General features: G+C 54.3%; 62 protein-coding genes (1 of these 62 running past the window's edge). 32 read left to right on the forward strand and 30 right to left on the reverse strand.

Annotated features, from left to right (window positions below; all coding sequences use genetic code 11):
- Positions 1–205 precede the first annotated feature (205 nt).
- Positions 206–493 carry a nitrogen fixation protein NifZ gene (locus tag V2P20_RS05090; RefSeq protein WP_331816764.1) on the reverse strand — a complete coding sequence of 96 codons (288 nt, stop codon included), beginning with the start codon at positions 491–493 and terminating at the stop codon, positions 206–208.
- A gap of 214 nt (positions 494–707) precedes the next feature.
- On the opposite strand from V2P20_RS05090, the gene V2P20_RS05095 reads away from it, so the two are divergent.
- From V2P20_RS05095 to V2P20_RS05195, 21 genes are all read left to right on the forward strand, one after another.
- Positions 708–1,037, forward strand: a complete 330-nt coding sequence (locus V2P20_RS05095; protein ID WP_194968560.1) for an iron-sulfur cluster assembly accessory protein — start codon at positions 708–710, stop codon at positions 1,035–1,037.
- Positions 1,038–1,072: 35 nt separating this feature from the next.
- The gene (gene nifU / locus V2P20_RS05100) at positions 1,073–1,972 is read left to right on the forward strand and encodes a Fe-S cluster assembly protein NifU (protein ID WP_331816767.1); all 900 of its coding nucleotides are present in this window, start codon (positions 1,073–1,075) and stop codon (positions 1,970–1,972) included.
- A gap of 3 nt (positions 1,973–1,975) precedes the next feature.
- Entirely contained in the window at positions 1,976–3,184 is a 1,209-nt protein-coding gene (gene nifS, locus V2P20_RS05105; RefSeq protein ID WP_194968562.1) for a cysteine desulfurase NifS, read from the forward strand.
- Between the two features lie 73 nt (positions 3,185–3,257).
- Positions 3,258–4,403, forward strand: coding sequence for a homocitrate synthase (gene nifV, locus V2P20_RS05110; RefSeq protein WP_331816770.1), 1,146 nt, complete (start codon positions 3,258–3,260; stop codon positions 4,401–4,403).
- The gene (locus V2P20_RS05115) at positions 4,396–4,566 is read left to right on the forward strand and encodes a hypothetical protein (RefSeq protein ID WP_331816772.1); all 171 of its coding nucleotides are present in this window, start codon (positions 4,396–4,398) and stop codon (positions 4,564–4,566) included. Before nifV ends, V2P20_RS05115 begins: the two co-directional genes overlap by 8 nt.
- The gene (gene cysE / locus V2P20_RS05120) at positions 4,566–5,348 is read left to right on the forward strand and encodes a serine O-acetyltransferase (protein WP_331816774.1); all 783 of its coding nucleotides are present in this window, start codon (positions 4,566–4,568) and stop codon (positions 5,346–5,348) included. The genes V2P20_RS05115 and cysE overlap by 1 nt, the downstream gene beginning before the upstream one ends.
- Positions 5,349–5,858 (forward strand): hypothetical protein, encoded by a 510-nt coding sequence (locus V2P20_RS05125; RefSeq protein ID WP_331816776.1) that lies wholly within the window; start codon positions 5,349–5,351, stop codon positions 5,856–5,858.
- A 477-nt stretch (positions 5,859–6,335) separates the two neighbouring features.
- Positions 6,336–6,650, forward strand: a complete 315-nt coding sequence (locus V2P20_RS05130) for a nitrogenase-stabilizing/protective protein NifW (RefSeq protein ID WP_331816778.1) — start codon at positions 6,336–6,338, stop codon at positions 6,648–6,650.
- Positions 6,647–7,126 (forward strand): nitrogen fixation protein NifZ, encoded by a 480-nt coding sequence (locus V2P20_RS05135; protein ID WP_194968568.1) that lies wholly within the window; start codon positions 6,647–6,649, stop codon positions 7,124–7,126. Before V2P20_RS05130 ends, V2P20_RS05135 begins: the two co-directional genes overlap by 4 nt.
- A gap of 2 nt (positions 7,127–7,128) precedes the next feature.
- Positions 7,129–8,007 (forward strand): nitrogen fixation protein NifM, encoded by an 879-nt coding sequence (nifM, locus tag V2P20_RS05140; RefSeq protein ID WP_331816780.1) that lies wholly within the window; start codon positions 7,129–7,131, stop codon positions 8,005–8,007.
- Complete coding sequence (gene clpX, locus V2P20_RS05145; protein WP_331816782.1) at positions 7,997–9,271, forward strand: ATP-dependent Clp protease ATP-binding subunit ClpX; 1,275 nt, start codon at positions 7,997–7,999, stop codon at positions 9,269–9,271. Before nifM ends, clpX begins: the two co-directional genes overlap by 11 nt.
- 61 nt (positions 9,272–9,332) lie before the next feature.
- Positions 9,333–9,947: a Grx4 family monothiol glutaredoxin gene (gene grxD, locus V2P20_RS05150; protein ID WP_331816784.1), complete on the forward strand. Its 615-nt coding sequence runs from the start codon at positions 9,333–9,335 to the stop codon at positions 9,945–9,947.
- Between the two features lie 103 nt (positions 9,948–10,050).
- Positions 10,051–10,488: a SoxR reducing system RseC family protein gene (locus V2P20_RS05155; RefSeq protein WP_331816786.1), complete on the forward strand. Its 438-nt coding sequence runs from the start codon at positions 10,051–10,053 to the stop codon at positions 10,486–10,488.
- 2 nt (positions 10,489–10,490) lie between these two features.
- Entirely contained in the window at positions 10,491–10,793 is a 303-nt protein-coding gene (locus V2P20_RS05160) for a hypothetical protein (protein ID WP_331816788.1), read from the forward strand.
- A 10-nt stretch (positions 10,794–10,803) separates the two neighbouring features.
- The gene (locus V2P20_RS05165) at positions 10,804–11,091 is read left to right on the forward strand and encodes a DUF6156 family protein (protein ID WP_331816790.1); all 288 of its coding nucleotides are present in this window, start codon (positions 10,804–10,806) and stop codon (positions 11,089–11,091) included.
- Positions 11,092–11,389: 298 nt separating this feature from the next.
- The gene (locus V2P20_RS05170; RefSeq protein ID WP_331816792.1) at positions 11,390–11,944 is read left to right on the forward strand and encodes a lectin-like protein; all 555 of its coding nucleotides are present in this window, start codon (positions 11,390–11,392) and stop codon (positions 11,942–11,944) included.
- A 284-nt stretch (positions 11,945–12,228) separates the two neighbouring features.
- A complete protein-coding gene (locus V2P20_RS05175) occupies positions 12,229–12,480 on the forward strand; it encodes a hypothetical protein (RefSeq protein ID WP_331816794.1) in 252 nt (83 codons plus the stop codon).
- Positions 12,481–13,027: 547 nt separating this feature from the next.
- A complete protein-coding gene (locus V2P20_RS05180) occupies positions 13,028–13,537 on the forward strand; it encodes a GspH/FimT family pseudopilin (RefSeq protein ID WP_331816796.1) in 510 nt (169 codons plus the stop codon).
- Positions 13,531–14,349: a prepilin-type N-terminal cleavage/methylation domain-containing protein gene (locus V2P20_RS05185; protein ID WP_331816798.1), complete on the forward strand. Its 819-nt coding sequence runs from the start codon at positions 13,531–13,533 to the stop codon at positions 14,347–14,349. The genes V2P20_RS05180 and V2P20_RS05185 overlap by 7 nt, the downstream gene beginning before the upstream one ends.
- A 24-nt stretch (positions 14,350–14,373) precedes the next feature.
- The gene (locus V2P20_RS05190; RefSeq protein ID WP_331816799.1) at positions 14,374–15,498 is read left to right on the forward strand and encodes a PilX N-terminal domain-containing pilus assembly protein; all 1,125 of its coding nucleotides are present in this window, start codon (positions 14,374–14,376) and stop codon (positions 15,496–15,498) included.
- A 12-nt stretch (positions 15,499–15,510) separates the two neighbouring features.
- Positions 15,511–16,221 carry a prepilin-type N-terminal cleavage/methylation domain-containing protein gene (locus tag V2P20_RS05195; protein WP_331816800.1) on the forward strand — a complete coding sequence of 237 codons (711 nt, stop codon included), beginning with the start codon at positions 15,511–15,513 and terminating at the stop codon, positions 16,219–16,221.
- Positions 16,222–16,487: 266 nt separating this feature from the next.
- Here V2P20_RS05195 and V2P20_RS05200 read toward each other — a convergent pair whose 3' ends face one another.
- A complete protein-coding gene (locus V2P20_RS05200) occupies positions 16,488–16,829 on the reverse strand; it encodes a zinc ribbon domain-containing protein YjdM (protein ID WP_268117840.1) in 342 nt (113 codons plus the stop codon).
- Positions 16,830–16,954: 125 nt separating this feature from the next.
- Positions 16,955–17,419, reverse strand: a complete 465-nt coding sequence (locus tag V2P20_RS05205) for a putative molybdenum carrier protein (RefSeq protein ID WP_331816805.1) — start codon at positions 17,417–17,419, stop codon at positions 16,955–16,957.
- Positions 17,420–17,612: 193 nt separating this feature from the next.
- Here V2P20_RS05205 and V2P20_RS05210 point away from each other — a divergent pair, with 193 nt between their 5' ends.
- On the forward strand, positions 17,613–19,214 hold the full coding sequence (locus V2P20_RS05210; protein ID WP_331816807.1) for a tetratricopeptide repeat protein: 1,602 nt from the start codon (positions 17,613–17,615) through the stop codon (positions 19,212–19,214).
- Positions 19,215–19,429: 215 nt separating this feature from the next.
- On the opposite strand, the gene V2P20_RS05215 is transcribed toward V2P20_RS05210, so the two are convergent.
- Both V2P20_RS05215 and V2P20_RS05220 read right to left on the reverse strand, forming a co-directional pair.
- Positions 19,430–19,657 carry a hypothetical protein gene (locus tag V2P20_RS05215; RefSeq protein WP_036254306.1) on the reverse strand — a complete coding sequence of 76 codons (228 nt, stop codon included), beginning with the start codon at positions 19,655–19,657 and terminating at the stop codon, positions 19,430–19,432.
- 22 nt (positions 19,658–19,679) lie between these two features.
- Positions 19,680–20,132 (reverse strand): hypothetical protein, encoded by a 453-nt coding sequence (locus V2P20_RS05220; RefSeq protein WP_331816814.1) that lies wholly within the window; start codon positions 20,130–20,132, stop codon positions 19,680–19,682.
- 601 nt (positions 20,133–20,733) lie between these two features.
- Here V2P20_RS05220 and V2P20_RS05225 point away from each other — a divergent pair.
- The 3 genes from V2P20_RS05225 to V2P20_RS05235 all read left to right on the forward strand — a co-directional run bounded on the left by V2P20_RS05225 (position 20,734) and on the right by V2P20_RS05235 (position 23,886).
- On the forward strand, positions 20,734–21,102 hold the full coding sequence (locus V2P20_RS05225; RefSeq protein ID WP_331816816.1) for an exosortase system-associated protein, TIGR04073 family: 369 nt from the start codon (positions 20,734–20,736) through the stop codon (positions 21,100–21,102).
- Between the two features lie 396 nt (positions 21,103–21,498).
- Positions 21,499–22,512, forward strand: a complete 1,014-nt coding sequence (locus tag V2P20_RS05230; RefSeq protein ID WP_331816818.1) for a Gfo/Idh/MocA family oxidoreductase — start codon at positions 21,499–21,501, stop codon at positions 22,510–22,512.
- A gap of 93 nt (positions 22,513–22,605) precedes the next feature.
- The gene (locus tag V2P20_RS05235; RefSeq protein WP_331816820.1) at positions 22,606–23,886 is read left to right on the forward strand and encodes a hypothetical protein; all 1,281 of its coding nucleotides are present in this window, start codon (positions 22,606–22,608) and stop codon (positions 23,884–23,886) included.
- 51 nt (positions 23,887–23,937) lie between these two features.
- On the opposite strand, the gene V2P20_RS05240 is transcribed toward V2P20_RS05235, so the two are convergent.
- Positions 23,938–24,372 carry a heme-binding protein gene (locus V2P20_RS05240; RefSeq protein ID WP_331816822.1) on the reverse strand — a complete coding sequence of 145 codons (435 nt, stop codon included), beginning with the start codon at positions 24,370–24,372 and terminating at the stop codon, positions 23,938–23,940.
- Positions 24,373–24,679: 307 nt separating this feature from the next.
- Between V2P20_RS05240 and V2P20_RS05245 the strand changes: the two genes are divergently transcribed.
- From V2P20_RS05245 to V2P20_RS05255, 3 genes are all read left to right on the forward strand, one after another.
- Positions 24,680–25,630 carry an LOG family protein gene (locus V2P20_RS05245; RefSeq protein ID WP_331816824.1) on the forward strand — a complete coding sequence of 317 codons (951 nt, stop codon included), beginning with the start codon at positions 24,680–24,682 and terminating at the stop codon, positions 25,628–25,630.
- Positions 25,631–25,651: 21 nt separating this feature from the next.
- Positions 25,652–26,356, forward strand: a complete 705-nt coding sequence (locus tag V2P20_RS05250) for a VTT domain-containing protein (RefSeq protein WP_331816826.1) — start codon at positions 25,652–25,654, stop codon at positions 26,354–26,356.
- A 75-nt stretch (positions 26,357–26,431) separates the two neighbouring features.
- Entirely contained in the window at positions 26,432–26,983 is a 552-nt protein-coding gene (locus tag V2P20_RS05255) for a hypothetical protein (RefSeq protein ID WP_331816828.1), read from the forward strand.
- A gap of 89 nt (positions 26,984–27,072) precedes the next feature.
- On the opposite strand, the gene V2P20_RS05260 is transcribed toward V2P20_RS05255, so the two are convergent.
- The 8 genes from V2P20_RS05260 to V2P20_RS05295 form a co-directional block, all read right to left on the reverse strand.
- Entirely contained in the window at positions 27,073–27,399 is a 327-nt protein-coding gene (locus V2P20_RS05260) for a P-II family nitrogen regulator (protein ID WP_331816830.1), read from the reverse strand.
- A gap of 9 nt (positions 27,400–27,408) precedes the next feature.
- Positions 27,409–30,477 (reverse strand): CusA/CzcA family heavy metal efflux RND transporter, encoded by a 3,069-nt coding sequence (locus V2P20_RS05265; RefSeq protein WP_331816832.1) that lies wholly within the window; start codon positions 30,475–30,477, stop codon positions 27,409–27,411.
- Between the two features lie 15 nt (positions 30,478–30,492).
- Positions 30,493–31,644, reverse strand: coding sequence for an efflux RND transporter periplasmic adaptor subunit (locus V2P20_RS05270; RefSeq protein ID WP_331816834.1), 1,152 nt, complete (start codon positions 31,642–31,644; stop codon positions 30,493–30,495).
- A complete protein-coding gene (locus V2P20_RS05275; protein WP_331816836.1) occupies positions 31,631–33,061 on the reverse strand; it encodes a TolC family protein in 1,431 nt (476 codons plus the stop codon). The genes V2P20_RS05270 and V2P20_RS05275 overlap by 14 nt, the downstream gene beginning before the upstream one ends.
- A 165-nt stretch (positions 33,062–33,226) precedes the next feature.
- A complete protein-coding gene (mgtA, locus tag V2P20_RS05280) occupies positions 33,227–35,770 on the reverse strand; it encodes a magnesium-translocating P-type ATPase (protein ID WP_331816838.1) in 2,544 nt (847 codons plus the stop codon).
- Positions 35,771–35,865: 95 nt separating this feature from the next.
- Entirely contained in the window at positions 35,866–36,792 is a 927-nt protein-coding gene (locus V2P20_RS05285; RefSeq protein ID WP_331816840.1) for a YfdX family protein, read from the reverse strand.
- 279 nt (positions 36,793–37,071) lie between these two features.
- Entirely contained in the window at positions 37,072–39,018 is a 1,947-nt protein-coding gene (locus tag V2P20_RS05290; RefSeq protein WP_331816841.1) for a proton-conducting transporter membrane subunit, read from the reverse strand.
- Complete coding sequence (locus V2P20_RS05295; RefSeq protein ID WP_331816842.1) at positions 39,015–41,609, reverse strand: DUF2309 domain-containing protein; 2,595 nt, start codon at positions 41,607–41,609, stop codon at positions 39,015–39,017. The genes V2P20_RS05290 and V2P20_RS05295 overlap by 4 nt, the downstream gene beginning before the upstream one ends.
- A 295-nt stretch (positions 41,610–41,904) precedes the next feature.
- Between V2P20_RS05295 and V2P20_RS05300 the strand changes: the two genes are divergently transcribed.
- Positions 41,905–42,066, forward strand: a complete 162-nt coding sequence (locus tag V2P20_RS05300; protein ID WP_331816843.1) for a hypothetical protein — start codon at positions 41,905–41,907, stop codon at positions 42,064–42,066.
- A 122-nt stretch (positions 42,067–42,188) separates the two neighbouring features.
- On the opposite strand, the gene V2P20_RS05305 is transcribed toward V2P20_RS05300, so the two are convergent.
- The 4 genes from V2P20_RS05305 to V2P20_RS05320 all read right to left on the reverse strand — a co-directional run bounded on the left by V2P20_RS05305 (position 42,189) and on the right by V2P20_RS05320 (position 44,669).
- Positions 42,189–42,896 (reverse strand): dinitrogenase iron-molybdenum cofactor biosynthesis protein, encoded by a 708-nt coding sequence (locus tag V2P20_RS05305; protein ID WP_331816844.1) that lies wholly within the window; start codon positions 42,894–42,896, stop codon positions 42,189–42,191.
- A gap of 13 nt (positions 42,897–42,909) precedes the next feature.
- Positions 42,910–43,356, reverse strand: a complete 447-nt coding sequence (locus V2P20_RS05310; RefSeq protein ID WP_331816845.1) for an ankyrin repeat domain-containing protein — start codon at positions 43,354–43,356, stop codon at positions 42,910–42,912.
- Positions 43,346–43,666, reverse strand: a complete 321-nt coding sequence (locus tag V2P20_RS05315; protein WP_331816847.1) for a rhodanese-like domain-containing protein — start codon at positions 43,664–43,666, stop codon at positions 43,346–43,348. Before V2P20_RS05315 ends, V2P20_RS05310 begins: the two co-directional genes overlap by 11 nt.
- Positions 43,667–44,093: 427 nt before the next feature.
- Positions 44,094–44,669, reverse strand: a complete 576-nt coding sequence (locus V2P20_RS05320; RefSeq protein WP_331816849.1) for a hypothetical protein — start codon at positions 44,667–44,669, stop codon at positions 44,094–44,096.
- Positions 44,670–45,022: 353 nt separating this feature from the next.
- Here V2P20_RS05320 and V2P20_RS05325 point away from each other — a divergent pair, with 353 nt between their 5' ends.
- The 3 genes from V2P20_RS05325 to V2P20_RS05335 all read left to right on the forward strand — a co-directional run bounded on the left by V2P20_RS05325 (position 45,023) and on the right by V2P20_RS05335 (position 47,016).
- Positions 45,023–45,838, forward strand: coding sequence for a sterol desaturase family protein (locus V2P20_RS05325; RefSeq protein WP_331816851.1), 816 nt, complete (start codon positions 45,023–45,025; stop codon positions 45,836–45,838).
- A gap of 122 nt (positions 45,839–45,960) precedes the next feature.
- A complete protein-coding gene (locus V2P20_RS05330) occupies positions 45,961–46,530 on the forward strand; it encodes a protein-methionine-sulfoxide reductase heme-binding subunit MsrQ (RefSeq protein ID WP_331816853.1) in 570 nt (189 codons plus the stop codon).
- A 45-nt stretch (positions 46,531–46,575) separates the two neighbouring features.
- The gene (locus tag V2P20_RS05335) at positions 46,576–47,016 is read left to right on the forward strand and encodes a GNAT family N-acetyltransferase (protein ID WP_331816855.1); all 441 of its coding nucleotides are present in this window, start codon (positions 46,576–46,578) and stop codon (positions 47,014–47,016) included.
- 258 nt (positions 47,017–47,274) lie between these two features.
- On the opposite strand, the gene V2P20_RS05340 is transcribed toward V2P20_RS05335, so the two are convergent.
- The 12 genes from V2P20_RS05340 to nifE all read right to left on the reverse strand — a co-directional run.
- Positions 47,275–48,564 carry a (Fe-S)-binding protein gene (locus V2P20_RS05340; protein ID WP_331816857.1) on the reverse strand — a complete coding sequence of 430 codons (1,290 nt, stop codon included), beginning with the start codon at positions 48,562–48,564 and terminating at the stop codon, positions 47,275–47,277.
- 2 nt (positions 48,565–48,566) lie between these two features.
- Positions 48,567–48,992, reverse strand: coding sequence for a hypothetical protein (locus V2P20_RS05345; protein ID WP_331816859.1), 426 nt, complete (start codon positions 48,990–48,992; stop codon positions 48,567–48,569).
- 7 nt (positions 48,993–48,999) lie between these two features.
- On the reverse strand, positions 49,000–49,965 hold the full coding sequence (locus V2P20_RS05350) for a DUF364 domain-containing protein (RefSeq protein ID WP_331816861.1): 966 nt from the start codon (positions 49,963–49,965) through the stop codon (positions 49,000–49,002).
- The gene (locus V2P20_RS05355; protein ID WP_331816863.1) at positions 49,962–50,330 is read right to left on the reverse strand and encodes a hypothetical protein; all 369 of its coding nucleotides are present in this window, start codon (positions 50,328–50,330) and stop codon (positions 49,962–49,964) included. Before V2P20_RS05355 ends, V2P20_RS05350 begins: the two co-directional genes overlap by 4 nt.
- Positions 50,321–50,818: a hypothetical protein gene (locus V2P20_RS05360; protein WP_331816865.1), complete on the reverse strand. Its 498-nt coding sequence runs from the start codon at positions 50,816–50,818 to the stop codon at positions 50,321–50,323. The genes V2P20_RS05355 and V2P20_RS05360 overlap by 10 nt, the downstream gene beginning before the upstream one ends.
- 2 nt (positions 50,819–50,820) lie before the next feature.
- Positions 50,821–51,144 carry a (2Fe-2S) ferredoxin domain-containing protein gene (locus tag V2P20_RS05365; RefSeq protein WP_331816867.1) on the reverse strand — a complete coding sequence of 108 codons (324 nt, stop codon included), beginning with the start codon at positions 51,142–51,144 and terminating at the stop codon, positions 50,821–50,823.
- A 672-nt stretch (positions 51,145–51,816) separates the two neighbouring features.
- Entirely contained in the window at positions 51,817–52,122 is a 306-nt protein-coding gene (gene fdxB, locus V2P20_RS05370; RefSeq protein WP_331816869.1) for a ferredoxin III, nif-specific, read from the reverse strand.
- Positions 52,123–52,136: 14 nt separating this feature from the next.
- Positions 52,137–52,352, reverse strand: coding sequence for a CCE_0567 family metalloprotein (locus V2P20_RS05375; protein ID WP_331816871.1), 216 nt, complete (start codon positions 52,350–52,352; stop codon positions 52,137–52,139).
- 9 nt (positions 52,353–52,361) lie between these two features.
- Complete coding sequence (locus V2P20_RS05380) at positions 52,362–52,835, reverse strand: NifX-associated nitrogen fixation protein (protein ID WP_331816873.1); 474 nt, start codon at positions 52,833–52,835, stop codon at positions 52,362–52,364.
- Positions 52,836–52,873: 38 nt separating this feature from the next.
- Positions 52,874–53,305, reverse strand: coding sequence for a nitrogen fixation protein NifX (gene nifX, locus V2P20_RS05385; protein WP_331816897.1), 432 nt, complete (start codon positions 53,303–53,305; stop codon positions 52,874–52,876).
- 44 nt (positions 53,306–53,349) lie between these two features.
- Positions 53,350–54,741 carry a nitrogenase iron-molybdenum cofactor biosynthesis protein NifN gene (gene nifN / locus V2P20_RS05390; protein WP_331816875.1) on the reverse strand — a complete coding sequence of 464 codons (1,392 nt, stop codon included), beginning with the start codon at positions 54,739–54,741 and terminating at the stop codon, positions 53,350–53,352.
- Positions 54,738–54,860: the 3' end of a nitrogenase iron-molybdenum cofactor biosynthesis protein NifE gene (gene nifE, locus V2P20_RS05395; protein WP_331816877.1), read on the reverse strand. 1,272 nt of this gene lie beyond the right edge of the window; the window shows 123 of its 1,395 coding nt (coding positions 1,273–1,395); its start codon lies beyond the right edge, outside the window — the gene reads right to left on this strand; it ends in the stop codon at positions 54,738–54,740. The genes nifN and nifE overlap by 4 nt, the downstream gene beginning before the upstream one ends.

The raw sequence follows: 54,860 nt of genomic DNA on the forward strand, positions 1-54,860 counted from the left end.
GTGAAAGTATTCAAAATTTTTCTCTTTGACGTCTATATGCTGTTATATGCAAATATAAAATGCACAATATATTGTGGTTAAAATTTTAAAAAACGAATACTTTCACAGTCTCGTACGCATCGCGTACCTTATTAAAGCTTGCGGTTTCATTACGACGCCGAAAAGGTACGCCATGCGTACCCTACGACTTCGTGGCGGTATAAGGTTATGAAAATTCAAACCTTCCCCAAGCATTCTCATGCCGGCTCTCCAGCCTCAAATCTTCAGGCCAGCACCCGATGGGGGTGCCCAGATTCATCTCCCTGTCTTCAAAGCGCACTATATAAACGCTGCGCTCCGGCTGCTCTTCCACATGGCCGATCATGGTGATGACTCCCCGAGCCCCGGCTTCGGCCAGCACTTGGCCGTGCATGCCATTCGGCATGGAGCCGTCATCGGTGATCGCGTGAGCTGCATAAACAACATCGCCTATATCAAGGTCTTCAATTCTCATGTGTTATCTCCTCAAAGCTTCCGATTGTTTTGTAGCAAAGCCTACAAAGTTTCAAGTGATTGTCTGTTTAGAACCTGCCCTGGCCAGTCCGTCATATTATTCCTGCTTTATTTCTTCTTTATTAAACAAGGCATTAAAAAAATAAAAGGGTGATGGCATACAGGTTGCTTTAAGTATTAACAAGAACGATGCCAACCCTATTCAGGAGAATTACATGATTACATTGACTGAAAACGCTATTAACGCTGTCGGGCGATTTATCGCCGGTTCCGACAAGCCTACAGCCGGCTTGCGGATTGAAGTAACCGATGGCGGCTGTTCGGGTCTGCAATACGGCCTGAAGCTGGAGGAAAATCAGAGCGCAGAAGACACCGTTATCGATTGCGGCAGCGTCAAGGTGTTCGTCGATCCTAACAGTATGCCCATGCTGGACGGCATGTCCGTCGACTTTATCGACAGCATAGAAGGGTCGGGGTTCAAGTTCAGCAATCCAAATGCCGTTAAAAGTTGCGCCTGCGGCACATCGTTCAATACGTGTTCGTAAACAGCCCTAATCAATAGCTTCTGGAGGATTAAACGATGTGGGATTACTCAGAAAAAGTCCAAGAACATTTTTTCAACCCTAAAAATGCCGGAGCTGTCGCCGATGCCAATGCGGTCGGCGAAGTGGGCTCGATCAGTTGCGGCGACGCGCTCAGGCTGACATTGAAAGTCAACGAAGAAACCGAGATCATCGAGGACGCCGGTTTCCAGACCTTCGGCTGCGGTTCCGCGATCGCGTCCTCCTCGGTACTGACCGAAATCATCAAAGGCATGACGCTGGATGAGGCGCTGAAAGTCACCAACCAGGACATCGCCAATGAACTGGACGGCCTGCCGCCCGAAAAAATGCACTGCTCGGTCATGGGGCGTGAAGCCCTGCAGGCCGCTGTCGCGAACTACCGAGGCGAAGAATGGAAGGACGATCATGAAGAAGGCGCGCTGATCTGCAAATGCTTTGCGATCGATGCCGTCATGATCGAGGAAATGGTCGTAGCCAATAACCTGCGCACGGTCGAGGATGTCACCAACTTCACCAAAGCGGGCGGCGGCTGTGCGGCCTGCCATGAAGACATCGAAGGCATCCTGGCGAAAGTGCTGGCCGAGCGGGGCGAAAAATTCGACCCGAACGCCGCGCCGATCGAGGTGGCCGCATTGGCCAAGACCAAGGCGCCGATGACCAACCTGCAGCGCATCAAGAAAATCGAAGAGGTGCTGGATAAGTTAAGGCCGCAGCTGATGGCTGACGGCGGCAACGTGGAGCTAGTCGAGGTCATCGGCAACACCGCTTACGTCAACATGACCGGCGCCTGCAATGGCTGCCAGATGGCCGCCATGACGGTGGCCGGCATTCAGCAACGACTCATGGAAACGCTGGGTGAATACATCAAGGTCGTCCCGGCCTCACAAATGCCCAAAGCCGCCGCGGCAGGAGCGTAAATCATGAACGCCATCTATCTCGATAACAATGCCACCACGCGCGTCGATCCGCTCGTGGTCGATGCAATGCTGCCGTATTTCACCGAACAGTTCGGCAACCCGTCATCGATCCATCGGTTCGCCGACGGTGTCGCCAAGGGCATCAAGCAAGCGCGCCATCAGGTTCAGGAACTGCTGGGCTGCGAGCACGATTCGGAGATCATCTTCACGTCCTGCGGCACCGAATCCGACTCGACGGCCATCCTGTCGGCCATTAAGGCGCAGCCGGACCGAAAGGAAATCATCACGACAACCGTCGAGCATCCGGCCATCCTGAACCTGTGCGAGCATTTGGAAAAGGAAGGCTACACGATTCATCGCATGCCCGTGGACAAAGTCGGGCGCCTGGATCTGGACGCTTACAAAAAACTGCTGTCCGATAAAGTCGCCATCGTTTCGGTCATGTGGGCCAACAATGAAACCGGCACGCTGTTCCCGGTCGTGGAAATGGCCGAAATGGCCCATGCCGCCGGCGTCATGTTTCATACCGACGCGGTCCAGGCGGTCGGCAAGATTCCGATGATGCTGAAGGACACCAAGATCGACATGCTGTCGCTCTCAGGCCACAAGCTGCATGCGCCCAAAGGCATCGGCGTGCTGTACCTGCGGCGCGGCACGCGTTTCCGTCCGCTGCTGCGCGGCGGTCATCAGGAACGCGGACGGCGCGCCGGCACCGAGAATTCGGCGGCTATCGTCGGCCTCGGCAAAGCCTGTGAACTGGCGCTGGCGCATATCGAGTACGAGAACACTTACGTCAAGGCCATGCGCGACCGCCTGGAGCAGGGCATCGTCGGGCTGATCCCGAACTGCTTCATCACCGGCGACATCGACAACCGCTTGCCCAATACCACCGATATCGCCTTTGAATACATCGAGGGCGAGGCCATCCTGATGCTGCTCAACAAAGCCGGCATCGCCGCTTCCAGCGGCTCGGCCTGCACCTCGGGATCGCTGGAGCCTTCGCATGTGATGCGTGCCATGAACATCCCGTATACGGCCGCGCACGGCACGATCCGCTTCTCGTTCTCGCGTTACAACACGATGGCGGAAGTCGACGAGGTCTTGAAAGTGATGCCCGACATCGCCGCGACCCTGCGCAAGCTGTCGCCTTACTGGGACGGCAACGGACCGGTGGTCAATCCCGAACAGGCATTCCAGCCGACCTATGCATAAATATGTAGGGTACGCATTGCGTACCTTAACTGAAACTCAACAAATGGTACGCGGTGCGTACCCTACGTGAATTATGAAAGCTCAATCTCGCACCATCATCATTGACGACACCACGCTCAGGGACGGCGAGCAATCGGCCGGCGTCGCCTTTTCGCTGGATGAGAAGCTGGCGATTGCCGCTAAGCTGGCAGCTTTGGGCGTGCCGGAACTGGAGATCGGCATTCCGGCCATGGGCGAGCTTGAGCGTGACGAGATCAAGGCTATCGCGGCCCTGGGATTGCCCGCCAAGCTGCTGGTCTGGTCCAGGATGCGGCGCGAGGATTTGCGGGCCTGCCTGAACCTTAATGTCGATAAGGTCGATCTGTCGATTTCGGCATCGGACCAGCATATTGAGAACAAACTGAAACAAAGCAGGCCGTGGGTCCTGAAGACTATCGCTTCCTGCGTGTGCGAGGCGCGCGATCTGGGCCTGGAGGTCTGCGTGGGTATGGAGGATGCCTCGCGCGCCGATACCGGCTTTCTGCTGCAAATGGCCGAAGCCGCGCAAGCGGCAGGGGCGAGCCGCATCCGCTTTGCCGACACGGTCGGCATCATGGAACCGTTCGGCGTGTTTGAAACAATCAAGCGCTTGCGTGCCGCAACCGATCTGGAAATTGAAATGCATGCCCATGACGATCTGGGATTGGCCACGGCCAATACGCTGGCCGCGGCCCTGGCCGGCGCCACGCATCTGAACACCACCGTCAACGGCTTGGGCGAGCGGGCCGGCAATGCCGCGCTGGAAGAAGTCGTGGTCGGCCTGAAGCAGTTATACGGCTTTGAAACGGGCGTCGACCTGACCCACTTCACAGCCTTGTCGGAGCAGGTCGCCAGCGCCTCGGGCGATGCCATCGGCAGCCGCAAAAGCCTGATCGGCAAGGACGTCTTCAGCCATGAAGCGGGCATTCATGTCGATGGCCTGCTGAAAGATCCGAACAATTATCAGGGCGTCGATCCGGCCATCGTCGGACGCCGCCACCAACTGGTCCTGGGCAAGCATTCGGGCACGCGCGGCGTCATGCATGCCTATCAGCAACTGGGCATACAGCTGACGCGCCTGCAGGCGCAGCAATTGCTGATGCAGGTCCGGCAGTTCGTCAGCCGTACGAAACGTTCGCCGACCGCTGCCGACCTGGACCGGTTTCATCAAAATCTCTCCGGAGGATATTGCTATGAATGATCAAGCCAAACAACCCTCAGCGGAAAAGACCGCGGACAGGCCCGGACAAACGCTGCCGGCAGAGCCTCAAAGACGAGAGCAGGGCGATGACCGCTATCCGGGTTCCTTTTTCAGGATACCGGGCCTGGCGGTACCGGGCAAAACCGGCTGGAGTCTGAGCTGATGGCTGCCGTGTCTATAGACGAGCGCCTGGAAGCGCCCCTGAGCCTGATAGCGCAATGGCGGGAAGACGTCCATTGCGTGTTCGCCCGCGATCCGGCTGCGCACAGTGTCTGGGAAATCCTGCTGACCTACCCGGGCGTACACGCGACGTTGTTTCACCGCGCTAATCACCGGTTGTGGAAGGCGGGCTGGAAATTGCCGGCCAGAATCCTCGGCTCGGTTGCCCGGATGCTGACCAATGTCGATATTCATCCCGGCGCCACCATAGGCCGGCGCCTGTTCATCGACCACGGCCTCGGCGTCGTGATCGGCGAAACCACCGTCATCGGCAACGACGTCACGCTCTATCACGGCGTGACGCTGGGTGGCACGACCTGGAACAAGGAAAAACGCCATCCCACACTGGGCGACAATGTGCTGGTCGGTTCCGGCGCCAAGGTGCTGGGCGCCATCACGCTAGGCGACAACGTGCGCGTCGGCGCCAATTCCGTGGTCGTCAAGGATGTGCCGCCCTGCTGCACGGTGGTCGGCATTCCCGGCCGCGTCATCCAGAGCAAGGGCACCAAGATACAGAACCGGCACGGCATCGATCTGGACCATCATCTGGTGCCCGATCCGGTCGGCAAGGCCATCAATTGCCTGATGGAGCGCATCGACGAACTGGAAGCCCGGCAGACCGAAGTCAGCAAAGTATTGCACGAGCAGCATTGCGAGGCATGTGAAGCCGAAAGCCTCTGCGCGGCCGAGCAGGAAATCGTCATCAAGCGCGCGGTGGGGGAATAAATGGACCTGCTCGACTTTGAAGCCAAAGATCTGTATTTCGACCGGCCGGATGCGCCCGAGGTCGAGGGACTGATCAGGCAGGCGTCCGAAGACTATAGCCGTGAGGCCGAGTTGCCCTTGTTGAGAGCTTATTTCCTGGCGCCCGAGTCGCTGAACGTGCTGGTGGCCCTGAACCGTTTTTATTATTACCAGCACCGTCTGGAAGACGCTCTCAACGCGACCGGCAAGGCGCTGGACGTGGTCAGGCTCATGACCGGTTTTCCCGAAGACTGGCGCGATCTGCGGCAGAGCTATATCGATGCGGTTCCGCCTGATTCGCTGACAAGAGTCCGCTTGTATCTGTTCACCCTGAAAGCCATCGGCTTTCTGAACATGCGCCTGCACCGGCTGGATGAAAGCCAGGCGGTTTTCGAGAAGCTGGTCGAGCTGGACCGCATGGACCGCATCGGCGCCAAGGGGCTGCTGGAATTGCTGCAGCAGTGCAGGGCCGAGGTTAGGGCCACGGCATGATCGCGGCCGGACGGGGCATGTTGCCCCGTCCGAAAGTTTGGTGTCGGTTAAGAACGACCACTTGGACAGGACTGCACGGAAACATTAGGGACGGGGTTGCAAACCCCGTCCCGCTGGATGAACCGGCATGCTTTCAAAGGTACGCGATGCGTGCCCTACCTGCGGCCGGACGGGGCATGTTGCCGCGTCCGAATGGTTTGAAGCTGGTCAAGAACAGCAATCTGAATCGGCAACCGCAGAAACGTTGGGGACGGGGTTGCAAACCCTGTCCCGCTTGAGACTTAATAAAAGGTACGCGGTGCGTACCCTACTTCGTGGTTAATTTGTTTAGGAGGCGGTCATGTCGAAGTCAAACGAAAAACCCTATTCCATGCTGATGACCGTGACAACGACAGCACTGTTCGTCCTGCTGGCGTTATACCTGCTGTTTCAGGACACCTCATTAGTCGGGCCTATTTGAATGTTTGGAGAAAAACGATGAGTTTCGAAGAAGAAATGGAAGAGCTGGAATCAGCCGAAGACTTCCTGCAGTATTTCGAGCTGGAATACGATCAGCGCGTTGTGCACGTCAACCGCCTGCACATCCTGCAACGTTTCCATGACTACCTGCAAAAAGCCGGAGACAGCATGCCGGATGACGAAGAGGCCAAACGGGCCGTGTACAGCCGGCTGCTGATGCGCGCCTACCAGGATTTCGTCGAATCCGACGCCCAGACCGAGAAGGTGTTCAAGGTCTTTTCTATGGGCCAGCCGCAGACTGCGTTTGTTTCACTGAGCGATATAAAAACATGAACCCCGAACGCTTTGACGAAGGCCGGTTTGAATACGGCGAGGCCGTGCGCGTAACGCGCAACATCCGCAACGACGGCACCTATCCGGGCCTGGAGGTGGGCCATCTGCTGATCCGGCGCGGCAGCGTCGGCAACGTGGTCGAGGTCGGCACTTTCCTGCAGGACCAGGTCATCTTCACAGTGCATTTTCTCAATCACGGCCGCATGGTCGGCTGCCGCCTGGAGGAACTGATCAGCGCCGACGATCCCTGGAATCCCAGCCGTTTCGAGTTCAGGGACCAGGTGGTCTGCGCGGTCGATCTCGGCATGCAGGGCCAAATCCTGTATCCCAAAGGCACGCAGGGAGAGATTTTCAAAGTGATCAGGGACAACGAGATGATTCAGTACCACGTCAATTTTACCGGACGGATGCTGCAAGTGCCGGAATCGGCGCTGGAACCCGCCCATCCCGAAACCTTTAACGAGCCGGAGGGTTGACTATGGAAACCGTTGAAAAAGCTGCCCGGACAGAACCCTATGCGTTGCTCCGTGCCTCGCTGGCGCTGTTCAGGAAAGCGCCGGACAAGCTGGACCCGGCCCAGTTGCAGCAGGCCGAAGCGCAGGCCAGGAACGAATACCGGCTGGAAAGCCGGGTGCTGAATGCGCCGGAAGCGGCTGGCGTGATCATCCCCGAGCGCGAATGGCAGGCGGCCTATCAGGAAATCCGCGACCGTTACGAAGACGAGAGCGCTTTCCTGAGCGAGCTGGCGAAAAACCGGCTGACCGAGGAGACTCTGCGCGCGGCATTGTACCGGCAATGCAAGGTCAATGCCGTATTGGAGAAGATCGCCGCGCGTTCGCCCGAAGTCAGCGAAGTAGAAATCGGCATTTACTACCATCTGCACGCCGAGCAATTCAACCGGCCGGAGCTGCGCGAAGTCAGCCACATCTTCATCAGCATCAATCCGGATTTTCCCGAAAACACGCGCGAGAATGCCTGGGACCGCATTCAGGATGTCCGCGCAAGACTGCTAAAAAAGCCGCATAAATTCGCCGAGCTGGCCCTGAAGTATTCGGAATGCCCGACCTCCCTGAACGGGGGGACGCTGGGCAAGGTGCCGCGCGGTAAGCTGTATCCCGAACTGGACGCCGTGCTGTTCAGCATGAAGGCCGGCGAAGTCAGCCAGGTTCTGGAATCGGAAATCGGTTTCCATGTCCTGCTCTGTAAACAGATACATCGGGCGGAAACCATCTCATTAAAAAACGCGACGCCGAAAATACGCCAGCTGATGAAGGAGCGCTACAGACGCAACTGCCAGCGCGCCTGGCTGGCCAGTTTGCCGGTCGCCGAAACGGAGGGAAAAAGTTATGGCGGATAAAGAAACCAGACACTGTTCTTTTTGCGGTATCGAACAATCGGCATCCGTGCCGCTGATCGCCGGCGCCGAAGGCACCATCTGCGAGGCCTGCGTGCTGTTGTCCAGCCAGGTCATATCGAGCTGGAGCCGGCGCAAGGAGCTGGCGGAAATGCAGGGACCGCTGCCGATTCCGGCCAAGATCAAGGAATATCTGGACCAGTACATCATTGGCCAGCATCTGGCCAAGGAAATCCTGTCGGTCGCGGTCTACAACCACTACAAGCGGCTCAAGCACGTCAGTGGTGATGCGGGCCTGGGCGAGTTCGACAAGGACGTGGAGATCGGCAAGTCCAACATCCTGCTGATCGGACCGTCCGGCACCGGCAAGACCCTGCTGGCCAGTACGCTGGCGAAGATTGTCGGCGTGCCGTTCGTGGTGGCCGACGCCACGACGCTGACGCAGGCCGGCTATGTCGGCGACGACGTGGAAAATATCCTGGTGCGGCTGCTGGACGTGGCCAACGGCAATATCGGCAATGCCGAATGGGGCATCGTCTATCTCGATGAGATCGACAAGATTGCGCGCAGCCCGGAACAGCAGACCGGCACGCGCGACGTCTCCGGCGAGGGCGTGCAGCAGGCATTGCTGAGGCTGGTCGAAGGCTCGCAGGTCAAGGTGCCGTCCAAGGGGCGCGGCAAGGACGGTGCCGATACGATCATCGATACGCGCAATATCCTGTTCATCGCCGGCGGCTCGTTTCCGGGTTTGGAAAGGCACGTCGAGCGCCGCCTCGTGCCCACCGATACGGCCATCGGCTTCCATGCCGCCGTCAATAACCCGAACAAGAAGCCGGCTCTGGAAGAGATGCTCAACGCCACGCAGCCCAGCGATCTGCGCAAGTTCGGCCTGATCCCCGAATTCATCGGCCGCTTTCCGGTGCTGGCGCCGCTGGAGCCGCTGGATGTGGACGCCTTGATACAGGTTCTGACCGAACCCAAGAATGCGCTGGTCCGTCAGTATCAGCAACTGTTCGCGTACGAGGGCGTGGAGCTGAAATTCGAGCAGGAGGCACTGGTTGAAATCGCCAACAAAGCCATCGAGCGGGAAACCGGCGCGCGCGGGCTGCGCAGCATCATGGAGCAGATTCTCAGAAAGACCATGTTTGAGATCCCCTCTCGCGACGATGTTGAGCAGTGCGTCATCGATGCGGCCACCGTCAGGGGCGAAGGCGAAATCAAAGTGATCAGGAAAGAAGCGGTCAAGATCAGGCAGCAAGCGTCATAACGGCGGCTTTACGAAGCTCGGGCGACTAAAGTCGCCCCCACAAAGGAAACACGGGAATACCATGAAAACCGAAGACAAAATCCGCCAGCAACTGGCATCCAACCCGATCATCATCTACATGAAAGGCATACCGGCCAATCCGCAGTGCGGGTTTTCGGCCAAGGCCATCAGCTTTCTCAACCAGACCGGCGTCGCCTACGCCTATGTCAACGTGCTGGAGGCGCCTTTCATCCGCGAAAAGCTGCCGGGCATCTCGCACTGGCCGACTTATCCGCAATTGTTCGTGAACGGCGAACTGGTGGGCGGCTGCGATATCATTGAAGCCATGGCCAACGAGGGCAGTCTGTCGCCGCTGCTAAGTCAGGCGGTCGCCAAAGACGCGCAGCCGGAAGGCGATACGTTGAGCGCCGCCGAGGTTGAAGCGCTGGTGCGTCAAGGGCTACCGGATGCGCAGGTTGTTATCGAAGGCGCCGGCTGTGACTTGTCCTTAGTGGTCGTCAGCGGGCAATTCACGGATCTGTCGCCGGTAAAAGAGCGGCAGCTGGTGCTGGCAACGCTGAAGGAACCTTTGGCCTCAGGCAAGCTGCACGCGGTCAGCGTCAAAGCCTATACGCCCGATGAGTGGCAGGCCAAGCAGGCTCGCCCTGATTCGGGGCTATTACAGATACAGGCTTAGGGGCTTCAGGTGGTTATGTAGGGGCGAATTCATTCGCCCAGGGCGATTGAAATCGCCCCTACAGTGAACCTGCCTTTCCAATACCCGTTAATTGGAGCAAACCATGATTGAAGAATTAGCCGTCGTCGTAAAAACAGAAAACCATCAGGTCTGGGTCGAAAGCCGGCAGGGCGGCGCCTGCGCGGGCTGTAGGCAAAAAGCTTCGTGCTCGACATCGGCAATCGGCAGCGTGGTCGGCAAAAAAGCCGTTGCCGTCGACAGCCGAATCAATCTGCATGTGGGCGATGAAGTCATCGTCGCCATTGATGAAGTCCTGGTACTGAAAGCCTCATTGTTATTGTATTTGTTGCCATTGATGGCCATGTTCGCCAGCGCCGGCATGACCAACTGGCTATTGCCCGATGCCAACGCTCGCGTCGAGCTGTGGACAGCCGGCAGCGCCTTGCTCGGCCTTTTGCTTTCGATGTGGCTGATCAGCAGGTTGCAGAAGCTATTCTTGTTGACCCACTGCGCCAGGCCGATCGTGCTGAAAAAGCTTTAGTCATGGTCAACGTTTGGGCTATCGATAAGGATATCGCGCTGAAGCTGTTGCTTCTGGAACTGGTGCGTCTTTACGGCGAAAACACGCTGGCACTGAAAACCTCAGATCCAAATCGTCAGGCGGTTGAGCTTTGCCTGACCGATGACCCCTCCATGTCTGTCTATGTCTACACGTTTGCCCAGAACCGCGGATGCTACGGCATCGATTTGAAATACCCGATTCCGGAACACAATATCATCGGCGAAAATGAAAATCTGCCGCTGGACCGGACCCTGGAAATTATCGCCATCCATTTATTTTCTTAACAGTAACTGCATGAATCAGGAATCCTCGCTTATCTGCCGCCATTTCGTCAGCTACAGCGGCGTCAAACTGCCGTTAAAACTGGTCAATGAACTGACCGAAGCCGGCCTGAACAATCGCAACACCTTTTATCGCGGCTATTTCGATACTCTGGGCCGCCTGCGGGTCTGCCAAAAGATCGTGTACGGCGAAGTCGAATCCGAACACCGCTATCAATATGATGACAAAGGCAGGTTGAAACACGCGCTGATTATTGAAGACGGCGAGGAACGCGGACTTGATTTTAATGAACAGGTGTAGTGCGCACATTTATGCCTTGAAAAAGTTTTGCACGCCATTTTCGAAATTCCAGATGGATTGAATCCCAGCAATATACTCAATGCGTATCGTAACAGATGATTGTCAGCAAATTTTTCATAATATATGTAACTTAAATTGTCAAGGGGGTAACCCCGGGTTTTTCTGTGAACTTTTTCATATTTTTGAAAATATCCTGCTACTATACTCAAGCCCTGCATTAAGTAATGTGCAGTTGTGCAGCAGTCTTTTACAGACTGCTAATGTTTTGAATTACAAACGGAATTCAAGGTAATAAGTTATGAAGAAATTAGTTTTATTAAGCAGTGTTGCACTGTTGGCTTCAGTAGGCTCGGCGAATGCCGCGCCGGTACAATATGCTGGCAATGGCCACTGGTATGATTTTATCAGTACTGGAAATATCAGTTGGGATAACGCAGTGAACGGCGCTGCAGGCTCCCTTCACAATGGAGTGAATGGACATTTGGCTACTGTTTCAGATGCCGGCGAAGATCAGTTCATATCATCTATAGCGGGTAACGCTTTTGGTTATTTGGGCGCCTTTGATGCAGGACATGAAGGGATATGGGAATGGATAACCGGGGAAACGTGGTCTTATACAAATTGGGCAGGAGGGGAACCCAACAATTGCTGTGGCGGCGAAAATTATCTGATGAAATGGTCTAACAACCAATGGAATGATATTGCGTCAGCTGACAGTTGGATAACCGGATATTATGTAGAGTATGAGAATGCTCCTAGTGCCGTACCCGTTCCTGCCGCAGTCTGGCTTTTCGGTTCAGGATTATTAGGTTTGCTTGGCGCTAGACGTAAAAGTCAGCAGGGAATCTTGTAGTCTGACAGGATGCGCTGACCACTGCATCGGCAGGAAATGATCCCGTCATTTTCTCCGCATAAGCCACATTCATAGGGCTTATGCGGGGATAATCCAATAGGGCGCAAGGAGCAACGCAGCCAGAGGGGATGCGTTGAATACAGTGAATCGCATCAAGGGTGTCGATGGGTTCTTTGGGCATCCGCGCACCTTATCAGCTAGACCATCCAGTCCTCCAACCAATGACACATCACTAGGAAGCGTCTCAATTTGTATCGTCATTTTCGGTAAAGATGGTTATGTGATTGCACATCAAGTCAGCCATAGACTCGGTGCCGCTTATCACCCGGCCCTGCGTTAAAGAACAGAGCATTCTCCGTCCGAGTCAGAAAGCCGTTGCCAAAGGCGAATCCGTACAAGCTTTCAATCCGAACGGGAACATTATCGGTAGATTCCAGTTGGCCGATAAACTCCCCGGTCGCCAGGTCAAAGGCATTAATCTTGCCATCGCCGAAATCACCCATCGACAGGCGGTTGCCGAATTTGCCAAAGCCTGACAGCGAAGGCCATTCCCCTGAGCGCGTTCAGTTTTTGCCGTGATGCCGCTCGACAGTTACGAGAAGGCTGAACAATACACCGTTGGGATGAACACATTGGTCAAGTTAGACTCCTTGTTTTTTACGTATCTTAAAAAAATCTTAAATATCTCTTAAACGTGAAGATGATCACGGCTTTTAGCTAGCGTTTGAATTAAGGTGATTGCGCTCTTAATTGTTTGTCGTACTCCGGCTTATTTACCGGGCAGCTTCTCCAGTAGATATCAATGACACCGGAGAACAAATAACTCAGAGCCCAGCGCAACCAGGGAGCAAACCTTGAAAGATTTTGACTGTTACAAAGGATTAGATGATGCGTAAAGCAACCTTTAACACGCCTTATTTCTTGCATCGCCCAAAGGTACGGTCTTTCGCTGAGCGCAAATTCCGCTCGGCAGCTTTTTTACTACTGCTGGCGCAGAGGCAATCTTATTAAACGAGATGCTTTAAGTAATGCTTAGTGAATCTGTCAAAAAACCGATATTTATCTATACTTAATTTTATTATTATGAAACAAAAAAATAAGCATATGGAAAAATTAGGGCGCTCAGGCTTCACGTCGCTTGAGCTAATGATAGTTATTGCCATTATCGCCATCCTGGCGGCGCTTGCCATTCCTTCATTCGGCACCACTCTCGACAAACAGCGCATCACCGGCGCGGCTGAAGCCATGTTAGCGGATCTGCGCTGGGCGCGGGCCGAAGCCATTAAGCGCAATAAAAAAGTCAGAGTCACTTTCACTCCCGGCAGTTCATGGAGTTATACCGTCCATGTCGATCCCGCCGGCAGCAACGCACTGCTCAAAACCGTCAATGGCAGCGATTTCCCCGCAACAACCTTATCATCGGCCAGTTTTGCCAGCGGCGTTGCCTATACCACTTTTGATCCGATACGAGGCACAAACCCGAATAACGGCACAGTCACAATCACTTCCAGCAACTTTAGCGCCGAAGTCAAAGTCAGCACGCTGGGTCGCGCACGGATTTGCGGTTCAATAGGAGGCTACGAAACATGTTGATAATCCATAAACAGCAAACCGGTGTAACACTGATTGAACTGCTGATCGGCATGCTGATTGGCTTGATTATTGTCGCCGCCGGCATCAGCGTTTTTGTCACCTCGGTCAAAGGCCAAGCCGACAACATTAAGCTCAGCCGCCTGAATCAGGATATGCGCGCCATGATGGACATTATGGAACGCGATATCCGCAGGGCAGGGTTTGTGACATCTGATCCAACGACTAATTTGGCTTCTCTGCAAGACAATCCTTTTTTTGACGCTAACGCTGAACTGGCGGTTTATGATAGCAATACGTGTATTGTTTACGCCTATAACAGGGATGAAAGCGACGATAAAGATGATGATGGAAATGGTCGCATAGATGTAGTGTCAAGCGATAGACTCGGTTTTAGATTGGTTAGTGGCAATCTGGAAATGCGTACCAGTGGCACAACCAATGCAAACTGCACCGATGTCGCTTGGGAGTCCATCACCGAATCGGAAGTGGAAATCACCGGGTTGACGTTCAATCTGATCTCAACAACTCTCAATGTCAGCAGCATGGCCAATGATGATGACGGCGATGGCGTCTCGGAAGCTGCCGATACCGATGGCATTCCTTATGGGGATGATAATGATAACGGCTTTTGCGATAGCGGCGAGGTCTGCAACACCTGCACCCGTGATGGCAGTCCGGATCCTGCCTGCCTATACGTACGCAATGTCACTATTACATTGACCGGCCGTTTACGCGACGACAATGCCGTCACGCAAACCATCACCGAACAGGTGCGGGTGCGTAACGACAAGTATCTGGCCCCGATTCCTTAACCGCTACGCTTTGTGGAGTTAGTCATGACGTTTCCGAACCTCAACTTGAAAGCTCGCCAGCAGGGCGCCGCCACCTTGCTAGTGGTGATGGTGCTGGCAATCATAATGGCCGTTGTCGCACTGACCACGGCGCACACCGGTCTTATGGAGCAGAAAATTACCGGCAATGATCTGCGGGCGAGAGAAGCTTTTGAAGGAGCCAATGCTGGAATCGAATATGGCGTGGCTTATCTGACAACCGATAGCTACAGTAATTATACGGCATTAACATGGATTACTTCTGGCAGTAATCAATCTTCATCGCCTGCTACAGCAAGTGGCAATATCGCATCGGGAAATTTTTCTTACACTCCCAATGTCACTTATCAACGGAAACTAAATTCTGATTACATTCGGGTTCTTTCAATCGCGAGTGAAACAAGTGACGGCACCATTACCGCAGCCAACGAGCAATATATTAAATCGCTGTCATTATTAAACAACGGCTCGGGGTTTAATGCCCCACCCTTAGCCATTGACGGTTGCTTAAGTGACGTATTGGGCAATCCTGATATTTATATTGGCACTCGCCCTGACGGCATTGCATTGGGAACATCCCAGAGTCCGACGAATCAAGGCGTATGGGGTGATAGTGACGATGGTGACAATCCGTGTTTAAAACAAGGACATTTAAATGCTCATGGCGGCCAACCAGTAGGTGAATTGTTTATACATGGAAAGGCTTGGGAATATGTCTTTGGTGCAATCACACGTGAACAAATCAAGGCGAAAGCTGATGCCGAAGTCGCCGCTGGCGTTGCTGATAGTGATCGCAATTTTGTTTGGGTGTCGGATTCGAGCAATTATCACACCTCATGGGGATCTGCGACTCACCCCGTCATTTTAGTATTTGATGCGGCGGCTGATTGCCCAAAAATCAATGGTAATCCCACCATTTATGGCATTGTTTTTATTGATGCACCTTGTGTCGCTAATGGCTGGGGCGGGACAGAAGTTTATGGCACGGTTGTGATAAATGGGGATGTTTCCAAGCTGAATGCAAATACTGAATTTCATGATTGGACAGGCGCAAGTGGCACTGTTAACAGTTTAGGTAACAGCTTTATTGATGGGATTTATAAAGTTCCCGGCACCTGGAAAGATTTTTAAAGGAAAATTACCATGAAAAAACCGCTGCATGCCTCTCAGCGAGGCTTTACTCTTTTGGAAGCATTGATCTCTGCACTGATCCTCGCAGTGGCGATGCTGGGAATGGCCAAACTGCAAGGCATTACCCTGATCAACAGCTCCGATAGCCGCATGAAAACTCATGCCTTGAATCTGGCGCAGGAAAAAATTGAAGAGCTGCGCAGCTTCGCCAATCAAGATGCTTACACCGATTTAGCTTCGGATCTCGTGGGTGATGACGTCACAGGCGCCAATAGCACCTTTACCAGGACCTGGACTGTCACGCCCTGCGACAATTCTGTCGATTGCAAGCAACTTAATGCCCAAGTGACCTGGACAGATCCGAGAGGCGCCACCCAAACCGTACAGCTTACCTCATACATTGCCGAGGCCGATCCGGTGAAATCTGGCGTGGCATTGTTGTTGACAGGTGGAGGGGCTGGTGGAGGTGGAGGCGCTGGTGGTGGCGGCGCTGGTGGTGGCGGCGCAGGTGCTGGAAATGGCAATGGCGGTGGAAACGGTGGTGGTAATGGTGGTGGTAATGGTGGTGGTAATGGTGGTGGTAATGGTGGTGGTAATGGTGGCGGCAATGGCGGTGGAAACGGTGGTGGTAATGGTGGTGGTAATGGTGGCGGTAATGGTGGCGGTAATGGCGGTGGAAATGGTGGTGGAAATGGTGGTGGCAACGGCAATGGCCATGGCTAGTGGTAACGACGCACCTACATTCACAACTGGAAGGAGACAACGCTCAGCTTATTGATTCAGCCCCATGATGTTTGAACCGTTCGGGCTGAGAGGGTCGAAGCCCTGCCGCCTCTCGATACGCTCAAGGCGAACGGAGTTAACACTTTCAAGGGCCGGATCAATAATAGGATGAGATGACCCAAAGTAGACAATAAAGTGAAGCGCATCAACCGCGATCGATGCGCACCTAAGAAGCCGCGTCGATCGCGTTCGATTTATCGGGCCTATCAGCTCTTCTTAACAAACTCCGATTTCAGCTTCATGGCGCCGATGCCGTCGATTTTGCAGTCGATGTTATGATCGCCTTCGACCAGGCGGATATTTTTGACTTTGGTGCCGACTTTGACCACTGAGGATGAACCCTTGACTTTGAGGTCCTTGATGACGGTGACGCTATCGCCGTCTTGCAGTATGTTGCCGTTGGCATCCTTGACCACCAACTCATCGGAACCGGCTTCGGCTGTCTCGCCTTTTGGCCACTCGTGCGCGCATTCAGGGCAGATGTACATATCGCCGTCTTCATAAGTGAATTCTGAGCCGCATGCCGGGCATTTTGGGAGATTACTCATTGCTTTACCTTATATAGAATTGTTTCAACCTTGCGGGAGACAAGGCACAGTGAGCCGGTATGATGCCAGATTTGGGTAATTATTTCCACTGGATCGAGGTAATAATATGATTTTATTGTAATTTTTTAGGTCTGTTGTTTGATGGCATTTTTTATGACTTCTTTGACATAGGCATAAATGCCGGGGCAACTGCTCAGCCTCGGGCCTGCTACATTCAGGACGGCAATATGATAGTCATTAATGAAATCTCGGATTGCCTTTGACGCCGGGCCGCAGCCCACCAGACTGATATCGATGAGCTTATAAGGCTTATGGAACTGCATGCAAAATCCCAGCGTCTGTTCTGTGCCGCCATGAAGCGCTGAATCATAGAAAATGACAGTGCCGTGCGAGTCTTCGACATTTTTCCTGGTTCTCTGCCGGTACCCGCCGCTGAGTTCCGTCAACGGATACCTGGCATCGATTTCACCGTCTTCCGCCAGCCTGCCGGCCGGACAATAACCGCCAACCGGAAAGCCCAGTTCGATACCGGCATCCAGGGCCGCTCTGTCGGCGCCTGTCTGTCCGCCGCTCACTATTTTATTCAGCATGATCCTGCCCGCACGCCAGTTTTAATTTCAAGTTTAAGACTGTTTCCGTAATCCTAAAAGCAGATCCTGGCTTTTTGATTCCCGATACGGAAAGACCGGGAGATAGCCGAAACGAGTGCATAAAGACGGCTGACAGCCCTCCCGCATTGCGCTAGAATCCGCTCATTTGTTACCACGATTGAGTTGATGTTCGATGAAAACGCAGCCGAAGCAAGCAAAACAACCCTCTCCTGCCGAACTGCAGGCCTTGCACCAGCTCTTTCAGGCCGGTCGTCTGCAACAAGCCGAAGCGACGGCGCGATCGATGCTAAGCAAGTATGCCAAAGCGCCCGTCCTGTACAACATACTCGGGCTTTGCCAGCAAGGCCAGGGCAAGTACCGTGAAGCGGTGGCCAGTTTCCGGAAACTGCTGGCCATCGACCCGCGTATCGCTGAAATTCATTTCAATCTCGGCGTGCTTTTCACCCAACTCGATGATGTCAAAGAAGCCATAGCCAGTTATCGTAAAGCGCTGCAGCTCAAGCCGGCTTTGACGGTAGCTCACTTTAATCTGGGAACTTTGCTGCAGGGTCAGGGCTTGTTAAACGAAGCGGCACAGCATTATCAAGAGGCGATTGCCCTTGAACCCGGCTTTTTTGCGGCGCTGGGCAATCTCGGCACAATCCTGCAGCAGCAGGGCAAGCTTGAAGAAGCGGCGCAATGCTACCGTAGGGCGCTGGCGCTCAATGCTGATGCGCGCGGGTATTTTAACCTCGGGGCGGTCCTGTACGGGCTTGGACAGCACGAGGAAGCGGTCCGGCAGTTTCGGGAATCCGTCGGTCTGGACCCCCAGTTTGCCGATGCCTGGAACTCGCTCGGCGAAACGCTGCGCGACCGCGGCGAGATGGATGAAGCGATCCGCTGCTATAAAAAGGCCATTGAGGTTCAGCCTGATCATGATCGGGCCAAATACAACCTGGGCGAATATCTGTGCCTTGCTGGCCGGCTCAATGATGCCATCCCTTATTTCGAGGCCTCCGACTTTGCCGACAGCAAGGAGAGGGCGCTGCAATGTTTGTACAAAACCGGGCAATTCGAGCTGTTCAAGCAGCGCTTCGACGCGCTGACCGCCGATGCCCGGGCAACAACCGTTCTGCTTGGAACCTTATCGACCCATTACGCCGGCAATTTTCATCAGGAAAATCCTTACCCTTTCTGCGCGGCGCCGATGGACTATGTGCGGCATATGCACATCGATGAATTGACTGATCCCGATAATCCGCTGCTTCAGGAACTGCTGCACGACATTCAGCATCTGGCCATCGCCGAAAGGAAGCAGGGGCGGCTGTATTACGGCATACAGTCCGCCGGAAATTTACTGCTGCGCTCCGAGCGATCCTTTCAGCAACTCGCGGCCTTGATCCGCGAAAAGATCGTCGAATACCGGCAGCATTACGCAGGTACCAGCGACCGGCTGATCGTGGATTTTCCTCGAGAAATCGAATTTACCAGCTCCTGGTATCTGCGCATGAAGAAAGGCGGATACCTGGGCTCGCACATCCACGAGGAAGGCTGGATCAGCGGCTGCGTCTATCTCAAGCTGCCGGAGCGGATCACCGATCACGAGGGCAGTTTCGCGTACAGCACCGATGGCGATGATTATCCGAGACTGCATGACGACTTTCCGAGCCAGATAGTGGATGTGCAGGTGGGCGATCTGGTGCTGTTTCCTTCATCCCTGTTCCACCACACCCTGCCTTTCCAGTCCGACCAGGAGCGGGTCTGCGTGGCTTTTGACGTTAAGCCTGCCCCGTAGCTTGCGGGTTGGGGCTTTGGCGGAGGCCCGGCATGGGCGGCTAATTCAGGTAGCAGGGTACGCACTGCGTACCATTTTTGAAAATATCCAGATGAATTAAATCCAGAAGATACGCTGTGCGTACCCTACCGGACTGACGATTGAACGAAGGAGGTGCAACAAGGCTGGAGCGGGGCCATAAAATGGCGCTGAGGCGAAGTGCATCCTATGGCTTTTCAGCGAACCAATTTCTCATATGGCATCAAGCTATAGCGTTGCTTGATTGCCTCTTCATAGCTGGTCCGTAGTGAATCTGCCGCTTTCATATAACCCATGATTTCATCTTCGAGGTCGCTAGGGTCTCCGCTTTCGGCTGCTTGCTCCATTTCCGCTTTTAGCCCCCATATTTTTTCGTCCACTGCCTGTATCGCTGCTTCCAAAGCATATGCGCTAATTTCTATCATGCAAAATCTCCTAAAAAATCGTTTAAATTTTCTTACCTAATTCGATCGCTTTGACAATGGCATTTCGCGCCAAATTATCTAATGCACCTTTAAAAGAATCCATTCGCATCATCTTGGCCTTGCTTTCGATTTGGTAATGATTCGCATCAAAAATTTTGTTATAGCCAGTAAACCGGACAACAAGCGATTCTGGAATAACCGTACCCTTCGGTATCTCGAATGATAGCCAAGATTTTCCTTGAAAAACCTTTGCGCGATCAAATAATGAAGTGCCTCCACCAGTTTTAACCCACATATCTCCATTCTTGTCAGCAAATGAGTCGATATCTCTCTTTCGAGTTTTTCCGTTAGACAGTTGGCGAGGTTCAAAGTCAGGATATAAGATTTCCGGGGCTGGTTGGGCGTCGATGATTGCACCTCGCGGAAATTGTTCGATTCGTATTGAACGGAACAGATCAACAGTCGTTTCTTCCATGCATTACTCCTAATTTTTTATATCATCAGAAAGTTGAAGGTCAATCGTCATAGTGATGATTCCGATTAATGTAACCTTATTGGTTGCTATTTCTTCTTTTGGCATTGTCTAGCAAGCGAATCCCATATCCGGGTCTTACTTAAGCTCAGAAATAAAAAATTTTCGAGCATTGTTTTTCTGGACGAGATAACGCGCAAATCATATAAAAACAGTTTTAAACTAACCTCAAAGTATAACTCATCAATAAAATTATATATGATCGTTTTTGGTTAAATGCGCTAATTCAAGAAGCAGGGTACGCACCGCCTACCATTTTTCAAAATATTCAGATGAATTAAATCCAAAAGGTACTCAGCGCGTGCCCTGCCGGGCTGGGCGGGTAGCTTGGCGGAAGTCCGGCCTGGCCTGCTGCTGTTCAGTTTGAAATTTCAGCAAAAAACCAGAAAATCAAAGTCCTGCGGGTTGCCGTATCAACAGAACCCGACGCCTTGTTCAGTGTTCTTTAGGTGTATCGCGTGCTGTAGTTTTGACCGGCCAGATTAATTACACTATACTTGGTATCGATTCGATATTATATTAACAATAACCAAGGAGTATATTTATGTATAAATTTAAACCGATGGGGTTGGCTTTGGTTTTGGCAGTCGGTATATACGCACCGGTCAGTCAGGCTGATAATGAACAAAGCTATTTTGACCAAGTGGGCGATAAGTTTTTAACAGGGTCTGCCAATCTTTTTACCGGAATTGGAGAAGTCCCCAAAAATATTGTCAATATGAGCAAAGATACCAATCCAATCGTCGGAGCGACCGGCGGACTGATATACGGTACTTTGCATACATTAGGCAGAACCGCATCGGGCGTATTTGACGTACTCACCAGCCCGATCCCGACCAAGAGCATGGCCGAGCCTAAATATGTCTGGTCCGACTTCGACCAAACCACGACCTACGGCGGTACTTTCGAATAATAGTCGTTTTATCTCCCCGCTAGTTCGGGGAGATTTTTTCCTTCCATCCCCGTTTCCCGCACCCAGTCTATAATCTAAGCTGAAGCTTTGCGGGAATCCGGCCAACGCGGTTTCAAAGGAAACGCACCGCTTACCACTGTTTTAGTTTCGTGTTCCGCGCGGACGTTTTATCAGGAAAGTTTTTTCGAGATTTCAGATCCGCAAATCCTCGTTTTTCCAAAAAATTCCTCGGCTATTGCTTTGTTTCCTTATGTGCCCAACGCGCATTTCTAACGTTCAGATGGCGTTATAGTACTGACAAACTCCCGTTACAGGCACCCATTCAAAACGCCGGATTTGTGAACTTAGCTCAGGTGGCTATAATGCATATCCAAACGGTAAACAAAGGTGATTCTAATGAGCAACAATCCGAAATTACGGTGGGGCATTTTAGGCGCGGCGCGCGTCAATGAGCGGCTGTTGCCCGCCATTGTGGAAGCGCATAACTCCGAACTGATCGCGATAGCCAGCCGGCGGCCCGGCGCGGCGGCGCAGACATTGGTGCAGTATGCGCCGCAACAGCAGGGCGTTCATGCGTATGATGACCTGGATGAGCTACTTCAGAATCCCGACATTCAGGCCGTTTATCTGCCCATGGCGAATCACGAGCATGCGGAATGGGCGCTGCGCGCTATCGAACAGGGCAAGCATGTGCTGTGCGAGAAGCCGATGGCGTTGACGGTGGCTGATATCGAAGCCATCGAAGCCGCGGCGCATCGTCGCAATGTCACGGTCATGGAAGGCTTCATGTACCGCTTTCATCCGCAGCATGTGCGGGTGCTGGAACTGATCCGCTCGGGCCTCATCGGCGAGATCCGGTCAGTGCGCGCCAGCTATTCGTTCATGATGCGGCCCGCGCGCATGTACCGGCTGGCCGAAAGCGTCGGGCGCGGAGGCGGCGCCATGTGGGATATCGGTTGTTACGCGATTCATTCCGCGCGGCTGTTTTTCGATCATGCGCCGCTGGCGGTAACGGCCATGGCCAGGTATGTCGAAAGCGGGGCGGATATTACGACCAGCGGCATCATGGATTTCGGCGATGGCAGATTCGCTCATGTCGATTTCAGCTTTGAAAGGGCGCGCCGGTGCGAATACGAGGTGATCGGCACGAAAGGCGGCGTTAAATGCCATACGGTCTGGCAGCTGCCCGGCGATGTGCCGGTGCTTTCCTGGTGGACCGAAGATGGGCAGCAATGCGAAGAGCGCCTGCCGGCGGCCAACCATTTTCGGCTGGAAATCGAGCATTTCAGCGATTGCGTGCTGAACGGCAGACCGCCGCTGCTGTCGTTCGACGATGCCAAAATCAATTGCAGGACAATTGTCGCGGCCTTGCAGTCCGCCGCTCAGGGTCAGAAGGTGGCATTGGCTTGAACAATAAGCCCTGTCTGTTTAAAAAAGGCAACCAAGCTTCAGTGGAAGAAATATGGCGGGTTTAATCGATAAATTTAAGAGAGGGTAAACATTATGCAAACGTTACATATAGTGGTCGGATTGGCTGCGCTGGCACTCATTCTTATATTCTGGGCTGTCAAACGCTACTTGATCAAACAAAAGGCGGCCGGAAGCAGTGCGGCAAAGCCAAGCCCGAAAAGACCCGAAAGCGCGCCTGCCGCCGCGGCAAGCCGGAAGGATGCGCTCAACGTGCAGGCGGAAAGCAGTTTCCAGGTTTCAGATAGTGCCCAGCCTTCCGTTGACAGACGTGATTCCGGTATCGATGACAGACGCTATCATGCCGCCGAGGAACAGAAAGCAGAGCCTGTTCCAGTCGCCGTGCGCGAGACGGCTTCCGCGGTTGGTGCGGAAACAGCCAGAATAGCCGAAGCGCCGAAGGCAGAGCCGGCTCCAGCCCCTGTTCATGAGGAAATGCCTGCCACTGTTGCGGAAGCAGCCAAGGTTGCCGAAGCCCCGAAACCGGCACCGGCAACCGCTCGCGAAGAACTGCCGGCAGACTGGCTCCCGGAGGATTCCGTGCTCAGACGGCACTATCTGACGCATTTGCAGGCCGAGCGCGAGGCGCTGACCAATCCCTACCCGACCGATTCCACCTTGCGCCGGCATTATGACGCCATGGTGAAAATCCAGCTGGACGGCCCATCGATACAGGCGCGCGAAGAAAATGTGCCGACGCCGGAGGAAAGCAGGCTCACGGATGCCGCCAGCGGTCAGGCCGCCATTGCAAGCCTGCAGGAGGAAATCGAATCGGAGCGCGAATCCTCTTCGGTGGCAACTTACGATGAGGTGCACGCCGAGGCAGAGTCGGCGAAAGAAGACTGGCTGCCTGAGGATTCCGTGCTCAGACGGCATTATTTGGCGCATTTGCAGGCCGAGCGCGAGGCACTGACCAATCCCTACCCGACCGATTCCACCCTGCGCCGGCATTATGAAACCATGATAAGAGTGGCGCTGGGCTGGCCATCGGCTCAGGCAGGCGGCGAAGAAGCGCCTGCGCCGCAGGCAAGCGCAGTTGCAGCGCCGGCAAGTAGTCAGCCCGTTGTTCAAAGCAGCCAGCCAGAAGCCAGAGTGCAACCATCACTGGCGGTCGTTCGCGAGGAAGTTCGCGTTCATGTCCCGCATAAAATGAGCATACCGGAAGATTCCGTGCTCAGACGGCACTTCCTGACCCATCTTCAGGCCGAAATTGAGTCCGAGCTGCCGGAGCGTCCGACTGATTCAGTGCTCAGGCGCCATCATGAGGCAATGGTGTCTGCCAGAATGGCTGAGCGTCTGGAGCGGTTGCAAGCCTAGTTGAACAGGGTGGGCGCCGGTCTTTGCGCCCACCTTGCCGTTATCCTGAATTCAAGTCCGCCACGGGTGCGCCGGCAGATCGGTAAGGCCAATGACCTCAACCCCGGCCTTGGCGACCTGATGGTCGTTTTCCACCGTACTGCCGCTGACGCCGATTGCGCCGATCAGCACGCCATCCTCGTCGACGATGGGGATGCCGCCGGGAAAAGTGATCAGGCCGTTGTTCGAGTGCTCAATGCCGTAAAGCTTGCCGCCCGGCTGCGACAGCTCGCCGATCTGCCCGGTATTCATGCCGAAGAAACAGGCCGTCTTGGCCTTTTTGATGGCGATATCCACGCTGCCGACCCAGGCATTGTTCATTCTCACGAACGCCTTCAGATCGGCGCCCGAGTCCACTATTGCAATACACATCTGGGTGCTAATCCTCGTGGCTTCCTCAATGGCCGCCGCTATCGCCATTTCCGCCTGTTCATAGGTTACGTGCATGGTCTGGCCCTCCGGGGTTTTTCAAGCAAACGTAGCATGGCAAAAGCGATCAGAACAAGACGGGCAAATACTTAGTGGGTCAAGGCTCAGGTTTTCGTCTGAACAGTCGGCTAAAGCTGCCTCCGTAGGCTTGCGTATTTTCTGTGAGCCTTATCCGGAATAAAACAGTCAGAAAAGGCACTAAGTATTTGTATCCGGGGTGCGCCGTTATTCGGGGACGGCATCAACGCATTATTTGGTTATCCAGGCTATTGTTTAATCGAGAATGGCTTGAGCGTTTAACGTTAATAAAAATGGAAGAGACCATATGGCTAATCACGTAAAAACCGATGCACCTGCTTTAAAGCCAAGCACCATCCCAAGATCGGAGCCTTTGCCCTGGGAATTGCCCAAACCGGCCGAGGAAGATCCGGAAGCACCGCAACGGCTTAAAAAAATTCTCGCCAGCCCCAGTTATCGCCCGGCCGATCACGATCTCGAGTTCCTCTATCAGGATGATCTGCGCTTTTTCCGGCTGCAGGTCGATTTTTTAAAAGCGGAAAGGCTGCTTCAGGAAAATAAAATCAAACATACCATTGTTGTGTTCGGCGGCACCCGCATCAAGGAACCCGGCGGCGCAAAGCGGAAAGTCGAAGCGTTGCGGGCCGTATTGGAAAACAGGCCGGACGATGTGGATTTGCAAAAAAAACTGGCCATCGCTGAACGCATTTACGCCAAAAGCGGTTTTTACAATGTCGCTCGCGAGTTTGGTCGTCTGGTCGGCGAATCCGGAGAAGGGCCTTCCGATTGCAGCTGCGTCATTATGACCGGCGGCGGGCCGGGCATGATGGAAGCCTCCAATCGCGGCGCTTTCGACGTCGGCGCCAAAACGGTTGGGCTGAACATTCATCTGCCCTATGAGCAATATCCAAACCCTTACATCACGCCCGATCTTTGTTTTCAGTTTCATTACTTTGCCATACGCAAATTGCATTTTTTATTGCGGGCCAAGGCATTAGTCGTATTTCCGGGCGGCTATGGCACGTTTGACGAACTGTTTGAAACGCTGACACTGATGCAAACCCGCAAGATCCAGCAGGTGCCAGTGATTCTGGTCTCCGAGGCGTACTGGAGACAGGCTTTCAATATCGATTTTTTAATCGATGAAGGCGTGGTCGATCCCGAAGATCGGGAATTATTCTGGTATGCCGAGACGGCTGAAGAAATCTGGCAGGGCATCCTCGACTGGCATAAGGTCAACGGCATTCCGCTGTTTTAAATACGCTTTATGATGAGAAAAATGAGCCTTCTAGCCCGAAGATTACTGCCTCTGGCGCCGATTGCCGCGCTTTTGATCCTGATCGGGCATGAGTTGGAACTGCATCTTCCGGATATTGAGCATTGGGTGCAAAATCTGGGGCCTTGGGCGCCGCTGGGCTTCATCGGTTTATTCATAGTCTTGACGCCTTTGATCGTGTCTGTGGATGCGCTCTGCTTTGCCGCGGGGTTGCTATTTCCCATCGGCGAAGGCATGTTTTGCATCATTATTGCCACTTATCTCGCGGCATCGCTGATCTTTGTGCTGGGCCGTTATTTATTCAGGCAAAAGGCGGCCCGTTTCCTCGCAAAAAGCGAAAAGTTTGCCGCGCTTAATGCCGCCTTGGCCAATCAGGCCTTCAAGCTGATGTTTTTACTGCGGCTGACGCCGCTGCCGTTTGCAATGCTCAGTTACGCCTTTGCCATTGCGCCGGTCCGGTTCTGGCCTTATCTGACGGCAACCAGCGGCATATTTATCTACAATCTGACGCTGGTCTATATCGGCTATACGACCAAACATATAGCCGGCTGGATCAGCGGTTCTTCAACGCAGCCGGCGTTGCCGTATCCGTTACTGGCCGTCGGATTATTGTTCACCTTGGGGATAGTTTTTTACGTTTCGAAATTAGCCGGTAAAGCGCTTAAGGATCTGCATGTCGATAACTTCCAGGATAAAGTAACGCAATAAGATGATCCAACCAACTGTTACCCGACTTTATAAATCCAGGTCGAGTAAAAACTTCAATCATTCAAGGAGACGACAATGAAGTTAAAGTTACCCAGTTCATTCCGATTTATGCAATTGATACTTTTAACTTTGACCGGCGCGGTTGCGTTCTTTTTAACGTCATGTTCTACAGCGGAGCCTAAACGGGAGGTTATGTCGGAAGCAAAGGCTTGTGCTGAGGTGAACAAATTGATAGCGGCCCATCCCAGCGAGTTTGCCGGTTATAAGGAAAATAAGCGTTTCACCAGAAGAATGACCATTTGGGATGCAACGATGATATTCCCTAATGCCGATATCTGTCAGGTCTGGGAATGGAGCAATGGCTTGGATAATTACTATTGCGAGTGGAAAGCGGATGACGAGAAAGATGCGCAAGCCGACTTTCATAAAGCTGAAGGCATCCTGGAACAGTGCCTTGGGCCGCAATGGACGCGTCATAAAAATCCGACCACTTCCGGGGGCAAACACACCCGATTCAGTAAAGAAGGCTCCAAGACTGTTGTTTCACTTCGTTATTTCAAAGACGAATATTGGCAGACTGCCTTATATATCGGTGATAAGAGCAATTTGAACACGCCAATTCAATAAAATATTGTAAGTCCTGCTGGGCCTGGCATATCAGGTGGAATGCGTTTCCTGGCGCCGATGCAATAAGATGCACTGGCCTTGGGCCTCTTTTATCCCAGATCGGCCTGCCTTTCGCCGCTACTGATGCGCCCGCCTTCCAGCGTATCGATAATGTAAACCTTGCCGTCGCCGTGGTGGCCGCTGTGGGCCACCCGCATGATGGTTTGAAAGATGATCTCCACCAAGTGATCGGGGGCGAAGATCTCAAGCCGCTTCTTAGGCAGAAACGGACTGTAATCTTGAATGTGTTGCATGCGTTCGCGGCCGAACCCTTCGCAATCCATGACGGATAGGCCTGGAAAGCCGGGAATATCCATTAACGCTACCGTTACTTGACTAAGTTTGTGAGGTTGAATGTAAGCACGTATTTCTTTCATGGCTATTCCTTAGGATTCTTCGGCTTCGGCAAAATAGCGGTATAACGCGGGCAGCAATGTCAGCGTCAGCAGCGTGGCAGTGATCAGGCCGCCGATAATCACAACCGCAAACGGTTTGGCCGTTTCCGAGCCTACGCTGGTGGATAGCGCCGCCGGAAACAGGCCCAGCATCGCCATCAGCGCGGTCATGACCACCGGCCTGAGCCGGCTGACCGAGCCGTTGACGATCGCATCATGCAGCGGCTGGCCTTCCCGCCGCAGTTTATTGAGCTGCGAAACCAGAATCACGCCGTTTTGTACGGCGATGCCAAACAGGGCGATAAAGCCTACGGCGGCGGAAACGCTGAGATTGATGCCGGTAGCCAGCAGGATCAATAGGCCGCCGATCATCGCGAACGGCACATTCATCACGATCAAGGCGGCGTTTTTTACCGATAGAAAGGCCCAGAACAGCAGCACGAAAATCAGCCCCAGGCTGATAGGGACGATGACCGCCAGACGTTTCATCGCCCGTTGCTGGTTCTCGAACTGGCCGCTCCAGACGATGTGATAGCCGGGCGGCAGCTCGACCTGGGCGGCGACTTTTCGCTGGGCTTCGGCGACAAAGCTGCCCTGATCGCGGTTGATCAGATTGCACTTGATGGCGATTCTGCGCATGCTTCCCTCGCGGCTGATTCTGGATGCGCCCTGATTGACCTTGATGGCGGCCAGCTGCGAGAGCGAAATGCGCTGGCCTCCAGGCGCCTGCACTGTCAGACTTTCCAGGCCGGCGATTGAGTTGCGGGCGTTTTCTTCGTAACGCAAATTGATATCGAAACGCCGTTCGCCTTCCAGAAACTGTGACGCCGCCTTGCCGCCCAAGCCGATCTCCAGCAAACGCTCGACATCGGCAATATTGATGCCATAGCGGGAAATTTTGGCGCGGTCGATGTCGACGATCACTTGCGCCAGACCGGCTTGCTGTTCGGCGGCGACATCGGTAGCGCCGCGGATGGAAGCCAGAATGCGGGTGATCTGGTTGCCTTTTTCCTGCAGGACCTTCAAGTCGCTGCCGAAGACTTTGATGGCAATTTCGCCTTTTACGCCGGAGATCGCTTCTTCTACGTTATCCTGAATAACCTGGGAAAAGTTGGTTTGAATGCCCGGAAAAATCGATAATTCCTTGTCCATGGCTTGAACCAGCTCATCTTTTTTGGAATAGCGCCAGGTTTGTTTGGGATTGAGATCCATCAATACTTCAAGATTATTGTAGCCCTTGGGGTCAGTGCCATCTTCCGGGCGGCCCAACTGGGTCAATACCATGTTAGCTTCACTGAAGGTTTCCAGCTTTTCACGCACCTCGCGTTCTATGTTCTTGGCCGTGGTCAGCGATATGGATGTCGGCAGGGTAATGGTCAGCCAGATGTTGCCTTCGTCGAGTTTGGGCATGAACTCTGTGCCGATCAGGCGCAGCGACATGAAACTCAGCACCAGAGCGACCACCGCCGATACGAATACGGCACGGGCATGCTTAAGCACCCATTCCAACAGTTGGCGGTAACGCCGCTCCATGGCGTGTACCAGCGGATTATGGCGCTCGGCAATCCTGGGGCCCAGCAAATAGGTCAGCATGGCCGGTATGAAAGTCAGGCTGAACAGCATCGATGCCACCAGCGCGAAGCTGAGGGTGTAGGCCATAGGCGAGAAAATCTTCTCCTCCACGCGCTGAAAGGTAAAAATCGGCAGAAAAGCGATAATAATGATGGCCTTGGAAAACAGAATCGGCCGGCCCATTTCGCTGGCTGTATTGAGCAGGGACTGGCGTAAATGGTGGATATCGGCCTGATGCTGCAAATCCAGCGTTATCTGCACCATGACCGCCTCCACCAGCACCACGGCGCTGTCCACGATAATGCCGAAATCGATGGCGCCCAGTGAAATCAGATTGGCGGAAATATCGGCGAGGTCGACCAGGATAAACGCAAACAACAGCGACAAGGGGATGATCAGCGTTATCACAAACGCCGCCACGAAGCGGCGCAGGAACACCAGCAGAATAATCAGGATCAGCACGGCCCCTTCGACCATGTTGTGTTCAACCGTGTGCACGGTATGGCCGACTAATTCGGTGCGGTCGTAAATCGGCGTGATCTTGACGCCGGGCGGCAGGCCGAAGTCGTTGAGCTCCGCGATTTTTTCTTTGACGCCGTTCAGGACATTGATAGCATCGCTGCCTTTGATCAGCAGCACGATGCCTTCGACGATATCGTCGCGCTGGTTCATGGCGACGATGCCGGTTCGGGGCTGCGGACCAATGCTGATATCGGCGATGTCCTTGACGCGCACCGGCACGCCATCGTAGCTGGTGATCACGATTTCGCCGATTTCATCGGCCGATTTCAGCAGGCCGACGCCCCTGACGACCAGCGCCTCGTCGCCTTCTTCGATATAACCGCCGCCGGTATTGGTGTTGTTGGCGGCAATGGCATCGTATATCTGATTGAGGCTGAGGCGGTAATTTCTCAGGCGGTCCGGCTTGACCTCGACCTTGTACTCCTTGACGCCGCCGCCGTAGGACACCACATCGGCCACGCCTTGTACCGTGCGCAAGCGGGGTTCTATGACCCAGTCCTGCAGCGCGCGCTGTTCGATCAGCGGCAGATGCCTGGCATCGATCACATAGCGGTAGATTTCGCCGACGCCGGTTGAAAGCGGGCCGAGTTCGGGCCGGGCATCGGCGGGAAGATCGGCGCTGTGCAGGCGTTCCAATACCTGCTGCCTGGAGAAGTAGTCTTCGGCGCTGTCGTCGAAGGTCAAGGTGACGACCGACAGCCCGAAAATGGACACCGAGCGCATATTGAGCAGATGCGGCAAGCCGTTCATCACGCGCTCGATGGGCAGCGAGATCAGCTTTTCCACTTCCTCCGGGGCCTGGCCGGGGTATTGGGTCACGACCTGCACAAACACGTTCTGCACATCCGGGAAAGCCTGCACCGGCAGTTTTTCAAAGGCAACAATGCCGGAAATGGCAATCGCTATCGTCACTCCGATAACCATCAGCCGTTGCTGCAGGCAAAAGGCGATAATGCGGGCGATCATGTTGGCAATGCCGGGCTAATGATTGGCATCGTTGGCATCTTCCTCCGCGCGCAGCACCAGCGCGCCTTCCGTGACCAGCTTGTCGCCGGCTTGCAGTCCCTGGCTGATGACGGCTCTGTCCTTGAGGCGCAGGCCCAGCTTGACAGGGCGTTGCTGATAATGGTTTTCATCGAGCGCGACGAAAACAAAGTCGGCTTCATCTTCGGTAAACACCGCTGTCAAAGGAACGACGATGGCCCGTGCACCAGGCTCGCTTTCTACATTGATCGTGGCGTACATGCCGGGCAACAGGCGGCCATCCGGATTGGCCAGCTCGCAACGCACCTGGACGCTGCGGGTAGTCTCATTCAGCACCTGGCCGATATATTGCACAGTGGCCGGAAAATGTTCGCCCGGGTAGGCCGGTACCTCGACGCTCAACCTTTGCCCTTTTTTGATCTTGGCGAGATTGATCTCAAAAACGTCCATGATCACGGTCAGGCTTTTGATGTCGGAGACTACAAACAAAGGTTTGTCCAGGTCCGGGCGCACTTCCTGGCCCGGCGTGACGTTGCGTTCCACCACCACGCCCGAGACAGGCGCGCGCAAGGCGAAACGGCCATCGTTCTGTTCCGGGGAGAGATGGAGATTTTTCAGGCGGTTCCGGGTGCGCTCGATTTCGCTGCGCGCTTCGATTAAACCATCTTCGGCCTGCTCCAGTTCTTTGCGGGAAATGACTTTGCCGGCGTAAAGTTCCTTCTGGCGGTTGAAGGTATGCCGGGCCAGGGTGAGTTCAGCCTGGGCTTTGTCATAGTCGGATACCGCACTAGCAACTTCCGGACTATTTAATTCCAGCAAGGTCGTGCCGGTTTGCACCCAGGTGCCCAGCGCAATGGGATTGGCTATGACACGGCCGGCCACCGGCGAACTGATCCGCGAAGTGATGCTTTCATTGTAGGTGATCTTGCCGGCCAGAGGTTCCAGGATGGGGGGGCGAGAAAGGCTGAGCGTGCTGATTTTAATATAGGATTTTTTCGGCGAATCGGTTGCCAGAAAGACTTGGCCTGGCACTTTGGAGGCCTGCGGTTTGGATTGACTGTTATCCGATGTTTCCGAACAAGCCGTTAACAGCGCCGCTATCAGCAGCAGACAGACCGGAAAACGATGAGGCTTGTTACCGGTGCTCATGGGTCTTTCCGTCCGGGTAAGAGATGGATAGCGGCTTTCGACTATCGCCAGCATGGCTGGCCGCGATGTTTTTATCGTTTGTCAGTTCAATGCCTAGCGCTTTGGCAAGGTCATAGTAGGCATTGGTGCGATTGATCATCGCGGCGTAATAGTCGCGCATGACACTTTTATAGCTGCGTTGCGCTTCGATCAGATCCAGCACGCCGGTCGCGCCTTTCTTAAAAGCCAGTTCCGAGCTGTCCCTGACGCTGCGGGCGTCGTCAAGCAAACCGCCATTAAAACGCTGCACGATTTTGTCGGCGCTTTTCCAGGCCGCCTCAGCGCTGACCACATCGTTGCGGATGCCGAGTTCGGTCTGTTCGACCGCCAGATGCGATTGGTTCAAATTGACTGCGGCTTTGCTTGCTTCACCCTGATATTGATAAAACAGCGGCACAGGAACGCTGATGCCAACAAAGGCGGAATTAAGGACGTTATTGCTGGGATCGCGGGCATAGCCGGCGTTTACCGTCACGTCGGGATATTTGAGCCGGCGCGCCAGTTCCAATTCCTTGTCGGCCTGTTCGGCCCGCTGTTTATCGGCTTGCAGATCGGGCCGTTGCTGCAGGGCCTTGTCGATTAGCGCGTCTTTCGGCAGTCCCTGACCGATGTCCTTGATTTCCGGCCACGATTCCTTGGCCGTAAACTGCAGGCTTTTGTCCGGCCAGCGCAGGATCACCGCTAAAGCCGCCTGTGCCTGTTCCACCGCGGTTTGTGCAACATCCAGATCGGATTGGGCGCGCAGCGCCTCCATTTTGACCCGTAAATAGTCTGATTCAGCAATATCGCCGCTTTTCAGCCGCAGGTCATTGGCTTCCGAGATTGCCTGGTAGTGATTGACGATTTCCTGGGCCAGCCAGACGTTTTTCTGGGCCAGCAGCAAATCGTAATAAGCATCCCGAACCATATTGCTGAAGACGCGGACCGCATCGCGCAAATCGCTTTCCGCCGCTTGCGTGGCGAGTCCGCTGCTTTGCATGCGCAAGCCGCGCTTGCCGGCCACTTCGATCAATTGGCTGAAGGAAATGATCTCCGCGGGTCCGCAGGAAACATTGGGGTCATGGCTGCACCCTCTGGCATTGGCGCCCATGTTGGGATTGCTGCTGATTTCCGAAATCTGAATACTGATCACCGGATTCGGTATCGTTCCCGCGATAATCTCTTCTGCGCGGGACTGGTCGATATTGTATTGCGCGGCGATCAAGTCCAGGTTGCGCTGGTAAAAAAGCGCCAGCGCTTCATCAACCGACAAGGGTACATCTTGGGCGTGAGCCGGGCCGAAAGCCAATAGCCCGGCCAGCAGCCCGGCCGTCATCGTTTTTACCCAGCCCATTGCCTTGGACCGGAGACGCCTCGTGATCAGGCTTCCCGGTTTCATTTGATACATCCCGACAAGGTTGTACGTGCTGCTGGCATAGGCGAAATCCTCGAGTCGATTGTATTGACTTAGATGCAACTCATCCCGTGCAATTCCCAGATCATTCCTGTCGGCAGATATATTTCTCTGGCCTGTCCGCTCTTGTTTTATCCAAATCAGGTCGTGTCATAACTTAACCCGCTGATAAAAAAGTCGTTTCACACATTCCGCCGTGATTATGTAGAGCACAATGATTATGCCCAGCAGGCCCAGAACCGATGGCGGCAGTGGCTGAAAGCTGATCGGCATGGCTAACGGCGTATAGGGCAGGGCCACAGTCAAAGCGACAATCGTGAAGGTGGCGAGCACCAGATATTTGCCCGGCCGGCTTTTAAAAATGGACTTTTTGCTGCGCACGACGAAAACGATCAACGCCGCCGAAATTACCGATTCCAGAAACCAGCCGCTGCGGAATTGCTCGACAGGCACTTGCAGCCACAAGAGCAGGCCGAAGGTCAGGTAATCGAATACCGAACTGACGATGCCGAAAGTGATCATGAACTTGCGGATGAACTGAATATCCCAGCGCCGGGGTTGAGTGACCATTTCGGCGTCCACATGGTCGGAAGCGATGGTCATTTCCGGGAAATCGGTCAGCAGGTTAGTCAGCAGGATCTGCTTGGGCAATAACGGCAGAAAAGGCAGAAACAGCGACGCGCCGGCCATGCTGAACATGTTGCCGAAATTGGCGCTGGTCGCCATGAATACATATTTCAGGGTGTTGGCAAAGGTGATGCGGCCCTCCTTGATGCCTTCGAGCAGCACGTCCAGATTCTTTTCCAGCAGCACGATCTGTGCGGTTTCCTTGGCGACGTCGGCCGCGCTGTCGACCGAAATGCCGACATCGGCCGCATGCAGCGCGGACACATCGTTGATGCCGTCGCCCATATAACCGACCACAAACCCGGCTTTTTTCAAGGCGATGATAATGCGCTCCTTCTGGTTGGGTTCGACTTCGGCGAAGACATTCACCTCAGCGACTTGATTCATCAGCGCTCTGCCGCTCATTTGATCGATTTCGGGGCCGGTCAGAATTTTGGAATTGGACAGCCCTAACTGCTGACTGACTGCGTCGGCAACCAAGCGGTTATCGCCCGTGATGATTTTAAGCGTAACGCCCAGCTGCCTGAGCTGTACAATGGTTTGAGCGCAATGGGCCTTAGGCGGATCGAACAGGGTGAGAAAGCCCAGGAAACGCATATCCTGCTCATCGTCTTTGCCCAGTTCGGTTTCTTCCAGCATAGGTTTATAAGCGACACCCAAAGTGCGCAGGCCCTGAGCGCTGAATGTTTCATAGCGTTTTTGAATATGGGCGCGGACCTGTTTGATATCGATCAGCGTACCGTCTCTGTTTTCAGCATAGGTACAGGCATCCAATACGTTAGTGAGTGCGCCTTTGCTGATCAAAACATTCATGCCTGAATCCGAAACCAGTATGCTCAATCGCTTGCGATGGAAATCATAAGGAATCTCGGCCAATTTGCGGCAATCCTTGACCTCGAATGCACAAAAATTCCGGATTGCCTCGTCAATGGAATTGTTGAAGCCTGTCTCATAAAAGGCATTCAGATAAGCATAACGCGATACTTTGACGCTGGGGTTGCCGTTTAAATCCAGGGCGCCCTTCAGGCGGACTTTACCTTCGGTCAGGGTGCCGGTCTTATCGGAACACAAGACATTCATGCTGCCGAAGTTCTCGATGGAAGCCAGGCGTTTGACAATGACTTTCTCCTCGGCCATGCGTTTGGCGCCATGCGCCAGATTGACGCTGATTACCGCCGGAAGTAATTGCGGCGTCAGTCCCACCGCCAACGCCAGCGCGAACAGAAAGGAATCGATCACCGGTTTATGCAGATAAACGTTTACGGCAAAGATCATGATGACCAGGATTAACGTCACCTCCATCAACAGGTAGCCGAACTGTCTGACGCCGCGTTCAAAATCGGTTTCAGGCGCCTTGAGCTCGATGCGCCCGGACAGCTTGCCGAATTCTGTCGCTTGTCCGGTAGCGATGACTAGGGCTTTGGCTTCACCGCTTTGCACATGCGTTCCCATCCACAAGGCATTGCTGCGCTGGCTGAGCGGTGCCTCGGCGGCAACGAGGCCGGTTGATTTTTCGACCGGATAGCTTTCACCGGTCAGAATGGCTTCATCGATGAACAGATGATCGGCGGCCAGCAGCAGGCAGTCGGCCGGAATGATGTCGCCGGCTTTCAGGACGACGATATCGCCCGGAACCAGCGCTTCAACGGCAATTTCCGATAAGGTGCCACCGCGCAGCACCGTTGCCTTGACCTGCACCAGCGCGAGCAGTTTCTCCACGGCATCGGCCGCGCCTTTTTCCTGCCAGAATCCCAGGACGCCGCTGATCAAGACGATAGTCAGGATGATGAGGGCATCGATCCTGTCATGCAGAAAAAAAGATAGACCGGTGGCAAACAGTAAAATCAGGATAATGGAACTTTTGAACTGGGACAGAAACAGGCGCCAGGAACCGGTTTTTTTCTTGCCGTTTAATCGATTGGCGCCGTAACGTTTCAATCGTTCTGCGGCTTGTTCATGGCTCAAGCCTTGCAGCGTCGTTTGCAGCCGTTCCAGGTGCTGTTCAGCGGCAACAGTCCAGAAGGGGAGGTTTTTTTTGATGGCTGTAAACGGTGGGAGCTTGGTCATTATGCTTTCTATTGTGGTGGCTGAAATCCAGTCATGCCATCTTATAAGATGGCTTCCTCCTTGTTGAATTAAGATTGAAGGAGGCAAGCTTTAGTTTATTTGCCTGGGTGCATGATCTTATTTTTGAGCGTTGAGAGTGAGTTTTTGATCTTATCCCAGAAGGCAGCCGATTTTTCGGAATGGATGACGTCTTTTATGCCGTCGATAGCCTCATAAAGCTGTTTATAATCGGCTTTATCGCCATAACCCAGAATTTCGGCAAGCTTCAGTTTTTCCTTGGCCGCATCGGTCAGTTTCAGGATTTCACTTCGGCTGGCTTCTTGAGTCAAATCGCTCTTATGTTCCAGCTCCGATGCCGCCGTCACCAACGCTTCGGCTTTAAGCACGGGTAATGGAATGATTTCGACAGTTTTGACCAGGAGGTTGAGAACATCGTACAGCGCGTCTTCCGCCTCATCCTTTTTGCCTTGATCGATCAGTTTGACGGCGTCCTTGATAGCCGCAGGAAATGTGCCGAGCGGAATGCTTGTGGTGGTGATGCGCATTTCGCTAACGAGATCGGACAGGATGCTACGGGCGTCCTGGACCTTGTGGTCCCTCAGCAATCGATCGGCTTCATCGACTATCTTGTCAACTTCTTTAGGATCGCCGTCAAAATCATCGACATCCGCTTCGATATTGGCCGGTATCAAGGTCAAACCGGGATATTTGGCCAGCAGAACATCGAGTTTGCCCGAGACGTCCTGCAACACGGCCATGGCTTTGCCGGTATCGTTATTTTGCAAGGCAATCAGGGCATTCTGAGTGCCTGCGATAGCTTCCAGCGCCTCGATGGGTGCTTTTTGTTGCCTTTCTGCAAGTTGATTGCGTTTTGTTTCAAGAGATTCTTTGGATTCAGGTGTTGAGGGAGAACCTGGAAGCGTGGCGGCAGTTGCCGCTGAAACGTTCACGGCAGATCCCATCGATACGGCTAAGGCAATGGTTGCGGCAGCGGCTGATTTTTTTAGTTTTTGTTTTTTCATGGTTTTCCCCTCTTATTATTGGTGCATAAATATCTAATTAATAGCCAATTGGCTGAACAACAGGTTTTCGGTAAGTCTTGAAACACAGGGTGAATCTTTATAGATAAAACCTCGATTCATGATTTGCCGTTTAAGTTTATTGATACCGGGCGACAGGCATTTGCCTCGCAGCGTGGGCACTCGCCACGCCGGTCAGCGCTACTGACCGGCGGCAAAGCTAGTTAAAGGCAGAACACAGGATTGAAGTGCTCATTCTGTCCATGAATATCGCCTATGACCTTAAACGGGACTGTCTTTAGGACGTAAAACGTTCGATGCTTGAACCGATTGGACTGCTTCGGCGCCCGTTTCTTCCACCACAACATTCAGTTCAGCAGGTCGGCCCATGCACAATCTTTGATAAACGCGCGCGGCCGCGATGCCGTTGATCACGAACGCGATAGTGATAGGCAGCGCAAACCACGGGCCATGACTGCTGGCGTGGGAAAGCAGCAAGTCCTCGCCAAGGAATGCCGGTGAAATCGGAAAACCGACCAGCCCTAAGAAACTCAAAAACAAGAGCAAGGCAAGCTTCGGCTGCGTTTCCGCCATGGCGCGGTAGGCAAAAGGTGAGTCGGCAAAATTCTCATGCTTAAGCAGTCTGGCTAAAACGATCAGCCCCAAAATCCAGGCCGGGACGATGCCGCTGGCAAAGAGCAAAATATCGGACGAGGCGGCGGGATTTAAAAACCAGACCGCCACGCCCGCCAGAATCGAACTCAAGCCGACTGCATTCCAGACCTTGAAAGGGCTGTGCTTCTGGCTGAAGGCGCTCAATGAGGCAAACACCATAAAGATCGATATCGGGATGGCCAGATACTGGGTGCTGGTGCCGAGTCCTTCGATGATGAGCAGAACCAGGGCGAAAAAACCGATGGCATTGAGGAGCTTGAGCCAAGGATTCATGGCATTGAGCGCAGCGCCTATGCGTTTTAAAGGTTCCCAAAGCGCATCGCGTACCAAGAGTTCCAGATTGCCTTCCTGCAGCGAGAACACATAAAGCGTGTTCTGCAGGACTTCCGGCAAGGTATTGCGGAGCGAAGCCGGCAGAGACCGGAACCTTGAACTGTTGGTGATATAAAAACCGGTATCGGCCGAGCCTTCTACGCGCAGTAAATGAGCGACGATGGAAGGCGAGACCAGCAATTGATAGCTGCGTAAAAAGGCATTGCCCAGAAAATGGATCAGTACCAGCGTTTCAAGGCCGAGCGCCAGCTCCATAAACATGAAGCCCACCTGGGTAATCGAGGCGTAAGCGATCTGGCCTTTGATGTTCGATTGCGTTTTTTCGGAGAGACTGGCCACGACGACCGTCAGCAAACCGATGGCGAACACGATAAAGCGGGTGAAATAATGGTAGGTCCAGATCGGCGTGGTGCGCAGCAATAAGAAGACGCCTAAATGTACCGATAATGCGCCGTAGAAAATGGCGCTGGAAGGCGTCGGCCCTTCCATGGCCCGCGGCAGCCAAAAGCAGAACGGAAACTGCGCGGATTTGCCCGATGCCGCGATCAGGATCAAGAACGACAGCAACAGCAACGCGGCGTATCCGGCAGGCGGCATGGCAGGGTTTTCGAACAAGGTCGCTAATTGGCTGAAACGCTGGCTTTCATGGAACAGCATGTGGCTCATCCAGGCCCCCAGCAGCAGGCCGATATCGCAAAACCGGTAAACGGTGTAGGCCCGTAACGCATTGCGCACGGGCTGGACGCGATGCCGGTAGAAGGCGATCAGCAGGAACGAGGCGATGCCGACGATTTCCCAGCCGGCAAAGAGCATGTCGATGGAGCCGGACAGAATGACCATATTGAGCCCGAACAGAAAGCCGAATATGGTCAGGAAGAAGCGCTTGTAGCCGGCTTCGCGATGCAGATAGACACGGCAGTATTTGACGATGACCGAAAAAATCGCCCACGCGCAAAACAGGTAGACAGCGCTGACCTTATCCAGATAGAACAAAACCGGGAACCGGTAATCGTCGGCTTCATAAAGCGTAAGCCACTCATATTCATGATTCGGGAAACCGGCATGGGCCCACAGGAGCAACAGGGCCGCAATGCTGAGGCCCAGCGCGTGGCTGCACCAGAAGCTGATTTTGGCGATTTTCTGTTCATGCCTGTCGGACAGGAAAATCAATAAAAATCCCAGCAAGGGTATGAATTGGCTGATGACGAGTAATCCGTTCATGCGTGCCTCCGGACTAATTGATGAACAGGGATTGTTTGTGTCTGGCCCACGATGATTTCTTCCGAGTGCGCTGCCTTAGGTACCTGGCAGTCCGCCGGCAGTTCGACCTTTTCCCAGCCGGTTGCGGCATACAGGAAGAAATCCTGGCTGTCGGGCTGGCAGGCAACCAGACGCACCCAGTCATTATCGACCCAGTCTCTGAGTGAGCTGATTTTGGCAAACGCCTTGTCCAGTATATCGGGGCTTTGTTCGACGACGATCAATAAGCGCGCCGGTTCGTGCACTTCAATCATTTGTGACGGCAAGCCGGTGCGCAGATCGCCCTCGACGCCGTTGGCGACGCCGAGCAAGCCGATCACGTTGTGGGGCAGTTTGGTGCCTGCGCCGTAGGCCGAGTTATCGACGCGCGAGAACAGATACTCCAGATTGATGCCGCCGCAGACCGGGAAAACGGCGGACAGAATCTGGACCAGAATGTCGCCTTCCGCATCGGTGCCGGGATCATAGGAATGCAGGAAGGCGCGCCGGTCTAGGAACAGGCCCCGCGTCAACGCTCTTCTGCCGACGATGCAGTAAAGATTATTGGAATGATTGTATTCCGGGCGCGGTTCGAATATCGATGAAGCGCGTTCCATCACATGCTCGTGCGCATCTTCATGGGAATGCGATTGCGGGCTCAGCTCGAACCAGCGGCAGCGCTCACGCGCATTGCGCTGCAGGGCCTTTTCCATGGTTTGCTGGAAGGCAGGCAGGCTGGGCGCCGGATGCTGTTCCAGCAAATGCTTGTCGAAATAGGTGATTTCATCGCGGCTGGTATTGTGCAGGGCCGCCACGAACCGGGCCGCATCCGGAATAGCGATGCCGCGTTCGCGCAGGATGGCGCGCACGGATTCATTATTGGCCATCCAGGCGAAGGCGCGGGCATTGGGCGCGCCCGGCTTGCCGGAACAGGCGCCGCAATCATACGCGGCGAAGTGCGGGTTATTGACGCTGCTGGAGCCGTGCGCGACGATGACCACCAGCGGCGCGAAATTTTGGGTCAGGCCGATATTGCTCAGCAGCTTGCCTACGCGGTCCGCCATTTCCGTAAAAGAAAATCCCAGCAAGTAACCGTCTTCGGTCGGTTCATCGGATTCCCTCACTAAATGCAGATGGGAGTGCGACTCGACCTCGCTCAAGGTCCTGATGCCCGGCAGTTTCGAGCCCGGCCGGAAGACGTTCCAGGCCATGCGTGCGGCATAACCGATGCCCAGGGTTTGGGTATAAAGCCAGCCCCTGAACAAGGAATGGGCCGAGAAATGCAGGTTGGCCAGATCGTCGGCCTTGGGCTTGCTGTCCGCTTTCGACTTGCTGCCTGATTCCTTGATCAAATGCTTGGGGGTAATGATGTTGGGGCATTGCGCCACCGGATAAGCATCGTCCAGTCCCTGGTACAGAAAATCGATGCCGAAAAAGCCGGCCGCGCCAAAAGTTTCGATGGCCGGATCGATTTCTTCCAGATAACGCCTTAACGAACACTCGCGGTCATCGAGGCAGAATAGCGCTTGCACTTCAGGCGCGGGTTTGGCGGCCGGCGCTGCAGCGTTCGCCTGTAACCCAAGCAGTAATTCGCTGTGCAGCGACCATTCCATGGCTTCGTGCCAGATTCTCAACTGCAACGGGATTTTCGGTTTCAATGCGCCGTTCTTGAGCAGCGGAATAGACTCTGAATGAGGCACAGAGGCCACATTAGAAAAATTGGGGCCTTTTTTCTTATGCAGCAAGGCCAGTTCGATAGCCAGTTCCACCGCGATCATCTGCTTGAGCGAAATGTTCCGGCGGGCAAGCAGCGCCCGCGGATTCTGCTCGATGATGCGCACCATGCCGGCCCAGCCCGGATGGGCCAGGAGCATTTCCAGCAGATACTGTTCGTAGAGCTGTTCATCGCCGACTATTTTTTCCAGACAAACCCGAATGACCTGGTCCATGTCCTCAGACAGCAACTCACGCACCACGGGCTCATTCAAGGGATAAAGCGGCAGGAAACTGTTCTGCGCCAGCCGCAGTACGCAATCCCAGAAATTTTCTTCATCTTTCGGCAGGCTCCAGCGGCTGATGCCTTGATCCAGGAAATTGCCCAACAGGCGAAACAGAACCGGATGCGCCAATACGTTCAGTCCGACTTCGATACGGGTCAGCCAGGTCGTGCGAATGCCATTATTGGCCAGCGATAGCGGCGGATAATGACTGGCATCATCTTTTACGAACAAGCTGGCGCGCAGCTGCTCTTGCTTGTGTTTGGCGCAGCCGGAATGGGCAAGCGCCCAATCAATGGCGAAATCCTTGATCCGGCCGCGCCGATGCAGTTGCTGATAATCTTCCAGTGGAAGATAGCTGCGTGCGCCGAAGATTTTCGCCGCTATCGCCACGCCTTCGTGAAAAGGCAGATGCTGAACGGCATGCAGGGTATTGTGGTGAATAAAATCTTTGAGCGGCCCCTGGGTAGGCAGCCAGTGCGCGATATGATCGATAACGGCATCCAGATCGAATTTATGAAGGCCATTCGTTTCATAGGTGCTTTCCATTAAAGAGTGATGTTCACGATAAGCCATATTGCTTTTTCACCTCGATAGGATGGATTCAAAAAGATAGGCTTGCGGTAGAAAACCGATGCCTTATAAAACGGAGTCATGAAAACTGATGACTTAAAGGGATACATTAACTGTGCCAATGTGTTTCTTTTTAATACCTTGGCCTTAAAAAATGTATTAAATCAAAGACTTGTTATTGTCTCCGATTTCTCGTGGCGGTATAGGAAACAGCGGCCAATGGTTTAAATAAACCATTGCAGATGGTTGGAATCAACCGCAGGAAAGGGCGGCTCGTTATTTTGTTCGGATGATAAGCATGAAGATGACGAGCGGAGGAACGTTATGGGGGCAGGCTTTCAAAACGGGCTTTCTTACAGGCTGGGCTGGCATTATCGCGCGTTATATTTTCAGCCATGCTGTGCCGCAGAGGCTTTTTCGCCGCCTCAGCGATGCATTCGGCTGGCGCTTCAGGAAGTAGGCTGAGTTGGCAAACCCAGCATGTCGGAGTCGCCAAAGCTGGGTTTCCGCTAAAACTCCGACCCAGCCTACACAGGTTTATCCCGTTTTTCGAGCCGAACTGCCAGAGGGCTCAAGCGATTCCTATTGCGCATGGCTAAAGCGCGCCCGCTCTTCGGCAGGACGGCCCAGCGCTTTCGCAAACCAGGGCGGCGGCGCATCAAATACTTTCTGGAATTCCTTCAGCTTATCGGCCGCTTCGATGACATCGGGCACCTTGATCGGATAGATGTCGGCGCGGATGACTTTCGCGGCCGCAGGCCCGCCTATCGACTGCACGAACAGGACATGGCAATCCTTGATCAGATTGGCGCGAAACAGATTTTTGTCGTCGGCGCTGTCGGCTTCGATGGTTGAGCGGATATCGACCAGTTTGCAGTCGGTGCTCGACAACTGGTAAACCAGGAAACGGATGCAGGAGCCGAAGTGTCCGTTGAGCAGCGCGCCGCTGTTCGAGCCTATGGCGACGCGGATCGATTCGGGCATGTCGCCGTCCTTATAAGGCTGGATGGCCGGCAGGCTTTCATCTTCCAGTTCATCGCCCCACAGGTAGCGTACCGCCAGTTTGATGTTTTCAAGGCCGATGCCGATGTCCTCGCCGTCTTCCTCGCCATCGAGGCTGCCGATGCCGGTTTTGAGGTTGGTGACGGTGATCGATTTCAGCTTTTCATCACTCAGCGGCGAGCCTACGCGCTCATGCAGAATGTCCAGCAATTTCGGCACGCCGATGCCGGGCAGGACGCGGGTCGCCAGGGCGATGCGCAGGGCTAGTTCACGAGGTAAGGGGTGCATATCAAACTCCTGATCATTGTGTGCTTTGGGGTTGGGAGGAGGTAAGTAATAATTTCAGTATTTTTCTGGTCGATGCCAGTTCCAGTGCGGTGAAATCGTCATGAACTTTCAAATCGGGATTCGCGCCGGCTGCCAGCAGCCGTTCAACGACCTGCTCCCGGCCGCTGGAAGCGGCAAAGATCAAGGCGGTGGCGCCCGAATCGGGGTTTTGGTAATCGATGTTGATGCCGGCATCGAGCAGGGCATCGATACAGGCGATGTCCTGCGCGTAGCAGGCGGCCCACAAGGCGTTATTGCCGTACTGGTCGGTGATATTCAAATCGGCGCCGTGCCCGAGCAGGTATTCGACGATGTCGCTGCGGCCCTGCTGGCAAGCCAAAATCAATGGATGCACGCCGGCTTCGTTTTGTTCGGCGGAAGCGCAATGGTTCCGCAGCCAGTCCGTGATTTCAGGTTGCATCGGTGGCATCCTTGCGGCGTTCCTGCCAGCCGGCATAGCCGCCTTGCAGGCTGTAGACAGCCTTGAAGCCGAAGTCAGCGAAGAATTCAGCCAGGTGCTCGCTGGCATGGCCGTAATAGCAGTAAATCAACAGACTGCGCTGTTTGTCGCCGCGTTTGACCAGCGATTCCTTCAGGCCCTCGTGCACATGCAGCGCATCCTCCAGATGGCCGGCCTTGTAATCTTGCAGGCTACGGCAATCCAGAATCAGCGGCTGGGATTCCTTGATCAGTTTTTCAGATTCGGCAGCGGAGATTTTTTTATATTTCATCGTTATGTAATGACTGCGACAGTCACTCCTCGCAAAGGTACGGTTGTTTGTAGTAAAGCTGACAATTTGACCGTGTTTTTCGCACCCGCGGAAAAACCTTGCTAAATGTTTTCAATTGTTTAGCCGGCGTCAGCAGGTTCTGTTGATTAATCATGCAAAACGTTTGCCAGTTTTGTGTTGCAATCTGATGCAGGCTGTCTTTCGGGAAAAAAAAAGCGCCTTATCAAAAAGATAAGACGCCGAGCTCTGCTTCATGGGCAAATGAGAAGGATGATGAGAGAGGTACACTTACGAACAGCAGCACTAATAGCGCCAGATTAAAAATTCCTGTTTACTCAATGGGTTGTTACAGTTGCGGTTAATTATCAAGCTCCTTCTTGCACCAAAATCGGCTTTGAGCTATCCATTTTGGTGCGTCTGAAACTGGCTAGACCGCTCCGACCGCCGCTTCCTTGACCACAACAATGGTATTTTTTTCGGCTTCTTCAAAAGCAACGATCTCGGTATTCGGCTTATAGGCTTTTGCCTCTCTGTAAGCCGTCGCAACCTTGTCTTCGGCGGATTGGCCTTTCAAATCGTTTTTCTCTATATACAATTCGTCAAGCAGTTCATTCCAGACCAGGCCTTGTTTGTACGGGATGAGTTTATAAGTCACGCCTTCCAGCGCCACTTGCATGCCCTTGCCGATATTCTCGACATAAATCAGGGCAATGCAGTCTTCGGCCAGGTCGTCTTTGTATTTTTCGACCAGCACGGGCAGCAAGCTCAGCTCCGGCAGCAGACCGTTGATGAATTTGATTTTGTCGTTTTCAATCAGCAGGGCGGAATGAATCAAAAGCGCTTCGGGCGGGTTGCGGTCGTTTGCATTTGTAGTGCCTTCGCGCAATTTGCCTTCCTTCAAAACCAGATCGCCACGGTAAGCGTATACACCGGCATCGCTGGTCTGGCCGTTTACCAGTGTGACCGTCAGTAATCCTTTCGCTTGATAAGTGTCGAGTAGCATTGTTTTTTCTCCAGAACTTTTAATATAGATAATGGCTTTGTTTGGGGTTCCCCTTTTATCTGGAGAAAAGCAAAATGCTTGCCAACATCGTCGGGTGTTGTAAAAAACACAAGCAGAAAGCCGTCAAAGCCAGTATTCATACCGGATACAAGGCTTTTTTTCATTGAAAAACCGGTTGAACAAAATCAAGGGAAAACCGCTCAAAGGCGTAACAGTAGCGGTTTTTTGAAGTAATGCGGACAAGATAATGTCGGTAATCTTACAAAAATACCGATTGGGGTTTTAACAGGTTGTTAGTGTCTAAAAAATAGCCTGTATTTGTTGTATTTAAGCTGTGAAAAGGAGACATGACCATGTGGTTACTATTCCTGACACTGATTTTGTTCGTGATTCTTATCAAGGTAGAAAAAAATATGCCTTTCCTCAAGGACCCTCCTCGTAAGGTCCTTGAATCTTACAGGACCAACTTCAAGCTGTTCATGTTCAATGAAATAGCCCTGGCGATACTGTCTGTCGAATCGATCTATCTATTAGTCGATAAATTCTCCGGTTACGGGCTCCTGAGCGGCATGGCCGATGGGCCGGTCAAATACCTGCTGGCTTTTGTGCTGATGGATTTGACGCTTTATTTATGGCATCGCTCCGAGCACATTTTCAAGTTCCTCTGGGGGTTTCATCAGATCCATCATAGCGATGCCTGCGTCAACGTCACGACGGCCGTGCGCTTCCATACCCTGGCTCTGATACTGGTTGTTGCGGTCAAGGCGCTGTTTTTTATATTGATGGGGCTGAGTTCTGCGCTTGTCCTGTATTTTGAAAGCATTATGGCCGTGTTCGTCATTCTCCAGCATGCCAATCTCGTATTTCCCTATGAACGATATATCGGGAAGATCTTTATCGTGCCGCATTTGCACAGGCTTCACCATTCCCGGGCGCTAAGTCAGCGCGACAAAAACTTCGGCGTAGTTTTCTCTTTTTGGGACAGGATTTTTGCCACGCATCTGGATGCCGTGCCTGAAGGAATCGGCCTGCCGCTCATGGAGCGTCCCAGTTTTGTGCAATTGCTGAAAATGGGCTTTGTCAACGCCGTGGAGGGAATTGGCGGCTTTTTTCGCACAACCAGAAGGACCTATAGTGCGCTCAACCAGTTTTTGCACTTTAACAATTAGGGAATATGATGAATAATTGGCGCGGCCAATTGAAAGATTATGCATTAATGATAAAAAAGTTATGTTCAATTTTTACATTTAAATACTTGTTATTTATATGTGCATTGCTGCCGTTTTTACTAATGGCAGGCGATATCATTACCGACAATCTCGGGGCGAATCCGATAGAGGATCTGTTGAACCGAAGCGGCTTATGGACCCTGCGTTTCCTGCTGATTACCTTGGCGATCAGCCCTTTAAGGCTGCTGTTCAGGAAATGGCCGATCATGAAATACCGGCGCATGCTGGGCCTGTTTACTTTCTTTTATGCCACTGTCCATTTATTGGTATTCCTGGTCTTTGATCACTCCCTCAACGTTACCGATATCGTCGAGGCGATTACCATAAGCCCGGCCGTTCAGATAGGCCTGATTGTCTATCTGATATTGATTCCCCTGGCCATCACCTCGACCAATGACATGATGCGCCGGCTGGGCAAGCGCTGGGCGAAGCTGCACAATTTTGTCCATACCGCCGCCTTGCTGAGCATCGCGCATTTTGTATTCAGCGAGAAAGCCGATATTTCCATTCCGCTGTATTACGGTGCCTTTCTGATTTTTCTCCAGGTGACCCGCATTGTACTCAACAAGCGTAAGCAGATTGCCCTGCTCAAGCGTCCGCATTTGCAGCAAGATGGTGAATTTGAGGCTTAAAAGTCCCGCCAAATATCCCTTCCGATAATCCTTTCTGATCCGCCGATGATTACCATACGAACCGCCACGTCTGCCGATGTTGAACAAATGGTGGAGCTTCTGAGCGAGCTGTTTGCCATCGAAGCCGATTTTGTTTTTGACCGGGACAAGCAGGTCTGCGGACTCAGGCAATTGCTGGAAAGCGGCAAGGATCGTGTTTTTGTCGCTGAATCAGGTAAGCATGTGGTGGGCATGTGCAGTGTGCAGACCCTGATTTCCACAGCCGAAGGCGGTCCGGTGGGACTGCTCGAGGATCTGATCGTTACGGCGGCGTTTCGCCGCCAGGGCATCGGCGAAAAATTGCTGGCTGCGGCCGTTGACTGGGCGGAAAGACAGGGCTTCAAGCGACTGCAATTGCTGGCGGACAAAAACAACCTGCCGGCTTTGGCGTTTTATGAAAAACAGGCATGGTGCCAGACGCAGTTGATTTGCCTGAGAAAGTGTTAGCCGTAGGGTACGCGGTGCATTTACAAAGCTGAGAAAGGGTAGGCTGGGTTGCTAAACCCAGCATTCGGAGCCGCCCATGCCGGGTTTCCGCTAAAGCTCCAATCCAGCCTACGGAGTAACCATGAAATGGATTGACGCCTTTAGCAAAGCCTCTAGATCTTTAGGATTGGATTCAAAATAATATCCCGAGGCCGATTTTTTATGAGCCCTCGTGGGAGCGATGCCAACTGGATTTAAAAACAGGCAATTGTCGAATTCTTAACCCGCTTCCTGAAGCAATCGCCCGATCAATGCCACCGGATGCATGACCGTCACCTGCGGTTCCAATTGACCGGCGCCGGCCGCCAGATGCAGGGCGCAGCCGATATTGGAAGTAACCAGCAAATCCGCGCCGCTGATGTGCAGTTGCTCGATTTTCTCGGCGCCGAGCGGATCGGCGATGTGCGGATGGGTCAGCCTGTGCACGCCGCCGGCGCCGCAGCAGACAGCGTTGTCGGCCAGCGGGATCAGGTTGACGGCCGGGATGCGTGCCAGCAGTTCGTAAACGGCCTGCTGGTTTTTCAGCGTATTGCGCTGGCTGCACGGTTCGTGCACGGCGACGATTTTGCGGCAGGCTTGAAGCGGCAGATTGTCGGGCCAGTGCAGATTGATGAAATGGCTGACATCGATCAGCCGCTCCCTGAAAAAGCCGAGTTCCTCGTCGTCGAAATCGTCAATGGCCAGTTGCTCGTATTCGCTCAGCATCAGGCCGCAGGCGCTGGCCGTGTAGACGACGGCCTCGACATCCAGTGCGTTGAACACGCCGATATTGCGCCAGGCAAGTTGGGCCGCCGTTTCGGCGCGGCCTCGGTGCTGGTGTATGGCGCCGCAGCAGCCTTGCTGGCCGGGAACGATCACATCAAAGCCGATCCGGTTCAGGACGCGTATGGCGGCCGCCGCCGTGACCCTGTCGAAACTTTCGGCGATGCAGCCGGTAAACAGCGCCACGCTGCCGCGCCTTTCGATTGTCGCCAGATAGAACGGCTGCAGCGGCGCTGCATCGATGGCCGGCGGCAACAGGGATTCATAAGTCTCCAGTTTTAATACGGATAACAGGCCGGATTTACGCAACAGAGTTTGCAGGCCCGAGCGCTGATAAATTCCGAGCAATCGGCTTAACAAGTGCAGCCGGGGCTTGTGTTCAATTAATGCCAGCGACAGTTTTTCAATAAGGCCGGCCAGGCGGGAGGGCTCAGCCATTTCAGCGAGCTTTTGCCGGCTCTGGTCGAGCAGCTGGCCGTAAGCCATCTTGCTGGGGCAGACAGTCTCGCAGGCACGGCATTGCAGGCAGTTGTTCAGGTGCGCCAGTTCTTCCCCGGAAGGCACGACGGACTGGTTAAGAATCTTGTCGATCGTGCGTATGCGCCGGCGGGGCGTTTCCTCATCGATGCGGTTGAGCCTGAAGGTCGGGCAGTGGCTGACGCACAGGCCGCAGCGCATGCAGTCCGACGCTTCCGGAATGTACAGGCCGTTCTGTTCGTAAGCCGTGTCATCGAAAAATTCCAGCATGCTTACGACTCCATGATGTAGGCATAGGCGCGGCGCAGCAATTCCATTTCGGCCGGCGGCTGGCTTCTTAACTGGGTCAGGGTTCTGAACCTGCCGCCGCCGCTTTCCACGAGTTGGTGCGGCGGGTCCAGCAGATCGAAGCGGGCCAGGTAAACGGTGACGATGCCTTTCGGCGTCTCAATCCGCTCACGGTAGCCGGCCTCGGCTTTCAGCAAATGAATCGGCAAATCCAGCGCCGCGCCGGCCGCCTGCACGACCGCGGCCGGATGCGTGCATACCACGTCATGCGCCGTTTCTTCCGGCTCCAAGGCCGAAGACAGCAGCGGCAAAGGCGAGGGCGCGCAGACGCTGCCAGTGGCATGCTGCACGAACAGGGTCAGGGCGCTGATGGCGCCGTTGTAATAGAGGATAACGCGGTTGTCTGTCATATGGCGGCTAGTGGTGAGCGTCCCAGAGATTCTTGTAGCTGCTGTCCATGCGCGAGAGGCGGGCGGTGATCTGGTCGAGCTTCTCGAATTCAGGATAGCGGCCAGGTCTGCCGGCACCGTACCAGGCTTCCATGGCTTGGGTCAGCTGCTGTTTTTCGGCATAGCACCGGGCGATCTGGGTTTTCAGCCAGGCCATGCTGTTGTCAGGGCTTAGCGCCACGATCCGGTATCGGGCGCCATTCTCGAAAATACGCACGCCGCCGCCTTCGGCCGCCGTCCGGTAAAGGCTGTCCGCATCGGTCACTTCGATGCCGGCCAGGTAGTCGATGCCGAATTCATGGAATTCCGGCAGCCACGGTACGGTCGGCCCCATCAATACCGTGACGGCAGCGCGGGACAGTTCGGCCAGGCGCGGAAAGGTCTTGTTGATTAGCGAACTGGCCGTCAGAAATACCCAGTCGGCTTCCGGCAGCAGGAATTCGCAGGCCGGGTCGGGGTAATCGCCGGGTGCGGTCTGCCGCTCGATAATGCGCAGGTCGATCTGTTCGGCATAGCGCTCGATGCCCGGATAGCGGCCGATCACGACGACCTTCTTGCCCTGCAGCTGCGGCAGGAAATGCTCGAACACGGCCAGGTTGCCCAGGCCCGGGACCGGTTGGAGGCTGAGGCCCGCCGGCAGCTCGCGCGCATTCAGGCTGCAATTGATCGCGGCCATGCCGACGGTGGCTTTGTAAGGCTCCCAGTCAGTGATCCAGCCGGCCAGCTCGCTCAGCGTTCTGCCGGCCAGCGTGCCGGACCAGGAAAGGGTCCGGGTCGGTACGCCGGGACTCATGGCCAGGCCGAGAGTCACTCTGTTGTCAGGTTGTACCGTCTTGCAGGCCGTCCACACCAGGCCGACGGTCAGTTCGTTCACGCGCGCAGTGTTGGCGGCATAATCCAGCAACAGTTCATAAATACGGTTCGGCTTGTTCATTCCGGCATCAACAGTAATTTGGCTTCGGCCGTGATCCTGTTCGCGCTGCCCCAGGCCGTGACGCCCTCGACGAACCACTTGGGCTTGGCCGGGTGCGGCCTGACCACATCGTATTCGGCGTAAAACGTGCCGTCGCTGTTGAATTGCAGGCTGCCGATGCGCTGCTGGCGCTGGTCGTGCCAATAGCCGGTCAGGTTGTGTTCGCCCGTGTACGGGTCCTTGACCAGCTTGAAGCAGGCCGCGTCGAACAGCGGGTAGGCGAGGCTGCCGGACTCGAAGCCGAGCCGGTCGATTTCATGGCCGAGCCGTGCGCATATCGAGTCGCCCAGCTCGCGTTTTGTCTGGATATGTTCATTCAGTTCCATTGTTGCGCCTCCAGGGCGGCGGCCAGGTCCATGATCACCGAGGCGCCGGATTTATCCTGCGGGTCCAGTTGCTGCAGCAGCGACAAAATGAGCTGGCCTTCGACCATTTGGCCTTGCCGCAACTTGATGAACGCCAGCGCCTTCAGGGTATACAGGTAAAACAGGGTAATCTCGTTCGCGTACATATCCCACTTTTTCGGCTCCCTGACCAGCCGGCGAAAATCGCTGGGGAAGCCGCCCTGCCGGGCCGATTCCTCCAGGCCCGACAGGGCGATGCGTTCGGCGTCGGCCAGGCGCTTTTGATAGAAATAGAACTTGTACAGGGCGAAATAGGTTTGCAGGCAATGACGGTCCGTCGCCTGCGCCTGTATAAACAGGTTTTCCGCCCGCGCTTGATCGACGGAACTGGCGATTACCGCCGCTTGCAGCAACTGATTGACTTCGGGCGGCATGTTCGGGCTGAAGGTGATCCTTTCTCCCACGTCCATAGCTACCAGACCTCGGCTGGCGCTACCAGATTGGCAACCGGCTCACCGCCCAGCAGATGCTGATCGATGATGGTTTTGACGTCGGTCGGTTTGACTTTGCCGTACATGACGCCTTCCGGGTAGACCAGCACGCTCGGGCCCATCATGCAGGGGCCCATGCAGCCGGTGTTGGTCAGCGCGATTTTCTCGAACAGGTTGCGGCTTTGTATCTCGTTCATGAATTCGTTCATGACCTCTGCGCAGCCGCTGCTGGCGCAGGAGCCGCGGGGGTGGCCTTGGGGGCGGTTCTGGGTACAGATGAATACGTGTTTTTCTGGTCTGGGCATGGTGGCTTCCTTTTTGTCGATAATGTGTCGCTGGCGCGACTTCTGTTTGAATCGAGTTCCGGCTGTAGGTGCGAATTTATTCGCACTGGGTAAGCAACAGTGCGAATAAATTCGCACCTACAGCCGGACGGGGCATGTTGCCCCGTCCGAAACGTTTAGCACTTGGTCATGCGATCTTTGTCCCTGGTTCCCCTTCCGCGTGGGAATCAGGGAGAATACAACTCCCAAACGCTTTGTAGGGTACGCATCACGTACCTTTTCAAAACCTGCCGTACACTACGACTTCCAAAAGGTACGCAATGCGTACTCTACAGCCGGACGGGGCATGTTGCCCCGTCCGGAACGTTTGGCGCTTGGTTGTGCAATTTCTAAGTTCAGGCACCCCAACCGTGTAGGCTGGGTTGGAGCTTTAGCGGAAACCCAGCATGGGCGGCGTCGAATGCTGGGTTTGGTAGCCCAGCTTTGTAGGGTACGAGGCTGTGAAAGAATCCAGAGTTTTTCTTTTTGATCTCTATATGTTGTTATATGAAAATATAAAATACACAATATATTGTGGTTAAAATTTCAAAAAACGAATACTTTCACAGTCTCGTACGCATCGCGTACCTTTTCAAAGCTTGCCCGAGCTCACTCCAACTCCAAAAGGTACGCAATGCGTACCTTACGTCGGCGTCACGCCGCTTCCTTATGCGCATGCGTAAAGCAGTTTTTCGGGCATACCTTCGAGCACGCCTCGCAGCCGATGCAGTCATTGGCATTTTTAATGCTCATGACCATGTTTTCATCGTCATCATCCTCATCGCCATAGTCGTCGAAGTCCGCGAGCGCGTCGGCCTTTTCCACCAGGTCGAACACATCGCGCGGGCAGACTTTGAAGCAGCGTCCGCAGCCGATGCAGGTCGTCTGGTTGATATTGCTCACATAGGACGGAGTCCATTCCGCGCCGCCGAAGGTCACACCGGTTACAAATTCAGACATGCGAAGACTCCCTATCAGGCCGCATCGGATTGCGCGGCGTTAAATTTCTGGTTGGCCTCATCCCAGGCCTTGCAGGCATCGAAAGTGGCCTGTGCTATGCCCATCAGCTCCTGATAGGCATCCGGCAGGCGGTCTTCGATCAGGTCGTGCAGTACCATGGCCTGTTCGGCGGCCAGCCGTTTGGTCTTCTTGACCTCTTTTTCCAGTTTTCTCAGTTCTTCAGGACTCACGGCAGCCTCCTAATCCGTCGCGGCGGCGCGATATTTTTCGATCAGTTCCAGCGCTTTCGCGATGGTCTTGTCGCTTTGCTCGCACATCGCCTCCAGGCTCGGAAAGCCCCAGCGGTGCACGTCGCGCAGCACCTTGTCGACCACGATCAGCTTGCCGACCATGACCAGCGCCCGGCCGAAGCCTTCATGGGTCAGGTTGACTACGGGCACGGCCATGAGACCGCTTTTCTGCTCGATCAGCGTCGCCAGCGAGTTGTAATAGGCCTTGATGCGCGCCACGGTGATGCCGTCCGGATCGCCGACGACGGGAATCTCGCGCTTGCGCTCCTTGGTCAGCACGATAGGATCGATGATTTTCGCGTTCGACCAGCCATCGTAGGTGTCGTAGGTGTCGATGGCGCGCAGTTGTTTGATCAGATCCTTAACAAGCTCGGAATCCAAATGTACGTCGTCCTCTTGGACGACCAGTTCAGCGGTGGTCATGGTGTACTCCGTTAATTATGGTGTGATGGAGAAAATTTTTATTCATCCCAGCCTTCGCTTTCCATCTGGTCGAAACGGTTGGGATCGGGGCTTTTTTGCTTGTTGATGGCTTTCGCCAGCCAGCTGGACGGGCCGGCCTTCAACTCATTTTGCAGGTCGGCGATCAGGTCCTTGATTTTACTGCCCTCATGCACCTTGACCGGCTGAATGCCCTTGCCGATCAGCTGGTTGACGGCCGAAGCGCCGATGGCTTGGCAGTAAACTGCCGCGCAGCCGTCCAGCAGCTGAATCTTCACGGACAGCTTGTCCTCGTTGCCGTCCTGCGCCAGCTCGCCGAACTGCGCCGCTTCCATGAGCTCGGAATGCTCCATGTCGACGGCGTAAACCGCGAACGACCTGGCGGAGCCGAAATGCTGGTTGACGTATTCCATATCGGTGGTGGCAAAAGCGATTTTCAATGCGGTATCCATAAATTTGCTCTCATCTTTACTTTGCACGACGTGCAGTCTTCTGCTTAATGACATGACGATGCGCTTGTTTCGTTGGCCGGTTTCTGCGCGTAAACCGAGCGGTAAACGGGGATTTCCTCGTGCGCGTGATTGATGACCAGATTGGCCAGATCAAACAGCGTCTGCCGCGCGCCCTTGTAGCCTATCCAGGTTTTCTGGTAGCCGCCGATGATGTCGTAGAGCGGAAAGCCGGCCCGGAGGATCGGCGTGCCGAGCCGCTCGGCGCTGTCGACGGCGTGCGAGTTGCCGATCACCAGCTGCGCGTTTTCGGCTTTGGCGATCAGCTCCATGTCTTCCAGATCGCCGATCTTGATGCTGACGACCGGTATGCTGGCCAGCTGCGGCGTATTGCAGGAGGTGACCGCGGCCACGACCTCGGCGCCCATTTCCTGCACCTGATCGACCAGCGCATGCAAAAGGTCCGCATCGGCCGCGATGGCGATGCGCAGCTGGCCGAGCATGAAATGGGTGTCGAGCATGGCGTCCTGCAACTGCGAGCGCTGGCGCTCGATGCGTTCCGGCACGTCTAGGCCGCTGATTTCGGCCAGCGCCGAGATCAGGGCATCGTTGGCGTGCAGGCCGTAGAGATGGTCGAACCGGTAAGTCGGCACGCCGGTCTTTTCTTCCAGCAGATCGGCCGCTTTCTGCAGCGAGGCGCCGATCACGACCGTCGCCTTCGCATGGCCTAATGTGGCCATTTCCGACAGCGGCGTGCCGCCGATCGTGACCGGGCTGAAATCGTCATCGGTCAGGCAGCCGTCCAGCGAGTCGGACAGGTCCGGCACGAATACGGGCCGCAGTTGAAACTGCTCGAAGATATCGCGCAACGCTTCCAGATCGCCCGGCGTCAGCATGTAGCTGACCAGCACGTTCACCTGGCGCCGGCGCCAGCCCGGCAGCGTGCTGGCCTCCTTGGCATCGGGCACCAGCGCGCGGATGATTTCAGTCAGCGTGGCCGCATAGCCGGTTTCGACGCTGCCGGTAAAATCGGGCGTATTGACCGCGACCACGGCCACATCGTCGAACTCGGGATGGGCGGCCCTGAATTCGCGGACGTTGCGGTGCACGTCGGCGCCTTGCGTCTCGGCCAGGCCCGTGGTCAGGATGGTAATGAGGGCCGGGCGCGACTTCTCCGCGATGGTCTTGATGCCGACCACCACATTCTCGTCCGCGCCCAGCACCGAACTGCTCTGATCCATGGCCGTGCTTTGCAGCGGAATGGGCTCGCGGAAATGGCGCACGAAGAACACCTTGGCGAACGCCGTGCAGCCTTGCGAGCCGTGCAGCATGGGCATGGCGCGGTTGAATCCTAATGTCGCCAGCGAGCCGCCGATGGGCTGGCTGGCTTTCAGCGGGCTGACCGACAGCGCCTTGTTGCGTTTCAGGATCTCGGTCATGCCGCCACCTTTGCCTTCTTCCACGGTGCCGGCGTTCTGACCGATTCCCAGACCGGGCTTTCGATCGTCAATGCCAGTTGCCTCACCAGTTCCAGCATGCCTTGATAGCCTTCGTAGCC

Origin of the sequence: Methylobacter sp. Wu1 (genome assembly GCF_036553575.1) — a bacterium.
GTDB lineage: Bacteria > Pseudomonadota > Gammaproteobacteria > Methylococcales > Methylomonadaceae > Methylobacter.

Bases quoted from the DNA above. Each gene is read 5' to 3' on its own strand.
- V2P20_RS05090 (WP_331816764.1), bottom strand. From the start codon at position 493: ATGAGAATTGAAGACCTTGATATAGGCGATGTTGTTTATGCAGCTCAC.
- V2P20_RS05095 (WP_194968560.1), top strand. From the start codon at position 708: ATGATTACATTGACTGAAAACGCTATTAACGCTGTCGGGCGATTTATC.
- nifU (WP_331816767.1), top strand. From the start codon at position 1,073: ATGTGGGATTACTCAGAAAAAGTCCAAGAACATTTTTTCAACCCTAAA.
- nifS (WP_194968562.1), top strand. From the start codon at position 1,976: ATGAACGCCATCTATCTCGATAACAATGCCACCACGCGCGTCGATCCG.
- nifV (WP_331816770.1), top strand. From the start codon at position 3,258: ATGAAAGCTCAATCTCGCACCATCATCATTGACGACACCACGCTCAGG.
- V2P20_RS05115 (WP_331816772.1), top strand. From the start codon at position 4,396: ATGAATGATCAAGCCAAACAACCCTCAGCGGAAAAGACCGCGGACAGG.
- cysE (WP_331816774.1), top strand. From the start codon at position 4,566: ATGGCTGCCGTGTCTATAGACGAGCGCCTGGAAGCGCCCCTGAGCCTG.
- V2P20_RS05125 (WP_331816776.1), top strand. From the start codon at position 5,349: ATGGACCTGCTCGACTTTGAAGCCAAAGATCTGTATTTCGACCGGCCG.
- V2P20_RS05130 (WP_331816778.1), top strand. From the start codon at position 6,336: ATGAGTTTCGAAGAAGAAATGGAAGAGCTGGAATCAGCCGAAGACTTC.
- V2P20_RS05135 (WP_194968568.1), top strand. From the start codon at position 6,647: ATGAACCCCGAACGCTTTGACGAAGGCCGGTTTGAATACGGCGAGGCC.
- nifM (WP_331816780.1), top strand. From the start codon at position 7,129: ATGGAAACCGTTGAAAAAGCTGCCCGGACAGAACCCTATGCGTTGCTC.
- clpX (WP_331816782.1), top strand. From the start codon at position 7,997: ATGGCGGATAAAGAAACCAGACACTGTTCTTTTTGCGGTATCGAACAA.
- grxD (WP_331816784.1), top strand. From the start codon at position 9,333: ATGAAAACCGAAGACAAAATCCGCCAGCAACTGGCATCCAACCCGATC.
- V2P20_RS05155 (WP_331816786.1), top strand. From the start codon at position 10,051: ATGATTGAAGAATTAGCCGTCGTCGTAAAAACAGAAAACCATCAGGTC.
- V2P20_RS05160 (WP_331816788.1), top strand. From the start codon at position 10,491: ATGGTCAACGTTTGGGCTATCGATAAGGATATCGCGCTGAAGCTGTTG.
- V2P20_RS05165 (WP_331816790.1), top strand. From the start codon at position 10,804: ATGAATCAGGAATCCTCGCTTATCTGCCGCCATTTCGTCAGCTACAGC.
- V2P20_RS05170 (WP_331816792.1), top strand. From the start codon at position 11,390: ATGAAGAAATTAGTTTTATTAAGCAGTGTTGCACTGTTGGCTTCAGTA.
- V2P20_RS05180 (WP_331816796.1), top strand. From the start codon at position 13,028: ATGAAACAAAAAAATAAGCATATGGAAAAATTAGGGCGCTCAGGCTTC.
- V2P20_RS05185 (WP_331816798.1), top strand. From the start codon at position 13,531: ATGTTGATAATCCATAAACAGCAAACCGGTGTAACACTGATTGAACTG.
- V2P20_RS05190 (WP_331816799.1), top strand. From the start codon at position 14,374: ATGACGTTTCCGAACCTCAACTTGAAAGCTCGCCAGCAGGGCGCCGCC.
- V2P20_RS05195 (WP_331816800.1), top strand. From the start codon at position 15,511: ATGAAAAAACCGCTGCATGCCTCTCAGCGAGGCTTTACTCTTTTGGAA.
- V2P20_RS05200 (WP_268117840.1), bottom strand. From the start codon at position 16,829: ATGAGTAATCTCCCAAAATGCCCGGCATGCGGCTCAGAATTCACTTAT.
- V2P20_RS05205 (WP_331816805.1), bottom strand. From the start codon at position 17,419: ATGCTGAATAAAATAGTGAGCGGCGGACAGACAGGCGCCGACAGAGCG.
- V2P20_RS05210 (WP_331816807.1), top strand. From the start codon at position 17,613: ATGAAAACGCAGCCGAAGCAAGCAAAACAACCCTCTCCTGCCGAACTG.
- V2P20_RS05215 (WP_036254306.1), bottom strand. From the start codon at position 19,657: ATGATAGAAATTAGCGCATATGCTTTGGAAGCAGCGATACAGGCAGTG.
- V2P20_RS05220 (WP_331816814.1), bottom strand. From the start codon at position 20,132: ATGGAAGAAACGACTGTTGATCTGTTCCGTTCAATACGAATCGAACAA.
- V2P20_RS05225 (WP_331816816.1), top strand. From the start codon at position 20,734: ATGTATAAATTTAAACCGATGGGGTTGGCTTTGGTTTTGGCAGTCGGT.
- V2P20_RS05230 (WP_331816818.1), top strand. From the start codon at position 21,499: ATGAGCAACAATCCGAAATTACGGTGGGGCATTTTAGGCGCGGCGCGC.
- V2P20_RS05235 (WP_331816820.1), top strand. From the start codon at position 22,606: ATGCAAACGTTACATATAGTGGTCGGATTGGCTGCGCTGGCACTCATT.
- V2P20_RS05240 (WP_331816822.1), bottom strand. From the start codon at position 24,372: ATGCACGTAACCTATGAACAGGCGGAAATGGCGATAGCGGCGGCCATT.
- V2P20_RS05245 (WP_331816824.1), top strand. From the start codon at position 24,680: ATGGCTAATCACGTAAAAACCGATGCACCTGCTTTAAAGCCAAGCACC.
- V2P20_RS05250 (WP_331816826.1), top strand. From the start codon at position 25,652: ATGAGCCTTCTAGCCCGAAGATTACTGCCTCTGGCGCCGATTGCCGCG.
- V2P20_RS05255 (WP_331816828.1), top strand. From the start codon at position 26,432: ATGAAGTTAAAGTTACCCAGTTCATTCCGATTTATGCAATTGATACTT.
- V2P20_RS05260 (WP_331816830.1), bottom strand. From the start codon at position 27,399: ATGAAAGAAATACGTGCTTACATTCAACCTCACAAACTTAGTCAAGTA.
- V2P20_RS05265 (WP_331816832.1), bottom strand. From the start codon at position 30,477: ATGATCGCCCGCATTATCGCCTTTTGCCTGCAGCAACGGCTGATGGTT.
- V2P20_RS05270 (WP_331816834.1), bottom strand. From the start codon at position 31,644: ATGAGCACCGGTAACAAGCCTCATCGTTTTCCGGTCTGTCTGCTGCTG.
- V2P20_RS05275 (WP_331816836.1), bottom strand. From the start codon at position 33,061: ATGAAACCGGGAAGCCTGATCACGAGGCGTCTCCGGTCCAAGGCAATG.
- mgtA (WP_331816838.1), bottom strand. From the start codon at position 35,770: ATGACCAAGCTCCCACCGTTTACAGCCATCAAAAAAAACCTCCCCTTC.
- V2P20_RS05285 (WP_331816840.1), bottom strand. From the start codon at position 36,792: ATGAAAAAACAAAAACTAAAAAAATCAGCCGCTGCCGCAACCATTGCC.
- V2P20_RS05290 (WP_331816841.1), bottom strand. From the start codon at position 39,018: ATGAACGGATTACTCGTCATCAGCCAATTCATACCCTTGCTGGGATTT.
- V2P20_RS05295 (WP_331816842.1), bottom strand. From the start codon at position 41,609: ATGGCTTATCGTGAACATCACTCTTTAATGGAAAGCACCTATGAAACG.
- V2P20_RS05300 (WP_331816843.1), top strand. From the start codon at position 41,905: ATGAAGATGACGAGCGGAGGAACGTTATGGGGGCAGGCTTTCAAAACG.
- V2P20_RS05305 (WP_331816844.1), bottom strand. From the start codon at position 42,896: ATGCACCCCTTACCTCGTGAACTAGCCCTGCGCATCGCCCTGGCGACC.
- V2P20_RS05310 (WP_331816845.1), bottom strand. From the start codon at position 43,356: ATGCAACCTGAAATCACGGACTGGCTGCGGAACCATTGCGCTTCCGCC.
- V2P20_RS05315 (WP_331816847.1), bottom strand. From the start codon at position 43,666: ATGAAATATAAAAAAATCTCCGCTGCCGAATCTGAAAAACTGATCAAG.
- V2P20_RS05320 (WP_331816849.1), bottom strand. From the start codon at position 44,669: ATGCTACTCGACACTTATCAAGCGAAAGGATTACTGACGGTCACACTG.
- V2P20_RS05325 (WP_331816851.1), top strand. From the start codon at position 45,023: ATGTGGTTACTATTCCTGACACTGATTTTGTTCGTGATTCTTATCAAG.
- V2P20_RS05330 (WP_331816853.1), top strand. From the start codon at position 45,961: ATGGCAGGCGATATCATTACCGACAATCTCGGGGCGAATCCGATAGAG.
- V2P20_RS05335 (WP_331816855.1), top strand. From the start codon at position 46,576: ATGATTACCATACGAACCGCCACGTCTGCCGATGTTGAACAAATGGTG.
- V2P20_RS05340 (WP_331816857.1), bottom strand. From the start codon at position 48,564: ATGCTGGAATTTTTCGATGACACGGCTTACGAACAGAACGGCCTGTAC.
- V2P20_RS05345 (WP_331816859.1), bottom strand. From the start codon at position 48,992: ATGACAGACAACCGCGTTATCCTCTATTACAACGGCGCCATCAGCGCC.
- V2P20_RS05350 (WP_331816861.1), bottom strand. From the start codon at position 49,965: ATGAACAAGCCGAACCGTATTTATGAACTGTTGCTGGATTATGCCGCC.
- V2P20_RS05355 (WP_331816863.1), bottom strand. From the start codon at position 50,330: ATGGAACTGAATGAACATATCCAGACAAAACGCGAGCTGGGCGACTCG.
- V2P20_RS05360 (WP_331816865.1), bottom strand. From the start codon at position 50,818: ATGGACGTGGGAGAAAGGATCACCTTCAGCCCGAACATGCCGCCCGAA.
- V2P20_RS05365 (WP_331816867.1), bottom strand. From the start codon at position 51,144: ATGCCCAGACCAGAAAAACACGTATTCATCTGTACCCAGAACCGCCCC.
- fdxB (WP_331816869.1), bottom strand. From the start codon at position 52,122: ATGTCTGAATTTGTAACCGGTGTGACCTTCGGCGGCGCGGAATGGACT.
- V2P20_RS05380 (WP_331816873.1), bottom strand. From the start codon at position 52,835: ATGACCACCGCTGAACTGGTCGTCCAAGAGGACGACGTACATTTGGAT.
- nifX (WP_331816897.1), bottom strand. From the start codon at position 53,305: ATGGATACCGCATTGAAAATCGCTTTTGCCACCACCGATATGGAATAC.
- nifN (WP_331816875.1), bottom strand. From the start codon at position 54,741: ATGACCGAGATCCTGAAACGCAACAAGGCGCTGTCGGTCAGCCCGCTG.